Raw genomic sequence first — 57,671 nt, 5'->3', positions numbered from 1 at the left:
GGCTGGCGATAGGGGCCTTATGGTAGACTGCGCGATCTAGGTTCGCCGCGGCAGCGGGAGATGCCCGCGCTCGGGACAACGCCGCGGACGATATCGGTTTTTATTTCGCCTTGGTTATAACAGAGCAGGTTTCATGAGACTGGACAAATTTATTTCCCAGCAGCTGGGGATCAGCCGCTCACTGGTGATCCGCGAGCTGCGGGCTTCGCGCGTCACCGTCGATGGTGTCGTCTCCCGCAGCGGGTCGCTGCAGGTCACGCCGGATCAGGAGGTTGCCTATGAGGGCAACGTGCTGGCGTTTATCACCGGACCGCGCTATTTCATGCTGCATAAGCCCGAAGGCTACGTCTGCTCGACGGACGATCCGGATCATGCCACCATTCTCTACTTTATCGATGAACCGATGGCGGAAAAGCTGCACGCCGCCGGGCGTCTGGACCTGGACACCACCGGCCTGGTGCTGCTGACGGACGACGGGCAGTGGTCTCACCGCATCACCTCGCCGCGCCACCACTGTGAGAAGAGCTATCTGGTGACGCTGGAGCAGCCGCTGGCGCCGCAGACTGCGGCGCAGTTTGCCGAGGGAATTTTGTTGAACGGTGAAACGGATCTGACCAAGCCGGCGCAGCTGGAGGCTTTCGACGAGCATCATGTCCGTCTGACCATCAGCGAAGGGCGCTATCATCAGGTGAAGCGTATGTTCGCCGCCGTGGGCAACCGGGTGGTGGGGCTGCACCGCGAGCGTATCGGTGCCATTGCGCTGGATGCGGCGCTGGCGCCGGGCGAGTACCGCGCGCTGAGCGACGATGAGGTGGCCAGCGTAATGGCCGCGAAGGCATAAGGAGCCGGGCGTGCAAAACGGGTCTCACCTGAGGCTTATCCTGATCTTGGGTCTGCTGTCGATGCTGATGCCGCTGGCCATCGACATGTACCTGCCCAGTTTGCCGGTCATCGCCGCGCAGTTTGGCGTGTCCGGCGGCGATGTGCAGATGACCCTGAGCGCCTATACGCTGGGCTTTGCCTGCGGACAGCTGTTTTACGGCCCGCTGGCCGACAGCGTGGGGCGTAAGCCGGTGATCCTGTTCGGTACCCTCCTGTTTGCCCTGACCGGGGCCGCCTGTGCGTTGGCGCACAGCATCGATCAGCTGATTGCCCTGCGTCTGCTGCATGGGCTGGCGGCGGCAGCCGCCAGCGTGGTGATCAACGCCCTGATGCGCGATATGTTCAGTAAGGATGAGTTTTCGCGCATGATGTCGTTTGTGGTGCTGGTGATGACCATCGCCCCGCTGCTGGCGCCGCTGCTGGGCGGCGCGCTGATGCTGTGGTTTAGCTGGCACGCCATTTTCTGGGCGATGGCGGCGGCGGCGCTGCTGGCGACGCTGCTGGTGGCCCTATTTATCCGTGAGACGCTGCCGCGTGAGCGGCGTCAGCCGTTTCGGCTGTATGCCACCCTGACCAATTTTGCCGCGCTGTTCCGCCACCGTCGCGTGCTGTGCTATATGCTGGCCAGCGGGTTCTCCTTCTCCGGGATGTTTTCATTCTTCAGCGCCGGCCCCTTTGTCTATATCGACCTGCACGGCGTCTCCCCGCAGCATTTCGGCTACTATTTTGCCCTGAATATTCTGTTTCTGTTTCTGATGACCCTGATTAACAGCCGTAACGTGCGTCGCTACGGTGCGCAGGCGATGCTGCGCGTTGGGCTGCTGGTGCAGTTTGTGATGGGAGCCTGGCTGGTGGCCTGCGTGCTGCTGGCGCTGGGATTTTGGCCGCTGGTGCTCGGGGTGGCGGCCTATGTCGGCTGTATTTCCATGGTGACCTCCAATGCGATGGCGGTGATCCTGGATAACTTTCCCCACATGGCGGGGACGGCGGCCTCGCTGGCCGGCACCCTGCGTTTTGGCCTCAGCGCGCTGATCGGGGCGCTGCTGGCGCAGATGCCGATCGTCTCCGCCTGGCCGCTGGCCGGGTCGATGGCGCTGTGCAGCACCCTGGCAATGGCGCTCTTTCTGTATGCGGCGCGCGGCGTACGACCTCTGGCACGCTGACGACGCAAGGGCTCGCCCGCCGTCGGCGCGGCGAGAATATCGACAATGTTGGTGATATGTAATCAATTCTGACGAAATTAATCGCTGTCAATCGGTTATTTGCGCGAATTTACGCGATTCAGCATTTACGGTGTGAGTTTTTTGTGAAAAAATTGTGCCGTGTTTATCATCAGGGTATGAACGTGAACAATCTCCAGCTGTCGATAGTTCATCGGTTGCCGCAGCGCTACCGCTGGGCGTCTGGGCGCACCGGCGTCCAGGTCGAGCCGATTCCGGATCCGGAAGCGCAGGGCGCGGCCAACCGGCTGATCGGCCTGAAGCTGTTGAGTCAGCGCGGCGAGAGTGCCTGGCAGGTGATGCGCGATATGTACCTTTCCCTGCAGGAGATGCCCGTTGCCTGCACTATCGTTGCGCTTGACGGCGAGCCCTGTCTGTTTGTCGATCCAGAGGATGAGAGCACGGTGATGTGCCGTCTGAAGAATGACGGAGTGGCCATCGCAGAGCCTATCGCGGCGCACGCGTTTCTGTGACATCGTCGGCCCCTGCGCTCCCCTGCGGCGGCAGACGCGCCGCGCGATTGACGTCATACCACCAAGAATCCAATCCCAGACCGTAGCGCGGCCGCTGCGCCGGCATCGCAAATCGGTTCCAATAGGCGAGATGCCGGTGGTCGGAATACCACAGCGGCAGCATAAACGCATTCCACGTTAAGACCCTGTCCAGCGCCCGACCTAACGCCAGCAGCGCATCGGGTGAGCGCTGCTGCGCGGCGATGTGGGCCAGCAGCGCGTCGACCGCGCCATCGCGGACGTTGGCGATATTGCCGCGGCCATCGGCGTAGCGGGATCCCCAGCGCACCCGCAGCGCCGGGGAGGGAAAGGGGGTCGCCGGGTAGATCAGCGGGATCATGCCGAAGGCATGGCGGCGAGCCAGGCGGCTGAACTGGCCGCGCGGCGCCGCGCGGATCTGCATATCGATCCCCAGGCGGGCCAGGCTATCGCGCAGGGGGACGACATAGTGTAGCCGACTGCCGTACGGCAGCAGCAGGGTGAAGACAAAGCGCCGTCCGTCTACCTGATTGACCAGCCATGGGCCGTGACGACGCCAGCCGGCCCGGGTCAGCAGCGCCTGGGCTCGCCGCAGGTCGGCCAGGGTATGCTCGCCGCTCGGGCGGTAGCGATGCAGAAAGACGGCGGCCGGCACCTCGCCTTTGAGGGGGGCGAGCCAGAGCAGCTCCGCGGCGCTGGGATAGCCGTGCGCGGCGTAGGGGGTGTTCTGGAAATAGCTGTCGGCGCGTCGGTAGTCGCCGTGGTAAAGGCGGCGGTTGAGCGTCGGAAAGTCGAAGGCCAGCGAAATGGCTTCGCGTACCCGACGGTCGCGGAACAGGGGAAGCTGGTTATTGAACGCCAGCCAGCGGGTTGCCTGGGCGGCGTGGCTGCGAAGATCGGCCTTGACGATCTCGCCGCGGGCTACGCGGCGCTGGGGGTATTGGCTCGCCCAGCGAGCCGGGGAGGTCTCCAGCCACACATCGATCCGATCGTGCAGAAAGGCCGCTTGCGCCGCCCGTTGGCTGGGGTAGTAGGTATAGTGCAGGGTATCGAGGTTATAGCGTCCGCGGTTGATCGGCAGATTGGCCGCCCAATAGTCGGCCAGTCGCTGATAGGTGACGCTGTGGCCCAGGCGGTAGCGGACGATGCGATAGGGGCCGCTGCCGATGGGCGGCTGGCGGAGAGGATGACGCAGCGATCGTTGATGCCAGGCGTGCTGCGGCAGGATCGGCAGCTGGGTCAACAGCGCCAGAATGCGCGCCTTGTCGGAGAATGGCTGCTCAATGCGTATGGTCAACGGCGAGAGGGGGCGCAGGGTAATGCCATGAAAACGCTGACGAAAGGCCGCGGGGCCCTGGGTCATCAGCGCGTGAAAGCTGAACGCGACGTCCCGGGCGGCGATCGGCGTGCGGTCCTGAAAGCGGGCGTCGGGGTTGATGGCCACCTCAGCCCAGCGGAAGCGGCGATCGTAGCGGATCGAGGCACCGATCAGCGGATAGGCGCTATCGAGCTCATCGGCGGAGGGGCAGAACAGGGTATCGAACAGCCGTGCGCTGCGGATGGCCGGGGTGCCGTACGCGGCGTAGGGGTTAAAGTTGTCATAGCTGCCGATAGCGGCCAGGCGCAGGGTACCCCCCTTGGGCGCGGCGGGGTTGGCATAGTCAACGTGGCTAAAGCCCGCGGCGTATTTGGCCTCGCCCCGAAGGGCGATGGCGTAGCGTTCGTCGATGGTGTCCGGCTGCACCGCCGCACAGAGCAGGGGCAGCATAAGTCCCAGTATCGAACCGAGCAGGGCGGGTAAGCGCATGGGAAACGGGCTCCAAAACCGGTGACCGCAGGCGATCGCGGCGGTGCCGGGCGCACGGTTGCGAGATCGATGCGGTCACTCTCCGAGTGCGCAGTATACGCCACCCCGCGACGGGTTGCAGAGGGAAAGCGCAGGAGGGTAGGTGTCCGGCGCTGAAATGGGTATACTTGCCGCCCTGTTTGAGCGACTCCCCCGAAGTGAATCATGAACCATAAGCCAGTCACGCCGCCGGATCGGCGCCAGAAAGCGGGCCTGCACCCGCGTAACCGCCACCATGGCCGCTACGATATGGCGGCGCTGTGCCGGATCTCTCCCGCGCTGGGAGACTTTGTTCGAGCGACGCCGAACGGCGGCGAAAGCATCGACTTCGCCGATCCGCAGGCGGTTCGGGCGCTCAACCGGGCGCTGCTGGCGCAGGACTATGGCATCGCGCACTGGGATATTCCCGCGCAGTTTCTCTGTCCGCCGATCCCGGGTCGTGCCGACTACCTGCACTATCTGGCCGATTTGCTGGCCAGCACCCGCGCCGACGGCGCTATTCCGCGCGGCGCGCAGACCTGCGTGCTGGATATCGGCACCGGCGCCAACTGCATCTACCCGCTGCTGGGGCAGGCCGAATACGGCTGGCGCTTTACCGGCAGCGATATTTCGGCGCAGGCGCTGGCGGCCGCGGCGGCCATCATCCGGGCCAATCCGGCGCTGGGGACGCGGATTCGCCTGCGTCGTCAGCGTCAGCCGCAGGTGATTTTTCAGGGGATTATCAAGGCCGGGGAGTACTACGCCGCGACGATGTGCAATCCCCCCTTTCACCGCAGCGCGGCGGAGGCCGCCGCGGGCAGTCAGCGGAAGCTGACCAACCTGGGGCTGCGGCCGCCGCAGGCGGCGATGCTGAACTTTGGCGGCAAGGCGGATGAGCTGTGGTGCGACGGCGGTGAGCAGGCGTTCATTCTGCGGATGATCGCGGAGAGCCGCGCGTTTGCGACGCAGGTGGGGTGGTTTACCTCGCTGGTCTCTCGGCGAGAGACGCTGCCGGCGCTGCGCAGGGCGCTGCGCGCAATCCCGGTGAAGGAGATGCGTGAGGTGACGATGGCGCAGGGGCAGAAAGTGAGCCGCTTTATCGCCTGGCGATTCTGAGCGCGCGCCGGGGCCACCCGCGCGGGCGGTCCCGGCGGACGATCACGCGACGTGCTGCAGAAACTCGCGCAGACGCTCGTTGGGCGGCGTCTGGATCAGCTGCTGCGGGCTGCCGTCGGCGCTGATACGACCTTTATCGACGAAGATCAGCCGCGACGCCACCTTTTCGGCAAAGCCGATTTCATGCGTGACGATGACCATGGTCATGCCCTCCTCCGCCAAATCTTTCATCACCGTCAGCACCTCATGGCGCAGCTCGGGGTCCAGCGCGGATGTCGGCTCATCGAACAGCATCAGCTTGGGCTTGACCGCCAGCGCGCGGGCGATCGCCACCCGCTGCTGCTGTCCGCCGGAGAGCTCCGACGGATAGTGATGGGCGCGTTCGGACAGCCCCACTTTGGCCAGCAGAGTGCGCGCGCGCTGTTCGGCATCGGCCCGGCTCATGCCGCGAACCCGGATGGGGCCGAACATGACGTTTTCCAGCGCGGTCAGGTGGGGGAACAGATAAAACTGTTGGAAGACCATCCCGGCCTCCTGGCGGATCAGGCGCTCATCGACCTTGGGATCGTTGACGTCCATACCGTCCACCAGCAGCTGACCGCGGCTGATGACCTCCAGCTTGTTGATGCAGCGCAGCAGGGTCGACTTTCCCGAGCCGGAGGGGCCGATGATCACGACCACCTCACCCGGCTGAATACGCAGGTTGATATCGTGCAGGACGGCGGTCTGACCGAAGCTTTTATCGACGTTTTTAAATTCAATCATATGATTTTCAATCTTTTTTCAAGACGGCGTAGGACAAAGCTCAGGGCCAGCGTCATGATCAGGTAGATCACGGCGACGGCGCTCCAGATTTCCATGGCGCGGAAGTTTCCGGCGATGATTTCCTGTCCCTGACGGGTCAGCTCGGCCACGCCGATGACGATAAACAGCGAGGTATCCTTGATGCTGACGATCCACTGGTTTCCCAGCGGGGGCAGCATGCGGCGCAGCGCCAGCGGCATGATCACGTAGCGCAGGGTATCGCGGCGGGAGAGGCCCAGAGCCAGCCCCGCCTCGCGGAAGCCGCTGTGGATGGAGAGCACCGCGCCGCGGGTAATCTCGGCGATATAGGCGCCGGAGTTGATCATGATCGTGATGACGGCGGCGCTGAAAGGGTCGATACGCAGCGGCATCATCATCGGCAGGGCGAAGTAGATAAACATCACCTGAACCACGATGGGGGTGCCGCGGATAAGCTCGATAAACACCAGGGCGATGTGGTTGCTTAGCCAGCCGCCGAAGGCGCGCGCGAAGCCAGCGGCCAGGCCGATGATCAGGCCGCCGAGCAGCCCCAGCACCGAGATCCAAAGGGTGAGTTTGGCGCCTTCCAGCAGCAGCGGGATGGCATCCCAGATGGCGCTCCAGTCAAACTGCATGTTGATTCTCCTGGTAAAACCGTATGTGTTACCGTGCAACGCCCGCGAGGGCAAAGGGGCGCCCCGCGGGCGCCCAAAGCATTACTTCGGTTCGACGCCGAACCATTTTTTATAGATAGCTGCGTAGGTCCCATTCGCTTTCAGGGTTTTCAGCGCGCCGTTGACCTGCTCGCGCAGCGCATCGCTGCCCTTCGGGAAGGCGATGCCGTAGGCCTGGGCCTCCAGCGAGTCGCCGACGGCCTTAAACTGACCGTTGCCCGCGGTTTTAATAAAGTAAAGGATGTTGGGGGTATCGTGCAGGACGGCGTCGGCGCGGCCGGTTGCCAGCTCCAGATAGGCGTTATCAATATTAGGGAACTGACGCAGATCCTTGCTCTTTACGTGCGCCTTTGCATAGTCTACGCCGGCCGTGCCGCTCTTCACGGCCAGCACTTTGCCGTCCAGATCCTTCACTCCGTGGATCTGCGCGTTGTCGCTCTTCACCATGACCATCAGGCCGCTGTTGTAGTAGCCATCGGAGAAGTCGATGGCTTTCTTGCGCTCCTCGGTAATGCTGATGCCGGCCAGCGCCAGATCCACGTTACGGGTCTGCAGCGCGGGAATGATCCCGCTGAAGTCCATCGGTTTCAGCGTATAGCTTAGGTGCAGCTGCTTCGCGATGGCATCCCACAGGTCGATATCGAAACCGACATATTTATCGCCCTTTTTAAATTCGAATGGGACGAACGCCGTATCGGTGGCGACGATCAGCGGTTTTTCCGCAGCCTGAGCGCTGACGGCGAAGGCCAGCGCCAGGGCTGCCACGGAGGCTTTCAACATTGCTTTCATCGTAATGGTTCCTTGTCTTTGCGATAAGCCGCTTGTGTTTGCTCTGGATATAATGAAAGAAACGTGCCAACTATTTATTTATATTTATTATCAAGTGTTTATATTTATCACTGGCAGAAATGCGCAGCGATGGGGCAGGCGCGGGGCGGGGGTGTGCACCATTTGAGTGCGTTATGGTCGATATTGGTGCGATAGCGGTTTATGCGTTAACCGTTTTGGTGCAGTAGCCGTAGAGGATGGTGCGAGAGAAGATTATCTTACTCATATTGCTTTATTTTTGTTCAGCAGGGCGAGTGCACTGGAGCGGTGCGGTTTTGACCGCACCGCAGCGCCGCTACGCCGGCGTAGCGCAGTAGGGTTGCTGGGTGAGCCACAGCTGAACGCCCTGCTGACAGGCGTCAAAGCAAGGCTGCGGCAGCTGACGCGGATCGCACCATTGCCAGCATTCACATTTATCCGGTTCGCAGCGTTGGGGCGTGGCCGCCGCCGGCGCGCTGACCTGCATAATAATAGAGACGTTGTGCACCCCTTCGTCATGCCAGGTTTGCAGATTATTGGTCACGCCGACAAAGCGCGGCGTATCGATGTGCAGGCCACACTCCTCGGCCACTTCACGCATCGCCGTCTGCTCAAAGGTTTCTCCCTGCTCAACGTGGCCGCCGGGGATCGACCAGTAGGGTGCGTGGCTGCCGCAGCGTTTTCCGAGCAAAATCTGGCCAGCGGCGTTCACGATGATCACGCCGACCCCCACTTTTACCGTCATGCTTGTTTCTCCATCAGCAAATTTCAGCGCTTATTGTCGCACGTCAGCGGTGCTGACAACAAACTTCAGCAAAAATGTGCTGAAGGTCTAAAATATGTACAGATGCGGCGGGAAGTCCTTGCGTAACGGCGCGCGTCGGACCACACTCACAAAAACGATTCAGCGTCGTAAACCTCGGCGACCTCACGGTAACGCCGGTTTTTTTCTCTCGCAGCGCTGAAACGATTCAATGCGCCGGCGGCGCACGCGGCATGACGGACGAGGAGCATCTATGTTTCATCTGACCCTACAGGATATCCATCTGGCAGCGGAGGCTGACAGTAAAGAACAGGCCATCAGGCAGGTGGCGGCGGCGCTGGTCGCGGCGGGCTACGTCGGCGAGGGCTATGTACAGGGCATGCTGCAGCGCGAAAAGCAGACGCCGACCTACCTGGGGAATGGTATCGCGATTCCCCATGGCACGACGGATACCCGCGATCAGGTGCTGAACACCGGGGTTCAGGTGTTTCAGTTTCCGCAGGGGGTGGCGTGGGGCGAGGGACAGCGGGCCTATGTGGTGATCGGCATCGCCGCCAAGTCCGATGAGCACCTGACGCTGCTGCGTCAGCTGACCCATGTGCTGAGCGACGACGGCGTAAGCCGGGAGCTGGCGCAGACCACGTCGGCGGAGACGCTGCGCAGCCTGCTGTTGGGTGAGCGCAGCGTTGCCGAGTTTCGCTTTGATATCAGCATGGTGACGCTGGGGGTGGAGACCGACAGCCTGATGACGCTACAGGCGCTGAACGCCGGGCGCCTGCAGCAGGCGGGAGCGGTCGGCGGCGAGTTTGTCAGCGATGTCATCAGCCGCGCGCCGCTGTGTCTGGGGCAGGGCATTTGGCTCTGCGACAGCGCGCTGGGGGTTCAGGCGAGCGCGGCGGCGCTGGCGCGTCCGCGTCAGCCCTTTACGCTCGATGGGGAGTCGGTGGCGCTGCTGCTGACCGTTGCGATGGCCGATGCGCAGCCGGAGGGGATGCTGGACTACCTGAGCCGTCTGCTGCAGCGTCAGCAGGCTGAACGTTTGCTGACGGCTCAGACCCCGGCAGAGGTCGTTGCGCTGCTGACCAGCGAGCTGACGGAGAGCAATGAGTCTCTGAGCGCCGAGTTTACCGTTCGTAATGAGCATGGCCTGCACGCCCGACCGGGCGCGCAGTTGGTGAATACCATTAAGCAGTTTGCAAGCCAGATAACCGTTGCCAACCTTGATGGCAGCGGGGTTCCGGTCAATGGCCGCAGTCTGATGAAGGTTGTCGCACTGGGGGTTAAAAAAGGCCATCGTCTGCGTTTTACTGCCAGCGGCAGTGATGCGCAGCAGGCATTGGACGTTATTGGTCAGGCCATCGCGAATGGCCTTGGCGAGGAAATATCATGAGTAGACGAGTTGCAACCATCACCTTAAACCCAGCCTACGATCTGGTTGGCTACTGTGCGGAGATTGAGCGCGGTGAAGTTAACCGGGTACAAACCGCCGGGCTGCACGCCGCGGGTAAGGGGATTAACGTTGCCAAGGTGCTGAAGGATCTCGGCATCGATGTGACCGTGGGCGGATTCCTGGGCAAGGATAACCAGGATGGATTTCAGCAGCTGTTCAGCGAGCTGGGTATCGCCAACCGTTTTCAGGTGGTTCCGGGGCGCACCCGTATCAACGTAAAGCTGACCGAGAAGGATGGGGCGGTCACCGACTTTAACTTCTCCGGCTTTGACGTCAGCAAGAGCGACTGGGATCGCTTCGTTAATGACTCCCTGAGCTGGCTCGGGCAGTTTGACATGGTGTGCGTCAGCGGCAGCCTGCCGGCCGGCGTTGCGGCGGATGATTTTACCGACTGGATGCGCCGCCTGCGCAGTCAGTGCCCGTGCATTATTTTTGATAGCAGCCGCGAGGCGCTGGTCGCCGGGCTGAAGGCGGCCCCTTGGCTGGTGAAGCCCAACCGCCGCGAACTGGAAATCTGGGCCGGCCGTGCGCTGCCGACGCTGGAAGACGTCGTCGGTGCCGCCCACGCGCTGCGCGATCAGGGGATCGCCCACGTGGTGATTTCGCTGGGCGCGGAGGGGGCGCTGTGGGTTAACGCCTCCGGCGCCTGGCTGGCTAAGCCGCCTGAGGTGGACGTTATCAGCACCGTCGGCGCCGGTGACTCGATGGTGGGCGGGCTGATCTATGGCCTGATGATGCGAGAGTCCAGTGAACACACGCTACGGCTGGCTACGGCGGTTTCTGCCCTGGCGGTCAGCCAGAGCAACGTCGGCATCAGCGACCGCACGCAGCTGGCGGCGATGATGGCACGCGTGGAGCTCGATCCTTTTAACTGATTGGGGAAGGCCATATGAATACCCTACTGATTACGGAAGGTGCGCAGGGCGAGGCCCGTTGTTTCCTAGCCAGGCGTATGCTGGAGGCCGCCGCCGCCCAGCAGCAGATTACCTGGGTTACCCGCCCGCAGGATGCGGCGCTGGTGCTGTTTATCGGTGACGATACCCCGCAGGATGCCGCGCTGGAGGGCAAACCGCTGTACCGGGGCTCGGTGGGCGAGGCTATTCGCCAGCCAGCGGAGCTGCTGGCACGTGCGCAGCGCGATGCCTCACCCTATCACTACGCGGCGCCGCGACAGGAGCGATCGCACTGCCTGCGGCTGGTTGCGGTCACCGCCTGTCCGACGGGCGTTGCGCATACCTTCATGGCGGCGGAGGCGCTGGAGGCAGAGGCGCGCCGTCGCGGCTGGCAGGTAAAAGTGGAGACGCGGGGATCGGTAGGGGCGGGCAACGCCATTACGCCGCAGGAGGTCGAGGAGGCCGATCTGGTGGTGGTGGCGGCGGATATTGAGGTGGATCTGGCGAAGTTCGCCGGGAAACCGATGTACCGCACCAGCACGGGGCTGGCGCTGAAGAAGACGGCTCAGGAGCTGGATAAGGCGCTGCAGGAGGCGGAGATCTACCGCCCTCAGGCGTCTGCGCCGTCCGGGGCCGCGGCGTCGGGGAGCAAGAAAGAGGCGGGCGGCGCGTACCGTCACCTGCTGACCGGCGTCTCCTACATGCTGCCGATGGTGGTGGCCGGCGGTCTGTGTATCGCGCTTTCGTTCGTCTTTGGTATTCAGGCCTTCAAAGAGCCCGGCACGCTGGCGGCTGCGCTGATGCAGATCGGCGGCGGCACCGCCTTTGCGCTGATGGTGCCGGTGCTGGCGGGCTATATCGCCTTCTCCATCGCCGATCGTCCCGGCCTGACGCCGGGGCTGATCGGCGGGATGCTGGCGGTTAGCCTGGGGTCGGGATTTATCGGCGGGATCATCGCCGGCTTTCTCGCCGGCTACGTCGCTCGGGCCATCAGCAGCAGGCTTACCCTGCCGGCGAGCATGGAGGCGCTGAAGCCGATCCTGATCATTCCGCTGCTGTCGAGCCTGATCGTCGGCCTGGCGATGATTTACATCATCGGCACGCCGGTGGCGAAGATCCTGGCCTGGCTGACCCACTGGCTGCAGACCATGGGCACGGCCAATGCGGTGATCCTGGGCGCGGTGCTCGGCGCGATGATGTGTACCGACATGGGCGGACCGGTGAACAAGGCGGCCTATGCCTTCGGCGTCGGCCTGCTCAGTACCCAGACCTACGGGCCGATGGCGGCGATCATGGCCGCCGGGATGGTTCCGCCGCTGGCGATGGGGCTGGCGACGCTGGTTGCGCGCCGCAAGTTTGCCCAGAGCGAGCGCGAGGGCGGCAAGGCGGCCGTGGTGCTGGGGCTGTGCTTCATCACCGAAGGGGCGATCCCCTTTGCCGCGCGGGATCCGATGCGGGTGCTGCCGTGCTGCATTCTCGGCGGGGCGCTGACCGGGGCGCTGTCGATGCTGTTTGGCGCGAAGCTGATGGCGCCGCACGGCGGACTGTTTGTACTGCTGATCCCCGGCGCGATCACCCCGGTGCTGCCTTATCTGCTGGCGATCTTGGCCGGGACGCTGCTGAGCGGACTGCTGTATGCGCTGCTCAAGCGGCCGGACGGCGCGCCGCAGAGCCAGGCGAGCAAAACGGCGTAGTCGCGTAAGCGATACCGAGCGGGGGCGTCGAGAGATGCCCCCGTTTTTTTATCTGTTGACCCCCTGCTAGGCAGGGGGCTGTTTTAGGCGGCCTCGTCGCGGGAAAGCGCTGAGGGACGCTGGGTGAAGCGCCAGCCGATGGCCAGCGCGATAAACCACAGCGGCGTGACCATCAGCGCCTGGCGCGTATCGGTCTCCAGCGTGAGCAGGATCAGTACGCCAAACAGAAAGGCGAGGCAGATCCAGCACATAACGCTGCCCAGCGGCATCTTATAGCCCGAGGCAGCGTGTCGCTGCGGATAGCGGCGGCGATAGACCAGATAGCTACACAGAATGATCGACCAGACGAACATAAACAGCACGGCCGAGACGGTGGTGATCAGGGTAAAGACGGTGATCACGTTGGGGATCAGATAGAGCAGCACGACGCCTCCCAGCAGACACAGGCAGGAGAAGAACAGCCCGGCGGCGGGCACCGACTGACGAGAGAGGCGGGCGAAGCGGGCCGGGGCCAGACCGCTTTGCGCCAGTCCATAAAGCATGCGGCTGGTGGAAAAAATGCCGCTGTTGGCGGAGGAGGCCGCCGAGGTCAGCACCACAAAGTTGACGATCCCCGCCGCGGCCGGCAGCCCGGCCAGAATAAACAGCTCCACAAAGGGGCTCTTGTCGGGCACCACCTGCTGCCACGGGGTGACGATCATGATGGTGCACAGGGCCAGTACATAGAACATGATGATACGCAGCGGTATCGCGTTGATCGCTCTGGGGAGGACTCGCTGCGGATCGCGGGTTTCCGCCGCCGTGGTGCCCACCAGCTCAATGCCGACAAAGGCGAAGACCGCGATCTGAAATCCGGCGAAGAAGCCACCGATCCCGTGGGGAAAGAGGCCGCCGTGCCACAGGTTGCTGAAGGCCGCCTGCTCGCCGGAGGGGGCGCGAAAGCCGCCGATGGCCATACCCAGTCCAATCAGGATCAGGGCGATAATGGCGACGATTTTAATCATCGCAAACCAAAATTCAGTTTCGCCGAACATTTTGACCGTGACCAGATTGAGCGAAAGCAGCAGCACGACGCAGGAGAGCGAAATAATCCAGTCTGCCAGGTGGGGGAACCAGAAGTGGGCGTAGGCGGTAATGGCGACCACGTCGGCCATGCCGGTGACGACCCAGCAGAACCAGTAGGTCCATCCGGTAAAATAACCGGCGCGGGCGCCGAGCAGATCGGTCGCGAAATCGCTGAAGGATTTATACTCCAGGTTAGAGAGCAGCAGCTCACCCATTGCTCGCATTACAAAAAAAAGCATAAACCCGATAATCATATAAACAAAGATAATAGATGGTCCGGCCAGGCTGATGGTTTTCCCGGAGCCCATAAACAGGCCGGTGCCGATAGCGCCGCCGATGGCGATGAGCTGGATATGACGGTTATTAAGATTACGCTGCAGATGTCCGTCGGACGTCGCCTCGCGTTGCTCTGCTGCCGCTGTGAGTCGTTTCCCCATGTCTGCTCTCCCCGAATGGGCTGTTGTGTTCGAAATGCGCGCGTCCGACGGTTCGCCTCCTGCGACCGTCACTCCTGATGGCCGTCCTTCGCTAACGATAGTAGAAAAGAACGGCAGGTTTGAATATGGGGAGTTTAATGAAATGTTAAAAAATAGTGTTTATTAGCGGATTGTGGGGGGAGTGTGCCGTGCTATCGCCGTGGAGTAGCGCTTTATTTTGGTTTCTATATTTATAGCAATAAAAAACGCTGCCGTAGCAGCGTTTTTTAGGACAGGGGGAAACGTAGGGACGCCTTAGCTGTGGGTATTAGCCTGCGCCAGCTGAGTACCGGAGAGTACCCGGCGCGCTTCACGGTAGCGTTTATTCCAGTAGGTATCGTTCAGGTTGGAGATCGTAACGCCGCTGCTGGTGGACGCGTGAACAAACTGATCGTTGCCCAGATAGATGCCGACGTGACGGCCCGTGGACCCGGCGCGGAACAGTACCAGATCGCCGATGCGCAGCTTAGAGCGCTTGATGGCGTGGCCGGTGCCCTCCTGCTGTGAGGTTGAGCGCGGCAGCTCCAGACCAAACTGTTCGCGGAAAGTACGCTGAACAAACGCCGAGCAGTCGATGCCGCGCTTGCTGTCGCCGCCCAGGCGATAGCGTACGCCTTTCCAGCTGGCGTATTGATCCATAATCTTGGATTTAACATCCAGATTGCGCACCATCTCCTCAAATTCATCCTGAGACGCCTGTAGTAATAGATTGTCTTTGTTGTTGACTACATGCGTATCAGTTTGTGCGTAGCGATCGGAGGGTGTCGTAGTACATGCCGAAAGCAACACTGCGGCGGCGATGGCGGGCGCCAGACGCAGAATGTATCTCAGAACTGGTTGAGACTTGACCATTATAAACCGTTTCCCTTGTTGTCCTTAACGACCTGTTATGTCGCTATCTGAAAATTACCCTTCCAGAGACTAATTTCCACGTGGGGTACTGACAATCGCGCTGAGGCAGAATTGTGCAGCAGAACACACTTTTTGTCCTGATTTCCGCTATTCACAGCGAAGACGCGCTGCGAACGGGGGGACATGGCCGGATTAAACCGTGCGTTATCGCGTATCCTGCCCAGATATTCAGTAGAAGCCACTGTGCTAATCACATGTAAAACAAGTCAATTATATGACCTATTTTCTAGATTACGCGCCCCTCTATTATATTGAGGAAAAAGATAAACGGGGAGAGATATCTTATCCAAAGGTAAGCAATGGTTTAATTTGACACACTTAGTAATATATTCGGCGCGAATTTGCCCGCGTCGGCGCGCCGGAAAGGCGAGGGCGCACCGACAAGGCTATATTGTGGACGTCTCCTGTCGGCGGGTGCGCAGCGCCAGCAGGGCGCTCTGCAGCGCGTTCCAGTCCGCTTCGGCATCATGGATCACTTCGATACGACTGTCCGGCGGCGGCGTTTGGCGGGTCTCTATCTGTAAATCCGCCCCCTGGCGGTTAACACAGAGGGTACCCTCGGCCACCCGCACGGCGCCCTTAATGCGGAGCAGCGGGGTTAAGCGTACCCACTCCAAGAGGCCGATGGTGTCAAAGATGCTCTCTTCGCTGAAGACCCAGCCACAGCTAAAGTAGCCTTGGCCCTGGTTGAGCGCCCGTCGCCAGCCCTGCCCGGGCCGTAGCCGCAGCGCGGCGATGCCCGACGCCGGGGCGGACGGCGCGTGGTGATGGCGTGCCTCGGGCAGCGCTGCCGTGCGCGCGCGCGGGCGATCTAGCCAGGCGGGATCGATCTGTCCGCGCTGGGTTTCGAGCAGCGTTCGTTCATCGCCCTGGGCCTGTTGCCAGCGACGCAGCGCGTCGCGTGCGTCGTCGTCATAGGTATCTATTTTATTGGCGACGATAATATCCGCCGCCGCCAGCTGATCGCGAAAGTTCTCGTTATTCTGCAGTCGCGCATCGTTGAGCTGGCGGGCATCCAGCAGACACAGCGTCGCCTGCAGCGTCAGCCAGGCGCTGTAGACCTCGCTCTCCAGCAGGCGCAGGATCTGCGTGGGGTGACCCAGTCCCGTCGGCTCGATCAGCAGTCGGTCAGGCTGCGTTTTCAGCAGCATGTTCAGCCCTATTTGCATCGGCAGACCGTTGACGCAGCACATACAGCCGCCGGGGATCTCTTTCAGCTGAGCGCCGCTGTCGGCGAGCAGCGCGCCATCGATCCCTATCTCACCAAACTCATTGACCAATATCGCCCAGCGCTCCTGGGCGGGCTTATTTGCCAGCAGGTGGCGCAGGGTGGTGGTTTTTCCGCAGCCCAAAAAACCGGTGATCACATTTACGCGGGTCATGCGCAGTTCCCTTGTTATTAGAGGCCATGGAGAGCGCCGCTGGTTTTGTGAGATATCAGACATTCTTAGGAAAAATGCGCGCGGAAACAACCCTATTTTTTAAGCGTTTTCTCGGTACTGGCAATGCATTCGCGACGTTACCGGTAAAGATATGAGGTGAAATTGGTTTTTTATGCTGGTCACTTATTTTTTCTTAGCTTGTGATGCTGTTTTTGCCTTCTGAAAAGAAATAACTGAAGTTTTGATCTGCATTGCCGTTAGTAATCAACGAGTTCTGCTATTTTTTAGGAGAGGTGTTAACAAGGAATGTCACCGTTTTTTCATCCGCGATCGACGTTTGGCGAGATGAAAAGACGCAGTAACTTGACGACGGGAGTGATATATGAGGCGTGAATGCTTATCACTAGTGAAGATTGTCGTTATGGGGATGTTGCTGGGGGCCGGATTGGCCAATACCCCTGCCCAAGCCGCTGGCTCGGGCGTGGTACAGTTTGGTGGTATGATTGTGGAGGATGGTTGTCAGTTTAAAATAGTGAATAATCAGGTCTATTCCGAGTGTTATCGGGACGGTAAAGCCCAGACGGCGACACGCAGCGTTGCGCGGGCGCAGCAGGGGGCCATGGCCCTACCGGCCCAGGTTGGCGAGAGCCATCTGACCTGGCTGGACGAAGCGCATGCACAGGCGCTGATCACCGTCTCTTATCGTTAAGCGTGTTCTGCCTGGAACGTCCCCTGCCAGCGCAGGGGCGTTCTTCATCATCATAAGCATTATCTGCCCGCGCGCCCGCGCCGTCCTTTTTCTTAATGAATTCATGCTGTGATACAATCAAAGCCACTATAGCGGCACGTTAATATTGACAATTGGTCTGTCCAATTGGTGCATTTACTCCGCAGATGCGGCACAGCCAGAGGGGCACGTCATGAGATTGTATCAGGAAGTCGGCAATACGCTGCGCGCCGCCATTGCGCGCGGCGACTACCCCATCGGAGATCGTCTGCCGCCGGAGCGCGATATTGCCGAACATTTTGACGTGAGCCGCAGCGTCGTGCGCGAGGCGCTGATCATGCTGGAGCTGGAGCATCTGATCGATGTGCGTAAAGGCTCCGGGGTATACGTCGTCGCGTTACCGCAGAATGTGTCCTCTGCGCGGGTGCGGAATCTGGATGAGAACACCTTTGGCCCCTTTGAGCTGCTGCAGGCGCGCCAGCTGCTGGAGAGCGAGGTCGCGGCCTTTGCCGCGACGCAGGCGACCAAGTCCGATATTCTGAAGATGCGCCAGGCTATCGAGCAGGAGCGCCTGGCGCTAAACGCCGGGTGCGCCGATGAGAGCGTGGATGAGCAGTTTCACTGCCTTTTGGCGCAGTCGACTCAGAACAGCGTACTGGCCGGAATGGTGGAGGATGCCTGGCGCGCGCGCAAGCATAACCCGCTGTGGGCGGGACTGCATGGTCATACCCAGGATTTCAGCTACCGCTGGGACTGGCTGGAGGATCATCAACGGATCCTGCAGGCGGTGCTACGGCGCGACGCGCGTGACGCTAAACAGGCAATGTGGCAGCATTTAGAGAATGTTAAGGCTAAGCTATTAGAGATCTCCAATCCAGACGATCCGGGATTTGACGGCTATCTGTTTGATTCTACGCCGGGGGTACTGGGCGGCATGGCGCCATAGCACGCCACCGGTCCCGCCTGCGTCGGGCGCATACGCCGGCGGGGGCGCCGCAGAGTGGAGAGCGGGTTTTGCCCTTACGCAGCGTCTGCGTGCGGGACAGTCTAAGCGCGGCACACGCTGCCTACGCGCCGAGCAGGTGCGCTGAGCGGGAGGTAACAAACGCAAATGATTCATCTGGGCGGCGAACGATGGCGCAGCTATCTGCGTCCGCTGCTGTCTGCGGGCGCGGTGGTTATAGTGCTGCTACTGGCTACCGTCACCATCTCCTGGCAGGCCTCGCGGGGATTGGCTGAGTCGGCTAAACAGCGGCTGACGCTGGCTATCTGGCAGATCGATGAGGCGCTGGACAATGCCCAGACGGCGGCCGATGCGGTTCGGCGCTACGCCGGACAGCCCTGCGATACGGCGTTGCATAATATGCTGGCGCTTCAGGCGACGACGGTACCCGACGTGCGATCGGTCAGCCTGGCGCAGGCGAACGCTATCTACTGCTCCTCTCTCTACGGCGCCTTTCATGCCGAGGTCGGCTCTGACCACTACACCCAGAACCGCTTGACCCTGATGCCGGGTAACCGGATTACGCCGCACCGCTCGCTGGTGGTGTTTCGTGAGGCGGGGCCGGGGGATGCCAGCGTACTGGTGGGGATAGACGGCTACTACCTGCGGAATATTCTGCGATCGCTCAGCACCCCGACGCCGCTGTACCTGCATATCGGTGCGGGCTGGATGGATCCTCAGGGCAAGGTTGTCGATGCGCCGCCGCCGGTGGACGGGCGCCACTTTGTCCACAGTTCGTCGCGCTACCCGATCTCGGTCGCCACGGCCGTTCCGATCGGCAGCCACTGGGCGTATATTCTGGACTACTCTCGCGGTAGCCTGGTGCTGTTTTTGGTGCTGGCCATCGTGTTCGGGGTTGGCACCTACCGCTTGGTGGGGCAGGTAAATTCGCCGGTCTCCTATCTGCGCGAGGCGCTACGGCGTCATCAGTTTATCCCCTATATTCAGCCGGTGGTCAACGGCGCGGATGAGTCGCTGAGCGGCTGCGAGATCCTGATGCGCTGGCAGCATCCCCAGATGGGGCTGATCCCGCCGAATAACTTCATCCCTCTGGCGGAGGACAGCGGTCTCATCGTTCCGATGACGCGCGATATTATGCAGCAGGTCAGCGATTATTTTGCGCCGCGTTGCCATAGCCTGCCGGCGCATTTTCACTTTGGCTTTAACATCAGCGCCAGCCATTTTAACGATCTGAGCCTGGTTGAGGAGTGTCGACGCTTTATTGATGCCTTTGCCGCCAACCCGATTCGGCTGGTGCTGGAGCTGACCGAGCGTCAGCGAGTGCCGGACGGAGAGCTGACGGAGCAAATCTTTCACGAGCTGCGGGCGCTGGGGGTACTGCTGGCGCTGGACGATTTTGGCACCGGGCACTCCAGCCTGGCCTATCTACAGCGTTATCACTTCGACATCATCAAAATCGATCAAAGCTTCGTGCGGATGATCGGCAGCGACATGCTGTCGGGTCACATTGTGGATACGGTGATCGCGCTGGCCAAGCGGCTGGATATGGTCACCCTGGCGGAAGGGGTCGAGACCGAGGCGCAGCTGCAGCATCTGCGTGCTTATCGGCTGGATTACCTGCAGGGATATCTGTTTGGTCGTCCGCTGCCGCTGCCGGATTTTACCCGGGAGTGGTTGACGAGCGTTGTTCGGCAGGCGCGTCGGTAGCGCCGGGAGCATACTCCGGGTGAGGCTCGGGGTATGTCCTCGGTCGGATCGGTGTTATACGATATTTGTATAATTTATACGCGGTTATTCATATTTAAAAAAGTGATAAAGAAATGGGGTACCCAGCCGATAATCCTTAACTCATGAGTGCAAATGACAAGAGAATATCGGTAACATGTTTTCTAAAATTAAAATAGCCAGACTGCTTCCCATCATAATTGTTACAATTTTTTCAATTCAGGCAGTTTCATTTATATTCTTCTACGATGTTATTAATAGTGACGCCGAACATATTCAAGAAAACTACCAGTCACGGCGTAATGTCATGTTTTTTAGCGACGCATGGATCAACCTGGTTCAGGCGCGCTCCACGCTGAGAGAGGCACAGAATCAAGCTATTGCAGCGACGGTCGATCGGGAGCGGATGAAGGGGCTCTTCTCCCGCGCCGATCGGCGGATTGCCGAAGCACGCAGTAATTATGTGGCTTATAAAGATATTCCCGACGTTGACGGGCTGGATATGAATGTTGTCAATCGGGTAAATAATGACTTCACGAAATATCTTTCCACGGTGTCTAAAATAGCTGAACTGCTTAAGCAGAATGATATTCCACGCGCCGCGGAGCTGAATCAACAGCTTATTTCCCTGAATATTGAAACACAGCATGCGTATAATCTATGGCAGGAAGAGCATGATCGATTAATGGAGGTCGGGGTGCAGAACAGCCATCACGCCAGCCAGATCATGAAGTGGGTGCTGCTGCTGCTGGCGCTGCTGTCGCTGCTGTGCCTGTTGCTGTGCTGGGTGTCGGTCAAGCAGGCGATGCTGATACCGCTGCAGAGCATCATTCGCAGCGTACAGCGCATTGCGCAGGGCGATCTGACGCAGCGCTTTCAGCGCCATGGCAAGAGTGAGATGGGGATCCTGGCCGCGCATATCGACGATATGCAGCGGGCGCTGCGGGAGATCGTCGCGTCGGTGCGCCATAGCGCCAGCGCCATCTACTCCGGCGCCGGAGAGATTGCCTCTGGGGGCAGCAATCTGGCCTCACGCACCGAGGAGCAGGCCGCTGCGCTGGAGGAGACCGCTGCGAGCATGGAGCAAATGACCTCCATTGTCGATAAGAATACCGATAGCTCACGCTACGTGGCGCAGCTGGCCGGCGAAGCAACCCATACGGCGGAGTCCGGTGGACTGGCCATCGCGGAGGTGGTCAAGACCATGGAGGAGATCGCCGGCAACTCGAAACATATCGCCTCCATTACCAATGTTATCGATAGTATTGCTTTCCAGACCAATATACTGGCGCTTAACGCCGCGGTGGAGGCGGCGCGGGCCGGCGATCAGGGACGCGGCTTCGCCGTCGTGGCCAGTGAGGTGCGCAGTCTGGCGCAGCGTAGCGCCCAGGCGGCGAAGGAGATCAATACGCTGATCGCCTCGTCGGTGGAGCGGGTCAATCAGGGCAGCGTCAATGTGTCGGCGGCCGGCGCCACCATGGCGAATATCATTAGCGCCATTACGCACGTATCCGGTCTGATCGGGGAGATATCGTCGAGCGCAGAGGAGCAGAGCCGTGGGATTGCCCAGATCAACCAGGCTATCAACCAGATGGATACGGTGACACAGCATAACGCCACGCTGGTGGAGGAGTCCACGGCGGCCTCCCATGGGCTGGAGGGACAGGCCAAGGCGTTGACCGAGATCGTGGCGGCGTTCAACGTCAGCGATGCGGCGGCGCTAGCGCCCGCGGCGGCTTAGGTTTATCGATAGCAGGGCACGCCCGGTGCGTGCGCGCACAGTCTGCCGCCGTCGGGCGGCAGACTGCGTTGGGGCGGGATTATGCCTGGCTTGCCAGCGCAGCGCAGGTGCGGGCCGCACCCTGCTGCATCAGTGACAGGTAGGCGGCGGTTACCGCCTCGACAAAGCGGGGCTCCTGCGGCAGCGCGTCGCCGAAGACCGCGCTGACGCTCAGCAGCGCCTGGACACGCTCTGCGCCGTCGGCGCTGTTGGCTACGCACTGCTTCAGGGTTTCCGCCATCGGATCGCGGAGATCGATAGCCTGGCCTGCGTCATCGGTGCCGCTGACATAGCGCATCCAGCCCGCTACGCCCAGTGCCAGACAGGGGAAGGCGCTGTCGTGGGCCAGATGCCAGCGAATGGAGTCCAGCATACGCTGCGGCAGCTTCTGGGTACCGTCCATGGCGATTTGCCAGGTGCGGTGCTTCAGCGACGGGTTGCTGTAGCGTTCGATCAGCAGCGCGGCATAGCGCGCCAGATCGACGCCGCTGACGCTCAGGGTCGGCGCCTGCTCCTGCAGCATCAGGCGATGGGCATCCTGACGGTAGGCGGCGTCCTCCATGCAGTCGTTGATGTGCTCATAGCCCGCCAGATAGCCCAGGTAGGCCAGGAAAGAGTGGCTACCGTTGAGCATACGCAGCTTCATCTCCTCATAGGGCAGTACATCGCTGACCAGCTCGGCGCCGACGGCTTCCCACGCGGGACGTCCGGCGACGAAGTTATCCTCGACCACCCACTGAATAAAGGGTTCACAGGCGATGCCGCACGGATCGTCGACGCCGAGGGCGGCGCCGATCTGGGTCAGAGTCTCCTCGGTGACTGCCGGGACGATGCGATCGACCATGGTGCTGGGGAAGGTGACGTTGTCGGCGATCCACGCCGCCAGCTGCGGATCGCGCGCCTGCGCCAGATCCAGCACCGCATTTTTCACCACGTGGCCGTTTTCCGGGATGTTGTCGCAGGAGAGCACGGTGAAGGGAGACAGGCCGCGCTCGCGGCGCAGACGCAGGGCCTCCACGATTGCTCCGGGGGCGGACGCCGGCTGCTGCGGGTGCGCCAGGTCGGCCTTAATCAGCGGATTGTTGAGATCCAGACGACCGCTGCCCGGCTCGATGCAGTAGCCTTTTTCGGTGACCGTCAGGGAGACGATGGCCACCTGCGGCTCGGCCATCTTTTCGACCACGGCCTCGATACCGTCGAGGGTGGCGTGCAGCGATTCATGCACCGCGCCGATGACGATGGCCTGGTTATGGCTGGCGCCTTTCTCCAGCACGCTGTACAGATGATCCTGCTGGCGCAGCTGTTCGATCAGGGTTTCGCCGCCGATCAGGTTGACCTCACAGTAGCCCCAGTCGCCGCCCAGCGTGTTCAGGACGCGATCGGTAAGCAGCGCCTGATGCGCGCGGTGAAACGCGCCAAATCCCAGGTGTACGAGGCGGGATTTCAGGGCGCTGCGATCGTAGGAGGGGCGCTGTACGTCGGCCGGTAAGGTATAGTTGGCGAGGTTATTCATTCGTAACTCCATCTGATGGATGACGGAAGCAGCGCCGCCCTGGGCGGCCTGTTTCGTTGCTATAGCCATAAAAGGTGTTAGACCACTTGCTGATGGCGCTCAGCGGCATGGCGCCTGCTTTTCCCGGCGTCGTCGGTTTGGTCTGACAGCATCACACAGGCTTGCAGTCTAAATTGATATGATAGAAAATCAAATTGGTTAGTCCAAAATTCCCCGATAATCGTGAGGCGGATCAACCAATCACACTTTCGCTTTTGACAGCCGCATCCGGATGCGTCAGGGTAAAGCTGAGTGATATCTGTGTCGATTTGGTATGACAGATTATGCCGGCGGAGGCCGTAAAGCGTAAAATCTGTCTGACCCGTCACAGGAAGACCCGTTAACACACCGCAGAAGGTAACAGTAGATGGAACAAACTTGGCGTTGGTATGGCCCGAACGATCCGGTTTCCCTTGATGATGTCCGCCAGGCTGGGGCCACCGGCGTAGTGACGGCGTTGCACCATATTCCAAACGGCGAAGTCTGGAGCGTAGAAGAGATTGAAAAACGCAAAGCGCTGTTGGCCGAGAAGGGATTGACTTGGTCGGTGGTGGAGAGCGTTCCGGTTCATGAGGAGATTAAAACCCAAACCGGTAACTACCCGCGCCATATCGACAACTACAAGCAGAGCCTGCGCAATCTGGCAGCCTGCGGGATCGATACCGTCTGCTATAACTTCATGCCGGTGCTGGACTGGACCCGTACCGATCTGGAGTACGCGTTGCCGGACGGCTCCAAGGCGCTGCGCTTCGATCAGATCGCCTTTGCCGCCTTTGAGCTGCATATCCTGAAGCGCCCGGGCGCCGCAGAGGATTACAGCACGGAAGAGCAGGCGCAGGCCAAGGCCTACTTCGACGCGATGAGCGAGGCCGAGGTGGCTAAGCTGACCGCCAATATCATCGCCGGTCTGCCGGGGGCGGAGGAGGGCTACACCCTGGATCAGTTCCGCGCCCGCCTGGCGGAGTATGACGGTATTGATAAAGCGACGCTGCGTGAGCATATGGCTCACTTCCTGCGTGAAATCGTGCCGGTAGCGGAGGCCTGCGGCCTGCGTCTGGCGGTGCATCCGGACGATCCGCCGCGCCCGATTCTGGGGCTGCCGCGCATCGTCTCTACCGTAGAGGATATGCAGTGGCTGAAAGAGGCCGTCGATAGCGTCTACAACGGTTTTACCATGTGCACCGGGTCGTACGGTGTGCGTGCCGACAATGATCTGGTGGCGATGATCGAGCGCTTCGGCGATCGCATTCACTTTACCCACCTGCGCGCCACCTGCCGCGAAGCCAACCCGAAGAGCTTCCACGAAGGGGCTCACCTGCAGGGCGATGTCGATATGTTTGCGGTGGTCAAGGCTATCTTGACGGAGGAGTCTCGCCGTCAGCAGGCCGGGGACATGCGTCCGATTCCGATGCGTCCGGACCACGGCCATCAGATGCTGGACGATCTGAAGAAGAAAACCAACCCGGGCTACTCCGCCATTGGCCGTCTGAAAGGGCTGGCCGAGGTGCGCGGCGTCGAGCTGGCCATCAAGCGGGTCTATTTTCCGCAGATGAAGTAACGGCGCGGGCAACGGCCTAACAATATAAAGGGGGGACGCCGCGGCGTCCCCCCTTCCGTTTGCGCTAGGCGTCGGGTTTAGTCGGCGCGGCCCATAAAGCGACGCTCTTCAACGTGAATGCGAATTTTCTCGCCGTTGCTCAGGTATTCCGGCACCTGCACCACCAGGCCCGTTGACATGGCGGCCGGTTTGGTGCGCGCGCTGGCGGAGGCGCCCTTGATGCTCGGCGTCGTCTCGACGATCTCCATATCAACGGTCTGCGGCAGCTCCAGCGCCAGCACCTGGCCTTCCATCGTCAGCACCTGCATGCCCGGGATGCCGCCTTCCGGGATAAACAGCAGTTCGTCTTCGATCTGCTCTTTCTTGAAGGTGTACGGGGTGTAGTCCTCGTCATCCATAAACACATACTCGTCGCCGTCAATGTAGGAAAAGGTGACGGGGCGACGGCTTAACGTGATGGTTTCCAGCAGGTCGTCGCCCTTAAAACGCTCTTCGACCTTCAGCCCGGTACGCACGTCGGAAAAACGCATTTTGTACAGGGTTGCCGCGCCGCGCGCGCTGGGGGACTGGATATCAATATCGCGGACCAACAGCAGTTTACCGTTGTAGTTTACCGCCATACCGCGTTTGATCTCGTTAGCTCTGGCCATGATTGCAATACCTTAAAAAAACAGCGGGGTTATTCGGCCGCGCTCCCCCCGGCAGGAGTGCCTCTGGTGGGACGCGGTCAGGTGGCGACACACTACCCGCCCGCTGCCGTTCAGGCAAGGGGAGGCGGCGTAAAAAGTCGGATCGGCGGGAGAAAAGCGCCCCCCGCAGGAGAGGGCGCCTGGGCGTTAGCGGTAAATCGGTAACAGATTGAACAGAGAGAGAATATGGGCCACGGCGTTAAGCAGGCCAAAGGCGATAACCAGGATGATGACCGCCGCGCCGCCGGGGACGCGATAGCTCGCCTGTGAAAAGCGGCGACGGCTGGCGCGTGCCATCAGCGCCGGGACGATCACCGCCCAGATCGTTGCGGCCAGACCGGCAAAGCCGATGGCATACAGAAAGCCATTGGGGAACAGCAGGGCGCCGATCGTCGGCGGCACAAAGGTGATCAGTGCACTTTTGGCCCGTCCGCTCGGGGTGTCTGCAAAGCGCAGCATATCTGCGATGTAGTCGAACAGACCCAGCGAGACGCCGAGGAACGAGCTGGCCAGCGCCATATAGGAGAAGGCGTTCAGCAATTGTGTTACCAGCGGACCGCTGGCGACGCTGCCCATCTGCTTGAGCAGGCTGCCGATATTGCCACCTTCGGCGATGATCTGGCGGAAGGCGGCGCGGCTGATATTGCCCTGAATCACGTACTGCCAAAAGATGTAGATAACCAGGGCGATCAGGGTGCCGTACAGCAGGCTGCGTACCACGGCGCGGCTGTCTTTGTTGTAGTACTTGACCAGCCCCGGCACGTTGCCGTGGTAGCCGAACGACGTCAGCAGGTAGGGCAGCGCCGCCAGCGCGTAGGGCAGGTAGTTCGCCTGGGTGTCCGCGCTGTCGAACAGGATCGCGCGGTCGACGTGGGTAAACATGTCGCCGGTCGACAGCAGGAAGGTGATCACCATTCCACCGATCAGGATGGTGCTCAGGCGATCGACCGCGCGGGTTGACAGCCAGACGATAAAGCCAACCAGCAGGGCGAAGACCCCGCCGGCCAGCGGCTGTCCCACCTCGGCCAGCGGCGCCAGGGTATGGGTGATGATGGAGCCGCCGGCGGAGATGTAGGCGTAGGTCAAGATGTACAGCACGAAGGCGATCGACAGCCCGTTGATGCTGTTCCATCCCTTACCCAGCAGATCGCCGACCATGGTGTGAAAGCTGGCGCCCGCCGGATAGTGCAGGTTGCTTTCCAGGATCATCAGACCGGACAGATACATGCAGGCCCAGGTGACGATCAGCAGCACGACGGAGAGGCTAAACCAGACGCCGGCGGTGACGACGGGGATCGAAAACATACCGGCGCCGACGGCGGTGCCGGCGATGATCATCGCACCGCCCAGAACGGAGGGGCGCTGCAGCGAGTGAGTCAAGGTCTGCTCCATGGTCATGGGATGTTGCTCCTGGAAAGAATTCTTGTGTACTAGCGCAATGGTACGATGCCGCGCGCGGAAAGTAAACCGTTTACGCGGTGGCGGAATAAGAAAAAGGGCGATGACTCACCGCCGCCGCGGTGCCCACGACGCGCAGCATTTCACCGGTGGGGGTAGCGGCGGCGGTAGCGCTCTGGTAGGGTATGCGCCCGGCGTGCGGGGCGGCGTTTTTTTATCCACCCGCGCGCATCAGTGACCGCCCTCAGGCGGCAAGGAGAGAGTGATGGAGTGTCGTAGCGACTGCGGTGCCTGCTGTATTGCCCCGTCGATATCCAGCCCGATTCCGGGGCTGCCGCAGGGCAAACCGGCGGGGATCCCCTGTCCGCAGCTGGATGAAATGATGCGCTGCCGCCTGTTTCATAGCCCCGCGCGTCCGGCGGTGTGCGGACAGCTGAAGCCCTGCGTTGACATGTGCGGACAGAGCCGCGAGGCGGCCCTGAGCTATCTGCGGCACCTGGAGCAGGCGACGGCGCCGGACGCATAGCCCCCTACGGCGTCGCGACCGCGCGATCCGGCTTCATCTGCAGCAGACAGGCGAGGGCGATGAACAGCATCACCAGCGCCACCGGGAAGACGGATGCGTAGCTCCAGATCTCCGCCAGCGCGCCGGCTACGGAGCCGGCGATGATCCAGCCGATGCGTCCGCTGGTGGTGAACAGCGTCGTGGCCGATCCCGCTTGCCCCGGCATCAGATCCTGAAAGTAGAGCATGCCGATCCCGGCCAGAATACCGATAAATACCGCGTTGAGCAGCTGCAGGGCCAGCAGCGCCCACGGGTGGGTGATCCACAGCAGCCCGCCGTAAAACAGCAGACCGGCCACCAGCGCCAGGAGCATCAGCCGCCGTTTTCCCAGCCGCGCGGCATAGACGCCGGCGATCAGCATCGTCGGGATCTCCAGCCCGGCCGCGGTTCCCATCATCAGTCCCGCCAGGCGCTCCGGCAGCTGCAGCTGGTGGCTGATATACAGCGGCATGTTGATCAGGTACATGCTGTTACAGGTCCACATCAGGGTGGCGCAGGCCAGCAGCAGCAGGGTCTGGCGCCGATTACGCCGCGGCGCCTGTGCGCCACCGCGCGGCGTCTCTGCCGTCCGCGGCATGGATGGCAGCCAGCGCCAGACAATGGCGGCGCACAGCAGAAAGGTGAGGGTGGCGGCCAGATACATAAAGGTGAAGCCCCAGCCCAGCGCCATGGCGAAGGCCAGCGGTGGGCCGATCACCCAGGCCAGGGAGATTTGCGCACGCAGTACGGAGCTGAACATCACCGCCTCTTTGCCACAGCGATCGGCGTACTCGCGCGCTAGGGCAAACATCTGCGGGTTGGCGGTGGAGCCAAAGCTGGTCAGGCAGACGCCGACGATCAGCAGAAGATAGTAGTTACGGTTGTAGGCGAACAGCAGGCAGCCCACCGCTCCCAGCAGGCAGCATAGCAGGATCAGCTGTTTACGATCGCCGCGCCGATCGGAGAGGCTGGCGAGCCACTGGCTGACGATGATGCCGATGACCGCGCTGCCGGTATAAAACAGGCCGACCATCAGCGGGCTGCCGGTGACCTGGCTGGAGAGAAACAGGCTCAGCGTCGGGGTCTGCAGCGCCCCGGCGATCCCGGTAAGAAACGCGACGATCAGGAAGGCGCTGCCGGTACGATCGGGTAAACGACGGGCGAGAGTGCGGGCAAAAGTCAGCATGAGAAAACCGGTATCGGGTCAGGGATCAGGGGATATGCGCTGCGCATGTTACCGGTCATTGGCGAAAATGAAAAGGGATTTCAATATTCTACTGCACAGGGAGAGGCGGCCAGGTTTCCCCGGCCGCATAAGGGGTTAGGCGCCGCGCGGTACGTCGTGCGCGGTGTTGGTCGGCGGCGTGCCGCGGAACGTCTCGATCTCCAGCTGCGCCATATGGCCGCAGTTGCCCTGGGCCAGATTCGAGGAGCCGATGTCGAAGGTCAGGCAGTTCACGTTGCCGTTCTTGCACAGCGAGCCGGGCTGCGCCGGATCGGCCGGATCGAACCAGGCGCCTTCGCTGATCCGCACGACGCCGGCGCGAATGTCCTCGGTGACGATGGCGCCGACCAGGATCTGGCCGCGATCGTTCCAAGCGCGCACCACATCCCCGTTAGCAATCCCGCGTGCTTTGGCGTCCTGCGGGTGGATCAGGATCGCCTCGCGATCGGCGACCGCATACTTTTCACGCAGCGGGGTGTTGTCCAGCTGTGAGTGCAGGCGGTTGACGGCGTGGGCGGTGCTCAGGGAGAGCGGGAAGCGCTGGGCGACCTCGCTCTGATACCACTCATAGGGGGGCAGCCAGCTGGGCAGGCCCCGACAGTCGCTGTAGTGCATGGCGGCGATGGTATCGGAGTAGATTTCGATCTTGCCGGAGGGGGTCCCGAGCGGATTCAGCAGCGGGTTATCGCGGAAGTCGGCGTAGCGCACCCAGTTCTTATTGGCGGCGGGGATCGGGAAGCGAATGTAGTTATTGGCCTCCCAGAACATCTCGAACGGCGGCAGCGCGACGCGCGCGTTGCGCGCCTGGGCCGCCATGCCATCGTACATCCCCTTCAGCCACTGGGCCTCATCCTTACCTTCGGTGAAGGCGTCCAGCACCCCCAGCTTTTCGGCCAGGCCGGCGAAGATGGCGAAGTCGTTGCGCGCCTCATGCTGCGGGGGAACGCACTGGTGCATCGGGAAGACATACAGCTGCGAATAGTCTCCGCCCATCTCCAGATCGTTACGCTCATAGCTGGTGGTGGCCGGCAGGACGATATCGGCATACTTGGCGGTGGCGGTCCAGTAGGGTTCGTTGACCACGATGGTCTCCGGACGGCGCCAGGCGTCGATCAGATTATTGGTGTTCTGATGGTGCCCAAAGGGGTTGCCGCCGGCGACGTAGACCATCTTCACATCGGGGTAGGTCACCTTACCGCCGTTGAAGTCGATGGTTTTCCCCGGGTTGGCCAGGCAGTCGGCGATGCGCGCCACCGGGATCGGCGTGGGGCTGTTTTGCGGGGCGTTGCCGGCCGAGATACCGGAGATAATGCCGCCGCGCGCGGTCGGACTGCCGCCGGAGGAGTAGTGGTAGCTAAAGCCAAAGCCGCCGCCGGGCAGGCCGATTTGCCCCAGCATGGCCGCCACGGTGACCAGCAGCCAGTGGGGCTGTTCGCCGTGATGCTGGCGCTGAATGCCCCAGCCGGCCATGATCATGGTGCGGTGGTGCGCCATATCCCGCGCCAGGCTGCGCAGGGTTTCGGCGTCGATGCCGCTGATGGCGGCCGCCCAGGCGGCATCCTTGACCACGCCGTCATCCTTGCCGTTGAGGTAGTCGGCAAAGCGATCGAAGCCTACGGTATAGGTGGTGAGGAAGTCGCTGTCGTGCAGTTTTTCGCTCAGCAGGGTATGGGCGATACCGAGCAGCATGGCCGAATCGGTATAGGGGTGCGGGGCGATCCACTCGGCGTTGAGCTGGGTGGTGCTGGCGCTGCGCACCGGATCGATGCTGACGATGCGGGTGCCTTTTTTCTTCAGCGCCTCGAAGCCCGTCTGGCCGACGTGGTCCGGCATATTCCAGCTGTTTTCAAGCGTGATCATGGGGTTACAGCCCCACAGGACGATCAGCTCACTGTGCTCGATGACGTTGGGCCAGGCGGTCTGCTGTTCATAGACCTCCATGGAGCCGACCACGTGGGTCATGATCACCTGGGCCGCACCGGTGGAGTAGTCGCCGGCGTAGCCGAGGAAGCCCCCGCTCAGGTTCATCAGCCGCTGCAGCAGGGTGCGGCTGTTGTGCAGCATGCCGACGCTTTTCCAGCCGTAGGAGCCAGCGTGGATGGACTGCGGCCCGTACTGTTTCTGCAGGCGGGCAATCTGCCCGCTGACCAGGGTCAGGGCCTGATCCCAGCTTACGCGCACCCACTCATCGCACCCGCGCAGCTCGGGGCGGCCTTGCTCTGCGCCGCCCTCTAGCCAGCTCTTGCGCACCATGGGATATTTGATCCGGTTGGCGGCGTGCACCTGGTAAGGCGCCATGGTGATCAGATCGTTGGGATAGGGATCGTCGCTGACCGGCTGCACGCCGACCATGCGTCCCGATTCGACGATGGCCTCAAAGGCGCCCCAGTGGGCGCCGGTCAGGATCCCCTTCTGCGCCGGCTGTAGGGCGGTAAACTGGGGCAGCGCCTGGCTAATCGCCTGCGCCAGCGCCGATTTCGGCCACAGTCCGGCCAGCAGAGGGGCGCCGAGCAGAGCCGCACCACCGGCGATAAAGCGGCGGCGGGATACGCACAGCGGCGCATCAGGCAGGGATGTTGTCTTGCTCATCACTTAGGCTCCTTGGGTTGATCTGCACCGTTAGCGGACATATCGCTGGCGTGTTTTTGGACATATTGGGTCAGCAGGCGCAGCTGCTCTTCATTCAGCGAGGTGCGCGATGCCATGCCTTTCACGACCCCGATCCATTGGTTGGCGTTGAAGCGATCCAACGCGGTCAGGCCGTGGCAGCCGGTGCAGTTGGCCGACATCATATCGGCGGCATAGCGCCAGATGGGCTGTTCACTGCCGATGAGATTGGCCTTGGGCAGCCAGATGGACAGCGTTACCCGGTGCCATACCAGTCCGGTCGCGGCGTCGGTGTCGCTGGACAGCACTTTCACCTGTTTGCGTGCCGCCTCTCCCAGCAGCGCGGAGAGGATACGCTTGCCCTGCGCTGCATAGATCACCTGGTTAACGCCATTCTGCTGCCAACCGCTCAGCTCACCCTCAACCATGTCCCCGCGGCGCTGCAGCACCCGGATCTCCGTCGATGGCATCAGACTGCCATCGCTGTGGGCCCCGGCCTGCGGCGCCAGGAAGAAGGGCTGGGTTGATATGGCGTAGAGCGTGCGGGCGCCGTCAGGGGTTTTCGCGGCGGCGGCGGCCAGTTCGCTAGCGCCGGCGGCGCTCAGGGCGCTCATATCCGGCAGAATATGGGCGACCCCCTTATGACAGTCGATACAGGTTTCCCCGTCCTTGATGGCGACGGGGTGCTGTTTGCGGGCCTCCGCACTCTGATCGATGATGTCCATGGCCTGGTAGCTATGGCAGGAGCGACAGGTGGCGGAGTCGTTGGCTTTCATGGTGTTCCAGACGCTCTGCGCCATGGCCAGCTTGTGGGCCTGGTATTTCTCTGGTGTATCTATTTTACCGGTCAGCTCGCCGTAGACATCCTTCAGCGCCAGTACCTTGGTCTTCAGGAAGTCGAGGGGCTGCTGCGGGATATGGCAGTCGGCGCACTCGGCCCGGATCCCCGGCTTATTCTGGAAGTGGACGCTGCCCTGATATTCGGCCAGAGGCTGTTGCATGGTATGGCAGGAGACACAAAACTCGGTGCTGCTGGTTTTGTGCAGGACGGTGAAGGTCGCAGCCAGTAGGGCGATACCGAGGATGATCCCCAGCAGCACCAGCCACGGCCAACGCCGGCGTCGCCCGGGGGCGGCGTAACGATTGCTCATAATGATGACCTTATTATTATTGGAGAGAGTTTTTACTTGCCATTGTTGTTGGGAGCATCACCGCGCGCCGGGCCGGGCCGCTCGGTGCATTACTCCTTGGTAAATCATATTACTATTTCCGCTAGCTAACCCATTTTGCGTAGGAGGCAAAGGCATTTTCGTGAGCGGGTAGACGCTTTTGCGCGCCGGGATTAACCCGACGCTACAGGCTGGTCACACTTTGGCTACCCCGGCAGGGCGGGGAAGGGGGAAGGCGCCGCCGCGTTGGCAGGCGGCGGCGGCCGGGTCAAGCCTGGCGGTGGCGGGTTTGTAGACAGTCGATGACATCGCCCAGCGACAGCTGCTGATCCTGTAACAGCACGAGCAGATGGTAGAGCAGATCGGCAGACTCGTTGATCAGCTCATCGCGGTCATGCACGGCGGCCGCCAGCGCCGTTTCTACGCCCTCTTCGCCGACCTTCTGGGCGATACGCTTGGTCCCGCTGGCGTACAGCCGAGCGGTATACGAGCTTTGTGGATCGGCCGTTTTGCGGGCGGCCAGCAGTTGCTCCAGGTGATACAGAAACGGCCACTGCGCGCGGGCCGGGGCAAAGCAGCTGTCGCTGCCGAGATGGCAGGTCGGCCCCTGGGGATCGGCCAGAATCAGCAGCGTATCGCGGTCGCAGTCCGGGGTCATGCTGACCACGTTCAGGGTGTGACCGGAGGTTTCGCCCTTGGTCCACAGCCGCTGCTTGGTACGGGAATAGAAGGTGACCTTACCGCAGCGCTCGGTATGATCCAGCGCCTCTGGCGTCATATAGCCCAGCATCAGGACATCGCCGGAGCCGGCGTGCTGCACGATCGCCGGCATCATGCCGTCCACTTTGTTCCAGTCCAGACGCTCTTTTTGCTGTTGCGAAAGAAAACCTTGAGTTAGCACAGTCGAATCTCCACACCGTTGAGCGCCAGATAGCGCTTGAGTTCACCGATTTGAATAATCTGTTTATGAAATACCGAGGCCGCCAGCGCGCCGTCCACGTCGGCCTGGCTGAAGGCCGCCAGAAAGTGTTCGGGGGCACCGGCGCCGCCGGAGGCGATCAGCGGGACGTGGCAGACGGCGCGGATCTGCTCTAGCTGGCGCAGATCGTAGCCGCTGCGCACGCCGTCCTGGTTCATCATGTTCAGCACGATCTCCCCGGCGCCGCGCCGCTGCACCTCCTGCACCCAGTCCGCCGTCTGCCAGGCGGTGGCGCGGGTGCGCGCCTCATCGCCGGTGAATTGGTAGACGCGGTCGCTGTCGCTGGCGGCGTCGTGCCAGGTATCGATACCGACCACCACGCACTGCACGCCGAAGCGATCCGCCAGACGGGTGATCAGCGCCGGATCGGCCAGCGCCGGCGAGTTAATGGAGATCTTGTCCGCGCCGTAGCTCAGAAGCAGCCCAGCCTCCTCGACGCTGCGGATCCCGCCGGCGACGCAGAAGGGAATATCGATCGCCGCGGCGACCCGAGCCACCCAGCTTTTGTCGACCACGCGACCGTCGGCGGAGGCGGTAATGTCATAGAACACCAGTTCATCGGCGCCCTCATCGGCGTAGCGCTGGGCCAGCGGAACGATGTCGCCGATGATCTCGTGATTGCGAAACTGAACGCCTTTGACGACCTGGCCGTCGCGAACGTCCAGACAGGGAATTATGCGTTTTGCCAGCATGCGATGGCCTCCTTCACGCTGAATTTACCTTCCAGCAGGGCGCGTCCGACGATGACGCCCTGCACGCCGCTGCCGCGCAGGGCGGCGATGTCCTGCAGCGCGCCGATGCCGCCGGAGGATTGAAATGCGATCTGTGGATAGCGCGGGCAGATCTGGCGGTACAGCGCCACGTTGGCGCCGCCCAGGGTGCCGTCGCAGGCGATATCGGTACACAGTACGTGCCGCAGTCCCAGCGGCAGAAAATGCGCTACCGTCTGCTCCAGGGTCACGCCGGAGTCCTCTTGCCAGCCGCTGACGGCCACGCGCTTATCGCCGTTGGCGGCGATGCGCACGTCCAGCGCCAGTACCAGGCGATCGGCGCCGAAGCGCGTAAACCAGCGGGCGACCTCCTGCGGCTGGCGGATCGCCGTTGAGCCGACCACCACCCGCGTCGCACCGGCGTCGAGCAGCGTGGCCACGTCCTCTGTGCTGCGCACGCCGCCGCCGACCTGTACCGGAACGCTCAGCGCGCGTAGCAGGCGGGTCAGCATGGGGAGCTGACGACGGGCGGGATCGCGCGCGCCGCTCAGGTCGACCAGGTGCAGCTGCTCTGCGCCCTGACGCTGATACTCCAGCAGCCGCGTCAGCGCATCGCCGTCATAGTCGCGCTGGCGGCCATAGTCCCCCTGATGCAGGCGAACGACGCTGCCGTCGATAAAGTCCAGTGCCGGAATGATCATGACGGCATCTCCAGAAAGTTCTTCAGCAGGCGGGCGCCGGCCTTGCCGGAGCGTTCGGGGTGAAACTGCACGCCGTAGAAGTTATCGCGGCGCACCGCGGCGCTAAAGGTATAGCCGTAGTCGCACTGTGCCAGGGTGTCGGCGCACAGGGGATAGGCGTAGCTGTGTACAAAATAGAAGTAGCTGCCGTCGGGAATACCGCGAAACAGGGGATTCCCGGCCAGAGAGGTAACCTGATTCCAGCCGGTGTGCGGCAGCGGCAGGCCGGTATCGGTCATCCGTTCGACCGGGGTGTCGACCAGACGGAGGCAGGGGACATCCCCTTCGGCGCTGCGGCTGGCCAGCAGCTGCATTCCCAGACAGATGCCGAGCACCGGCTGGGTACAGGCCCTGATCAGATCGATAAGATCGCGCTGGCGCAGCTGCTCCATGGCCGCGGCGGCGTTGCCGACGCCGGGCAGCAGCAGCTTGTCAGCCGCCAGCACCGCCCGCGCATCGCGGCTGACGGTCGGACGGCAGCCCAGGCGCTCCAGGGCATAGCGCACCGAGGACAGGTTGGCGCAGCCGGTATCCAGAATCACCACGTTGCACGCTGTGGCCATCACAACACTCCTTTTGAGCTGGGTAAGCGGTCGTCTTCGATGCGGATCGCCTGACGCAGGGTGCGGCCAAAGGCCTTAAACAGGCTCTCTACGCGGTGGTGGTCGTTCTTGCCTTTGGTTTTCAGGTGCAGGGTCACCCCCATCGCGTAGGCGAGGGAGTGGAAGAAGTGTTCGACCATTTCGGTGCTGAGATCTCCGACGCGCTGGTGGCTGAATTCGGCCTTGAAGGAGAGGTAGGGGCGGCCCGAGATATCCAGGGCACAGCGGGCCAGGCACTCGTCCATCGGCAGGACAAAGCCAAAGCGGGCGATGCCGCGCTTGTCTCCCAGCGCGATGCGCAGGGCTTCGCCGAGCGCCAGCGCGGTGTCTTCGACGGTGTGATGGTCATCGATATGCAGATCGCCCTTCGCCTCTATATGCAGGCGCAGGCCGGCGTGGGTGGCTATCTGATCCAGCATATGGTCAAAGAAGCCGATACCGGTACGGATGTGGCTCTCGCCCTGGCGATCCAGCCACACCTCCGCCAGAAGCGCGGTCTCACGGGTGACGCGCTCCACCTGGGCATGACGATCGCGGCGGGTCAGGCGTTCGGCGATCTGCGGCCAGTCTAGGCTGCTACCATCGCACGGCTCGGCGGCGTAGCGCAGCCCGTGGATACCCATGTTGTGCGCCAGCTGCAGATCGCTGTCGCGGTCGCCTATCACCCACGCGTTGGCCGTATCCAGCACGCCGGGCTGCAGATAGTCGTCGACCAGTCCGGTGGCGGGTTTGCGGCAGCGGCAGCCCTCCTGCGGTAGGTGTGGGCAGATCAGCACCCGCTCAAAGAGGATGCCCTGCGAGGTCAGTATCTGCATCAGTAGATTGTGCGGCGCATCGAAGTCGGCCTGCGGAAAGCGTTCGCTGCCCAGTCCGTCCTGATTACTGACCATCACCAGATGATAGCCGGCCTGCTGTAGCCGCAGCAGCGCCGGAATGACCCCGGGCATCAGCGCCAGCTTGTCCAGACGGTCTACCTGAAAGTCCTGCGGCGGCTCGGCGATCAGGGTGCCGTCGCGGTCGATAAACAGATATTTCTTCATTTACGCCTCTCCTTCCTGGCTAAAACGGCGCAGTACCGCGAGAACCCGCTCATGCTCCGCGGCGCTGCCGATGGTGATGCGCAGGCAGTCGCTCAGCGAGGGCTGGCGACGCTGATCGCGCAGGATGATGCCCTGCTGCCACAGGGCCTGAAAGATCGGCCCGGCGCGGTCGCTGCGAAAGATTAGATAGTTCCCCTGTGAAGGATAGACCTCTTGAATGCAGTCGCAGCGCAATAACTGTGCGATCAGCGCCTGGCGCTGTTCAATGACGTAGGCAACCCGCGTCCGCATAGCGGCGATCCCGGCGGGCGAGGTCGCCTGGGCGGCGATGTCGGCGACCGGTGATGCCAAAGGATAAGGGGCGATGGTTTTCTGCAGCAGAGCGATCACCTCGGCGCTGGCCAGCGTGAAGCCGCAGCGCAGCCCGGCCAGGGCAAAGGCCTTCGAGAGGGTGCGCAGCACGACCAGATGGGGGTAGTCGGCGAGCCAGGAGACCACGCTGGCGTCGGGGGCAAACTCAATGTAGGCCTCATCGACGATGACCAGCGCCCGTCCGGCGGTCAGCGTAAGCAGCGTGCGCAGATCGTCGGGATTGAGCAGGTTGCCGGTCGGGTTGTTGGGGCTGCAGACAAACACCAGCTTGACGCCGTCGAGGGCGGCGGCGATGGCCGGCACGTCCAGCTGCCAGTCGGCGCGCAGCGCGACGCAGCGCCGTTCGACGTCGCTGGTCTCCGCGCTGACGGCGTACATGCCGTAGGTGGGGGGACAGTAGAGCATGGCGTCGCGCCCCGGTTCGCAAAAGGTGCGGATCAGCAGCTCGATGCCCTCATCGGCGCCGCGGCTGACCAGCACCTGCTGCGCCGTGACGCCGGCATAGGCGGCGTAGTTGGCGATAAGCTCGGCGGGCTGGCACTCCGGGTAGCGGTTAAAGGCCTCGCTGCGCAGCGGGTAGCTGACCGGCTGCGGGTACTCGTTGGCATTGAGCCAGACGTCGCCGCTGCCGCCGAGGCGGCGGGCGGACTGGTAGGGGGTTAGGCGCTGGATGTTTTCCCGCGCCAGTGTGGTGATCGGCTTCATGATTGGCTCTCCCGGATGGCGGCGACCCGCAGACGGACGGCGTTGGCGTGGGCGTCAAGGCACTCGGCCTGTGCCATGGCCTCAACCGTCGGGGCCAGCGTCAGCAGACCGGCGGGGCTGAGGCGTTGGACGGTCATGCGTTTCTGGAAATCCGCCAGGCCCAGGCTGGAGTGGGTGGCGGTGTAGCCGTAGGTCGGCAGCACGTGATTGGTGCCAGAGGCATAGTCCCCGGCGGACTCGGGCGACCAGTCGCCCAGAAACACGGAGCCGGCGCTGGTGATAGCATCGAGCCACGTCTCGGCGTCGCGGGTTTGGATGATGAGGTGCTCCGGCCCATAGCGGTTGCTGATCTCGATGCACTGCGCCAGCGAACGGGTGACGATCAGGCGGCTCTGCGCCAGCGCCTGGCGGGCGATGTCGGCGCGCGGCAGGGCGGCAAGCTGCGCCTCGACCCGCTTGGCGACCCGGCGAGCCAGCGGGGCATCGGGCGTCAGCAGGATCACCTGTGAGTCGGGGCCATGCTCCGCCTGGGAGAGCAGATCGGCGGCGATAAAGTCCGGGTTGGCCTTGGCATCGGCGATCACCAGCACCTCGGAGGGGCCGGCGGGCATATCGATAGCGGCGCCCTGAGGGCTTTGGCTAACCTGTCTTTTGGCCTCGGTGACATAGGCGTTTCCTGGGCCAAAGATTTTGTCGACGCGGGGAACGGATTCGGTCCCGAAGGCCATGGCGGCGATCGCCTGCGCGCCGCCGACCTGAAAGATTTCGTCGATGCCGCACAGGCGTGCGGCGTAGAGGATCGCCGGGTCGATCGGCGGCGGCGAGCAGAGGATCACCCTGCGGCACTGCGCCACGCGGGCCGGGATCCCCAGCATCAGCACCGTGGAGAGCAGCGGTGCGCTGCCGCCGGGAATATACAGCCCGACGGAGTCCAGCGCGCGGGTGACCTGGCGGCAGCTGACGCCAGGCTGGGTTTCGACGTCGACCGGGGCTGGGCGCTGAGCGTAATGAAAGGCCTCAATATTCTCGGCCGCCTGGCGCATGGCGCGGGTCAGCGCGTCGGGCAGGCTGTCGCCGGCGGCGTCGCGGGTCTGGCGTGATACGCGCAGGATGGCGGGGGCCTCCCGGTCAAAGCGTTGGCTGAGGCGATGCAGCGCCGCATCGCCGTCGCGGCGAACCTGGGCGATGATCGTCTCAACGCTTGCGCTGATTTGCGCGGCGCTGGCGATCGCCGGGCGCTGTAGCAGGCGCTGCTGCTGTTCGGGGCTACAGTCGTCCCATTGGATAAGCGTATCAAAGCGGGTCATGGCGTTACTCCATCATCTTTTCAATCGGCAGCACCAGAATCGAGCTGGCCCCCAGGGCCTTGAGCTGCTCCATGGTTTCCCAGAACAGGGTCTCGCTGCTGACCATGTGCATGGCGACACGGCGCTTGTCGCCGGCCAGCGGCAGCAGGGTCGGGCGCTCGGCCCCCGGCAGCAGCGCCATTATCTCCTCCAGACGATCGCTCGGCGCGTGCAGCATGATGTATTTGGACTCCCGCGCTTGGATGACCCCTTGAATCCGGGTCATCAGGCGTTCGATCAGCGCCTGCTTGGCGGGGGGCATCTCGCCGTCGCGTTGAATCAGGCAGGCCTTGGAGCGGTAGATAACCTCGACCTCGCGCAGCCCGTTAGCCTCAAGGGTGGCACCGGTAGAGACCAGATCGCAGATGGCATCGGCCAGTCCGGCGCGCGGGGCAACCTCGACCGAGCCGTTGAGCAGACAGGATTTGAAGCGGACGCCCTGCCCATCCAGATAGCGTTTGAGCAGGTGAGGATAAGAGGTGGCGATGCGGCAGTCCTGCAGGCCGCGGGCGCCGTCATAGGGGGCATCGATGGGCATGGCCAGGGAGAGGCGGCAGGCGCCGAAGTCGAGGCGTCGTAGCAGGGTATAGCGCGGATCTTCGCCTTGGGCGCGCCGGGCGAGCAACTCCTCTTCCAGCACGTTCTCACCGATGATGCCCAGGTCAACCACGCCGTCCATCACGAGGCCGGGAATATCGTCATCGCGCACCCGCAGGATGTCGATAGGCATATTTTCGGCAAAGGCGATCAGCCGCTGCTGATGCAGATTAATTTTGATCCCGCAGCGAGCCAGCAGCGCCTGCGAGTCTTCGCTCAGGCGACCCGATTTTTGCATGGCAATGCGTAAACGTGTTTTGTCCAACATGGTGGTTACCCCTGTATTCCCCAGCCGGCGCCGCGGCGCCCGTGAATGATGAACAACAAAAAAGCCCTCGGAAGAAGATCTTCCGAGGGCTTTTTCACATCTTGCGTCTGCCGCCACTGGAAGATCCGTTGACCGTCTTCCAGCACACATCCGCCTGAAAGCGCTAGTCAGGATGATGGTGATGATGGTGGTTAAACAGTACGCGAGTGAGCATGATTGTTGTCCGTGGTTCGGTATCGCTTGTATACGCTGCGCAATATGCGCTCAGTGATTTTTAACCTAAACCAAGAGTACGGCGTATGGCAAGCGCTTTTTTTGTCCGATTGACGATGGGCGTGGTTTGCCCATCGTCGCGGGGGGATCAGGCGCCGGCAAACTTATACTTGGTGTTGACGTCCTGGGTCAGCTGGGTAAAGATTTGATTGGTCAGGGTTTGAGTGGTGCTGAGCGCATCGCTAAAAACGCGATCCTCGAACTGTTGCACCAGCTGCTGAGCCTTGGCCGGATCTTTCTGGTAGGTGGCCAGATAGGCTTTTTCCATGTCACGTTGCATGACGCTGAAGGTGGCCTCCTGCTGCTTATAGGCCTTCTGTACCACCGGCGCATATTTGTAATAGTCCATCATCACCAGCGTTTGCAGTTTCCGGAACTGCCACTGGGCAGAGACCGAATCCGCTTTTCCACTGGTTACCGTACGGTAGGCCTGCGGGAATTGGTGGATACTATTGGCATAAACCGGAATAAAAATAGAAATACTGGGCATGCCGTAGGCTAAATATTCCACATCGGCAATACCCTGCGGTAAACCATCGCGCGCTTGTAAAATATGTGCCTGCTGGGTACGAAATAATGACACCGGGCGTAGGCGGTAATCGGGGGTTTGTGTATAGGGCTTGCGCTCGATGTTCTCATAGGTATTTCGCAGCCCCTGTTTTACCGCATCGATATCAAGTTTAGCCTCCGGTTTAGCAAAAACGGGGAAATGTTGTGGTGCCGCTAGCGAGGTCTTGATATCTGGCGTATAGAGATGCTGCAACGCATATACCCGCGGATAGTTGTAGTAGGGGTCATTCTTCTCATTATGCAGCGTATAGGCTTTTTCAAAATTAAAGTCGCCGTCGCGCTTAGGATCGTAAAGGCCATATTTTTCGGCGGCGCTGATCAGCGTGGGCGATGCCATATAGTTGGCGCTGTCGTCCGGCTTATAGGTCTGCAGGCGCCCTTGGTTACCGGTGACATAATAGTCATCCTTCGGCAGGCGGGTGGCCAACCACTGATGGCCGCTGCCGGTTTCCAGATACCAGATGTCGTGCTGGTCGACGAAGGCGACGCCAAAGCCTTCGCCGGCGCCTTTCTCTTCAATAATTTTACCCAGGCGAGCGGCGCCTTCGCGTGCGGAGGAGACGTAGGGCAAGATTACGTCGGTAATGCTGTCTTCGGTAATGCCCGTCTCGGGCAGATAGGGGTCATGTTTGAGAGCCTCGGCGCTGGCGAAGATCGTCTCTGTCGCCGTCATTCCCACGCCTTTTTGGTTAAATCCAGCGGCCCCCCAGGTCATCTGGTCGGGCTGTTTTCCCTCTTTGCCATTGGAGAATGAAGTATAGGAAAAAGCTTTTTTTGGAACAGAATAGGTGAATTTATTTTCATTGGCATGGAAGGTATCGCTGCTATTTTCTTTAGCCTGATGCTTTAGCATCACTTTCGATAGCGTGGGGTCATGATCCTCGGTACGGGCAATAATCCTAGAGCCATCGCTGGTGGCACCCGCGCCGACTAAAATTGTAGTGCAAGCATCACTGTTGATGGTAAATGCCGCGGCAATCAGGCCGGAAATCAAAACTGAAACTGACTTTAGTTTCATGGGGAACTCCTATTGATTGAATTGAGTTGATTCTTGCACTCTCTTTACATTATTTATTTTAACTACATCATGTTTTTCTTTTTTAATTCAATTTTTATCTCCGTGGAATATTTTTATTGAGAAAATTCTTATGGTATGAAAATTGCCTAAGATAGACGTTCGTCATGCCGTATAACGACGATGCGTACCCTCTGTGATGTGTCATTTCATCTCAGTAGCATGATCTGTGCGCTCTTTTTTTATGCGGTCGGTATATGAGGTGTTGTCCTTTTGTTATCCCATGGTCACTCTTTTGATATCGCCGTATTTCTCCCGCTATGGGAATAAGCCTATTTTTATCGATGAGTGTATTGCGAGTAAAAATGAATCTGCGTGATTTATTCTCGTATAATGGAATGGTGAGAACGGATAATAAAAAGAGAATGACGTACGCCACGGCGCCCCGTTAGGCGTGAAATCCCGGTGATCCTGCGCTAGCGCTCATCAGAGGCGTGCCACTGAGAACCCGCGGGTTTCTCTGAGTGAGAGAGCGCGGCGGCCGGGTCGCTGACGCGGCGATATCGCTATTTTATCTCCCGCGGTTAAGGGGGTTGGCGCCGCGCGGGTGTCCGTGATGACGCTGATCTCGGCGTCGGCGTCGGCGTCGGCGTCGGCTGCAGCCTGGCCTTATGGAATCGCGTCTGGCGGTGCCTGCTATCGGCGCGGCGTACCGCTGGCAGCCATGTTGGCCCTCGTGTACCCTGATGGGGTACGACTGCGGTAAGATATCGCCCGGCGGCCTGGCGCGCCTGGGAATAAGATGAGGATAGGGTATGAAAAGTGTAGCCATTGTAGGATTGGGCTGGCTGGGGATGCCGCTGGCGCTGTCGCTGATGGCGCGTGGCTATCGGGTGGTCGGCAGTAAAACGACGCCGGACGGTGTAGAGGCGGCGCAGATGAGCGGGGTGGCGTGCTATCCACTGCGGTTGGCGCCGCAGCTGGAGTGCGATGACGAGGATCTGGCGCAGCTGCTGAGCGTGGATGCCCTGGTGATCACCCTGCCGGCCAGCTGTGGGAACGATGAGGGGATAGGCTACCGTCAGTCGGTGCGCCAGCTGGTCGACAGCGCGCTGGCGTACGGCGTAGCGCGGATTATCTTTTTGAGTTCGACGTCGGTTTACGGCGACGCGCGCGGCGAGGTCAACGAGGACTCCCCGCTGCAGCCCAACACCTTGGCCGGCCAGGCGTTGGCCGATCTGGAGCGCTGGCTGCACGATCTGCCCAATACTTCGGTCGATGTGCTGCGGCTGGCCGGACTGGTAGGGGAAGGGCGCCATCCGGGGCGCTTTCTGGCCGGTAAAACCGATCTGCCGGGCGGTAATCTGGGGGTCAATCTGCTGCACCGCGAGGATGCCATCGCCGCGATCATGCTGCTGCTGGCGCAGCCTCAGGGCGGCCACGTTTATAATCTGTGTGCGCCGCAGCATCCGGCTCGCCGGCTCTTTTACCCGCCGCTGGCGCGTGCGCTCGGCCTGACGCCGCCGGCGTTTCGCTCCGATGACGATGCGACGCAGGGCAAAGCGGTAGACGGATCCCGCATCAGCCATGAGCTGGGCTTTGTTTACCGCTATTCTGATCCTACGATCATGCCCTGCGATTAGCCGGAGAGGCGTCGCGATGATCACATTTTACCGCTGGTGTTTTTTTGTATCGGCAGGTAAAAAAGAGGGCATTAAGCGGCGAGGATGACGGGGGATAATCGGTATAAATCGGGTATTGGATCGGAGGGGATAATAAACCGATTGTTTTTATTAAATATCGATTATTTTCTTTATTATTCAGTCCACTGAGTAGCGTTACGATACGCTATCCGTAGGAAAGCGCGCCGCGCAGAGCGACGCGCTGATGCCTCATCAGGCCAGAGTGCCCCACATATCGTATTCGTCGGCGTTTTCAATGGTAACGCTGACGATATCGCCCGGTTTGACCCCACGCTCACCGTTTAGGTACACCACGCCGTCGATCTCCGGCGCATCGGCCATGCTACGGCCAATGGCGCCTTCCTCGTCAACCTCATCGATGATCACCGGCAGCGTCAGCCCCACTTTTTCCTGCAGGCGCTCTGCGGAGATCTGCTGCTGCAGCTGCATAAAGCGATCGAAGCGCGCCTGCTTGATCTCGTCTGGCACCTGGTCGGGCAGTTCGTTGGCGGCGGCGCCTTCAACCGGGCTGTACTGGAAGCAGCCGACGCGATCCAGGCGTGCCTCGCGCAGGAAGTCCAGCAGCATCTGAAAGTCCTCTTCCGTCTCGCCGGGGAAGCCGACGATAAAGGTCGAACGCAGGGTCAGCTGCGGACAGATCTCGCGCCAGCGTTTGATCCGCTCCAGGGTACGCTCAACGGCGCCGGGGCGCTTCATCAGCTTCAGAATGCGCGGGCTGGCGTGCTGCAGCGGAATATCCAGATAGGGCAGCAGTTTGCCCTGCGCCATCAGCGGGATAACGTCATCCACGTGCGGATAGGGGTAAACATAGTGCAGACGGATCCAGATCCCCAGCGTCGCCAGCTGTTCGCACAGGCTGAGCATGCTGGTTTTGACCGGCTGACCGTTCCAAAAGCCGGTGCGATGCTGGATATCTGCGCCGTAGGCAGAGGTATCCTGCGAGATGACCAGCAGCTCCCGGACGCCGGAGTCGGCCAGGCGCTTGGCTTCGTCTAGCACAGCGCCGATTGGCCGGCTTTCCAGATCGCCGCGCAGAGAGGGGATAATGCAGAATGCGCAGCGATGATTACAGCCTTCGGAGATTTTCAGATAGGCGAAATGCTTGGGCGTTAGCTTGACGCCCTGCTCCGGCACTAGGCTGGTGAAAGGGTTGTGCTGCGGCTTGGCCACGTATTTGTGTACGTGGTGCAGCACCTGCTCATAGCTGTGCGGCCCAGAGATCTCCAGCACCTTGGGGTGGACTTCCCGGATCTGGTTCTCTTTGGCACCCAGGCAGCCAGTCACGATGACCTTTCCATTCTCATGCAGCGCCTCGCCGATGGCCTCCAGAGACTCCTGTACCGCGCTGTCGATAAAGCCGCAGGTGTTAACGATCACCAGATCGGCGTCTTCATAGGTCGGTACCACCAGGTAGCCTTCGGTGCGCAGCTCGGTCAGGATGCGTTCGGAGTCGACCAGGTTTTTTGGGCAGCCGAGGGAGACAAAACCGATTGTCGGTTGGCGGGATTGATTGCTCATAGCGTAAAAATTCATCGTGTCTGGTTATGATAGGGCAGGGATTTTACAGCGCTCTGGGCTGAAATTGTACCGCTATTTATCCTGGTGGCGCGGCGTGCGCCTTTCTGGCTTCACCGCGCGTTTCACGCCGCATGTGGAGAGCGAGAAGTAGCGCCTCTCGGCGGCGGGCTAGGCCGGCCCGCGTCACCCACCGCGCGGTATCGAGATGGCTCTCGCGTGATATTGGGGACGATAACGCCGGATAGCCAGACGTAGCGCGCGGTAGCCTGTGATATTCGGGTGGCCAGTCACCGCATCGGCGACGTCAATTCTAGGGGGCGATAGCCGACTGACGCCGGATAGTCGCGAGCCCCGCCGATGCGTTTATCGGGACGCTCGCTGACGACTGAAAAAGAGAGGAGCCTAATCGGACGGCCGATCTCAGCGACGCTGCTTATATAATATTATTATTCTGCCTCATTTTTTTTAGAAATGGCCGCCGGCAGATCTTGTGATAAAATTTTACCAACGAATTTTTTCGATCAAGACTTTCTCTTAATGTGATCTGTATTGGCGTGCGAGACAGTCGCTCCTCTTCTATTGTCGAGTTCTCTTTGGACTGATCTCGTGAGTCAATTAAATTAATATTCAGTGAATAGGGGCGAATGTTTTTTTCAAAATAAAAGTTACGCCAGGCATCTGCCTCGAAGCGTACTGGGGTATTTATCGCTGTAAGGAGACGTGCGGTTTTGTTGGTAACCACATAGCCATGTGTACATGTTGGGACATTTGATTCATAAAGGCTATATTTTTCAGATAGTTTTATTCTTTGGTTTCCGTACACGCAGCCCGTCTTATACAGCAGGTATGCATGGCTGCTTTCTTTATCTATAACGTTTTCGATGGCCTGAATGACCTCATTGAGGTCGTCATGTAAGATGGCATCATCTTCGAGGATTAAGGCGTATGGAAGCGCTTCTGATATGATTTTTTGATATATGCGCAGGTGGCTAAGGGAACAACCTATCTCACCTTTTGTTAAATATATTTGCGCATCTTTATCAATTAAACGGTCTACCTCAGCAGCGCTGAGATCGATACCTGAGACAGCCTCGACAATCTCATGATTAATATTTAATCTGCTGCACTCACTTATTATTTCGTGCTTTTTCTGAAGATCTCTTTTTAAATTTATAATAAATACTTTCATCTGGTGTTGTGTCGTTCAAATTTAATTCTATATGATACATTTTGTATCATATAGAATCCACGATTTTATCATACGATTATTTTTTGCGCACCCAGAGAAGTGATTTTGTTCAATAGCGATCTCGCCCCTGGGTATCTGTGTTTGGCGATACCGTCTTTTCAGCGGTTATTCTATTTGATAACACGAAGTTAATCGTAACCTCACTGGCGCATGGCTTGGCGCAGGGCGCTGGGGGTGAGGCCATAGCGGCGCACAAAGCGGGCGGTAAAGCGCGATGGGCTGGCATAGCCGCTCTGGCTGGCGATATCGCCGATGGGGGCGTTCCCCGACTGCAGCGCCAGCAGCGCCTGGCCAAGGCGCACATCGTCCAGAATATCGCGAAAGCTTTTGCCTTCGGCGCTCAGGCGGCGGCGCAGGGTGGACTCGGCCATATGCAGGCGCTGGGCGACGTCGGTCGCCTGCCAGGCATAGGCGGGATCTAACAGCAGCAGCTGCTGGATCTGCTCCGTGAGACGATCGTGGCGTTCGTTCAGCAGCAGTGCGGTATGGCCGCTGGGCTGCAGCGCCAGCAGCAGGCTTTCGGCCAGATGGTTAAGCAGCGGCGGCGCCAGCGGCGCCCGCAGCGCATTCATCACGGCGTCCCACAGCAGCGTCAGCGTCGGCGTCATGGGCAACGCCAGCGAGGCGGCCGCCTCGTCGGAGGGCGCCGCCTGTGGATAGTGTTTTCGAAACTGACGCAGCAGCGCCGCGGGCAGATAGAGCATTTCGGCACGATAGTAGCCCGCGCCGGTCTGGTTGGCCATGCTCACTTCGCTACCGCCGGGGAACAGCACCAGCGAATCGCCCCCCGCCACTTCGCAGCGCTCACCCCATTGGATGGTCTTGCTGCCCTGCCGCACTCGGCATAGCGCCGGGCTGAACAGGGTGACCCGCCGCAGCTGGTGGCTCTGGCGGGCGCTGATCTGCTGTACCGTCGGCGTGGGCGTGACGGGATCGTGCATCTGCTGCTGTCTCCAAAACTCAGTGACCGTATACCGGCACCAGCTGAGCGGTGGCCAGTTTGTTGGCGTTCAGCATAAAGCCAACCAGGGCACCGCTGGAAGCATTATCGATCGGTAGCTTGTCGGTTTTCAGCGCCCAGACGGTAAATTGGTAGCGGTGCGGTTTGTCCCCCGGAGGCGGACAGGCGCCGCCGAAGCCGGCATAGCCAAAGTCATTACGTCCCTGAACCGCCCCGGTGGGCAGGGTGGTGCTGTCTTGTGCTCCCGCGCCGGCCTCCAGCTGGTGGACGTTGGCGGGGATGTTAACGATCGTCCAGTGCCACCAGCCGCTGCCGGTCGGTGCATCGGGATCATAGGCAGTGATAGCGAAGCTCTTGGTGCCCGCCGGGGCGCCGGACCAGCTCAGGGCCGGCGAGCGGTTGCCGCCTTCGCAGCCAAAGCCGGCGAAGAGCTGATGGTGGCTCAGCTGTTTACCGTTCTGGATCTCCGGGCTGCTCAGGGTGAAGCTCTGGGCGTGCACCGGTAAAGAGAGCAGCGCGAGGGCCGCCAGAGAAAAGGTGGTTTTACTCATGATATTTCTCCTGTGTGATGATGGATACAGGCTACTGGAGTTGGTGCGGGGATGCTGTGCCGAAACGCTCTATAATTATGCAGAATCGCTCAGTTAACCGCTTTTATGGGGCTGATAATGGACGTTATGGCACAGCGTCGCGGAGTGGATGCGGGGGAGCGGGCGCGGCGGCGGCGGAAAAGTGTGCCCCCGGCCACAATCATGCGTCAAGAAGTGTCGTGATGCTGAAAAAATACCTGGGATTACGCTAATAATCCCAAGGAATGTCATAAAATTAATACATTACTTCTCGGTCTGCTTAGCCGCCGCGGTGACGGTGACGCCCGCGGCCCTGCCGATGGTCAGCAGCTGCAGGCCGGGTCGCGTCAGGTGCGTTGCCCGGGGCAATGGCATATTGTTTGATCATATGAATGGATACTCTGGTCTTATCATGAAGAATCGTGCGCTTACCGTTTTTATCCGCAGGCTAACGCTGGGTGCGAGCCTGTCTTTGGTTGCCTTACCGCTGCTAGCCGCCGATCCGGCGCCGCCGCAGATCAATGCCAAGGCCTATATCCTGCTGGACTATGATAGCGGCCGGGTGCTGACGGAGGGGAACGCCGACGAGCGTCTGGATCCCGCCAGCCTGACCAAAATCATGGCGAGCTATGTTATCGGCCAGGCGCTGAAGAGCGGCAAGATTGCGCCTGGCGATATGGTGGTGGTCGGTAAGGATGCCTGGGCGACCGGGAACCCGCTGCTGCGCGGCTCCTCGCTGATGTTTCTCAAGCCCGGCGATCGGGTTCCGGTTGCGGAGCTGAACCGCGGGGTGGTTATTCAGTCCGGCAATGACGCCAGCATCGCGCTGGCAGATCACGTGGCCGGCAGCCAGGACGCGTTTGTTAATCTGATGAACCAGTACGTTGGCGCCTGGGGGCTGAAGAATACCCACTTCCGCACCGTACATGGCCTGGATTCCGAGGGCCAGTACAGCTCGGCGCGGGATATGGCGCTGATCAGCCAGCGCCTGATCGCCGATGTGCCGGATGAGTATCAGCTGAATAAAGAAAAGGAGTTTACCTTTAATAAGATCCGTCAGATCAACCGCAACCGTCTGCTGTGGGACAGCAGCCTGAACGTGGACGGGGTGAAGACGGGGTTTACCAGCGGCGCCGGGCATAACCTGGTTGCATCGGCGACGGATGGTCCGATGCGGCTGATTTCGGTGGTGTTAGGTGCGCCAACCGATCGGATACGCTTCGACGAAAGCAAAAAGCTGCTGACCTGGGGATTTCGTTTCTATGAAACCGTTACTCCGATCAAGGTAGGTCAGCCCTTTACCACCCAGAAAGTGTGGTACGGCGAGCGCAGCGAGGTGCCGCTGGGCGTGGACAAGAGCGCCGCGGTCACCATTCCCCGTGGGCAGATGAAGGATCTGAAGGCCAGCTATACGCTGACGCAGTCGCAGCTGGAGGCGCCGCTGAAGAAGGGGCAGGCGGTGGGCACCATCGATTTTCAGCTTAACGGCAAAACCATTGAGCAGCGTCCGCTGGTGGTGCTAGAGGATGTGCCGGAGGCTGGCTTTTTCGGCCGCATCATCGACTTTATTATGCTGAAGCTGCACAGCCTGTTCGGCGGCTGGTTCGGCTAAACCCGCCGATCGTCGCGTAAAAAAATGCCCGGCAACGCCGGGCATTTTATGATCAATCGTAACCCGCCGTCGACGGCGAGACGCGATCGCTGTCGTGGTCGACTTAACCGCAGGAGAGCACTTTCAGCGCCAGACCGCCGCGAGAGGTTTCACGGTACTTGGCGTTCATGTCCTTGCCGGTTTCGTACATGGTTTCGATAACCTTATCCAGGCAGACGCGCGGATCGCTGGTGCGGCGCAGCGCCATACGCGCCGCGTTCACCGCTTTGACGGCGGCGATGGCGTTACGCTCGATGCACGGCACCTGAACCTGACCGGCGACCGGATCGCAGGTGAGCCCCAGGTTGTGCTCCATGGCGATTTCGGCTGCCATGCAGACCTGAGCCGGACTGCCGCCCAGCAGTTCAGCCAGACCGGCCGCGGCCATAGAACAGGCGACGCCGACCTCACCCTGACAGCCCACTTCGGCGCCGGAGATGGAGGCGTTCATCTTATACAGCGTGCCGATGACGCCGGAGGCCAGGAAATAGCGGGTATACGAGTTGGCGTTCACCTCACGAATAAACTTATCGTAGTAGGCCAGAACGGCGGGGATGATCCCGCAGGCGCCGTTGGTCGGCGCGGTAACGACGCGGCCGCCGGCGGCGTTCTCTTCGTTCACCGCGAAGGCGAACATGTTGATCCAGTCGACAACGGCCATCGGATCGACGCTGGTCTTGTCATTGGTGACCAGCATACGGCGCAGGGCAGAGGCGCGACGCGGTACGCGCAGCGGCCCAGGCAGAACGCCCTCGGTGTTGATGCCGCGCTCGATGCCGGTGCGCATCACGTCCCAAACCCGAGAGAAGTGGGCCGCGATCTCGTCCTTGCTGTGCAGGGCCAGTTCATTTTGCATCACCAGGCCGGACAGGGAGAGCCCGGACTCTTTACAGTGACGCTGCAGATCGGCGGCGCTGTTATAGGGGTACGGGACGGCAGCCTGCTGACTGCTCTGCTGACCAAAGTGCTCTTCGTCAACGATAAAGCCGCCGCCGATAGAGTAGTAGGTCTTGCTGTAGAGCACCTTATCTCCGGCCAGCGCGGTGATGCGCATACCGTTTTCATGCAGAGACAGGTTGTCTTCGTGGAAGTTCATGCTGGTTTCCAGCGGGAACGCCACCTCATGCTGTCCGTTGGCCATCAGCAGACGACCGCGGGTCTCAACGTCTTTGATGAAGCCGGGGATGCTGTCGATATCGACGCTGTCCGGCAGGTTACCGGCCAGTCCCATGATGATGGCCAGATCGGTGTGGTGGCCCTTGCCGGTGAGGGATAGGGAGCCATAAACGTCAACAACGACGCGGGTGACGTCGTTTAGCAGACCTTTTTCGATAAGGTCATCGCAAAATTGTTTACCGGCCTTCATCGGCCCTACGGTATGGGAGCTGGATGGGCCAATGCCGATCTTGTAAATGTCAAAAACGCTAATCATATCGCCTCCAATGATTTATCAAGGCTGGAAATTCAATCTGTTGCCAGGATAAAAAAAACGACCGATGCGGAAACCGCACCGGCCGGGCTGTTACTTTTATTAACCGAACAGGGTGTACAGGATTGCAGAGATGGCAATCAGGCCCATGATAACAACGAAAACGTTGCTGATATGGCCGCTGTACTTACGCATGGCCGGTACCTTGTTGATGGCATACATCGGCATCAGGAACAGGATCATGGCGATAACCGGGCCACCCAGGGTTTCGATCATACCCAGGATTGACGGGTTCAGGGTGGCGACGATCCAGGTGGTGATCAGCATGAACAGCGCGGTGATTTTGTTCAGCTTGCCAATTTCGATGCTCTTACCGCGACCACGCAGTGACTTGATCACCAGACCGTTGAAGCCTTCACGGGCGCCCAGGTAGTGGCCCAGGAAGGATTTGGTGATGGCAACGAACGCAATGATCGGCGCAGCGAAGGCGATAACCGGCGTATTAAAGTGGTTGGCCAGGTAAGACAGAATAGAGATGTTCTGCGCTTTGGCTTCCGCCAGGTCGGCCGGAGACAGGCTCAGCACGCAGCTGAACACGAAGAACATTACGGTCAGCACCATCATGATGTGAGCGTAGCTCAGGATTTGGGAGCACTTCTTCTCAGCCAGCTCATCACCGTACTCTTCACGCTTGGCCACGGCAAAGGCAGAGATGATCGGTGAGTGGTTGAAAGAGAAAACCATTACCGGGATGGCCAGCCACAGGGTCATCCACAGGCCGCTGCCGGAGGCAGAGCTGGCGATGGCTGCACTGTCAAAGATAGTGGCGTTCCAGTTCGGGATCAGGTACAGAGCCAGCATCATCAGAACCGCAACGAACGGGTATACCAGGATGCTCATCACCTTCACGATCAGGTGCTCACCGAAGCGAACGATGGTCATCAGGCCCAGGATCAGCACCAGAGACAGGATGATACGCGGCGGTGCAGTCATCCCCAGCTGGTGAGTGATGAAGCTTTCCACGGTATTGGTGATCGCTACGCTGTATACCAGGCAGATCGGGTAGATAGCGAAGAAGTACAGCAGCGTGATCAGCTTACCTGCGCCAATGCCGAAGTGCTCTTCAACAACTTCAGTGATGTCTTCGCCCGGGTTTTTGCCGGACAGCACGAAACGGGTCAGACCGCGGTGTGCAAAGAATGTCATGGGGAACGCCAGGATCGCCATGATGATCAGCGGAATCAGGCCGCCGACGCCGGCGTTGATCGGCAGGAACAGAACGCCCGCGCCGATAGCCGTACCGTACAGGCCCAACATCCACATAGTATCTGACTTACGCCAGGCACTCTTGGAACCGGAGGTAGAAGCAATAGTACCAGTCTGAGTGGTGTCCATAGGGTCTCCAAATTGAACACATTTGTTCTGATCGGTCTGCCCGCCCACGGGCCGACAGACACTCAATCAGGGAACTGAGTGAGTTAATAATTCCTAATGAAAAAACGAAAAAAGTTTAATCCGTTAAATAAAGTTGCTGCGCGAAAAAGAGTACAAACAGTAACCGGTCGCTGTTTGATTTAAACAGCGAACCGATTGAATCCGTTCACAAAACAACTTTTCTTGTTGGTGTGCTACAGCATTTTTCGGGCGCAAAGATATATTTTTACAGTTTAAACGTCCGTGATCAGGCTCTCAAATGCAATATTCATTTATTTTTTACCGTCATTTGCCGAATTTTTGGTCAAAAGGAAAACATAAACTTAACAAACGAAACTGTGCTTTTTAACACCTAGGGTTAAATAAGTAAATATTTATATATATTATGTCATAACTGGTTTTATGACGCCGTCCTCGACTCAATTGCGTTCAGGTGAAATAACTCTTATAGGGTACGCTCTATTTATGTTTTTAATTCTTTGTTTTTAAAAGATTTGTTCTTTCATGGTCAATTTGTTTAAATTCCGATGAATTATTAACCTGGGTGACTGAAAATAGAGCAACCGTTATCGTTCATCCAAATAAAGGAATAATAGGAAAAACCGAGGATGGATTATTTAATATTATGTATGATGATTTAAATTGCTGTCTGGAAAGCAGTTCACATTTTTAAAATAGAAATGTGAAGGCGATATTTCACACAGCGGCGGTGATTATTTAACCACGGCACCCCTTGTGGGGGACGGCGGCACTGAGCGACGGTGGAAGGGCGAGGGGTAAGGCGGAAGGGCGATTAACCCTGAGGGGCGGCGCCGACGGACGGGAAAGACCCGCTGCACTGACGCCTTGCCGACGAGAGAGACAGCGCCGCGCACGGCGGCGAAATAGGCTCAGTACAGTAACTGAACCTTATGGGCGTTAAGGTACGTCTTCAGCTCGCCGCGCGGCGCCTGATCGGCGATCAGTGCACTGAAGTTCTCCAGCGGCGCGATCCAGGCGCTGCGGACTTCGCCAAACTTGCTGGCGTCGGCGATCAGCAGCGTGCGGTTTGCGCGCATCATCGCTTTACGCTTCATCGCGATTTCGTCCAGGTTGTAACAGGTGGCTCCCTGCTGTACGGAGATGCCTGCCGCAGAGATAAAGGCCAGCGTTGGACACAGGTTGTCCAGCTCGCTGATGCCATCGCTGGTGGCAAAGATAGCGCTGTCAGGGTTAAAGATACCGCCGCACAGGATCACTCGACAGTGGGGCTTGCTCTGAAGGGCCATGAAGGTATTGAGTGAATAGCAGACGCCGGTAAAGTGCCGCTGGTCATCAATCGCATCAATAATAAAGGGGACCGTGGTGCCGCAGTCAAAAAATACCACGTCATCTTCCTGCACCTGCTGGGCGGCCAGGGCGCCGATATGGCGCTTCTCTTTGACCCGTCGCTCCTGCTGATCGCTGACAAAATAGCGCACGCTCTGATGGATCTTGGGATCGAGCACGACGTAGCCCCCCAGCAACACTACGTCGCTGTTTTGGGCAGCCAGATCGCGGCGTACCGTCATTTCAGAGACATTAAGTAATTCGGCCGCATCTTTCAGGTGCAGCTTATCGGTGCGTTTCAGTGCCTGGGACAGGCGGTTGATACGATCGTAACGCCGGGCTTCCATAGTCTCTCTCGTTGAATGATTCCGTGAATGGCGTGCGGCGGGTCATCGTGCGGGCCGCAAAATATGCAGCTCAAGGCATACCGGCCACCTTGGCGATGCCTGATATCGATAGATGCATTGATGGATGGATCAGGCATTCTGCTACGTCCGTACAGTACGGCGGCGACAGACGCAGACAGTGTTAATTCCCCTACATGATACGCCGAATTTTGATGATTACGTGACATTTTTATCCGTCACGGGCTGACGGCGTAGACGGTGTAGGAACGCGGGCGGCGCCAGCGCCCGCCCTCGGGTCAGCGTGCGCAGGAGACGCCGCGGCGTTATTCAGGCTTGAACCCAGCCGCGCCGGATGGCGTAGCCGAAGATCTGTCGGTACAGGCGCAGCAGTGCGCTGTACAGCGTATCGCCGTAGCGTGGCCACAGCATTTGAACCAGCCCACAGCTGGCCAGCGCGACCAAAAAGGCCCCGATCATATCCAGCGGCCAGTGTATGCCGAGGTAGATACGAGACCAGGCGATAGCGATACCGCAGAGCATCAGCACGCCGCCGAACGCCCTGCACGGTGACCAGAAAAGAAACGCCAGCGCAAAGCTGAAGATGGCGCAGCCGTGATCGCTGGGATAGGAGTTATTTGGCGCGTGGGGTAAGAACTGGTGACCCAGCCCAATGCTGAATGGGCGGGGATGGGGCAGGAGTCCGCCGATGATTTGGGCCAGCAGCAGCGTTACGATCAGCGCCAGCGTCGCCTGACTGATCAGGCGGCGTCGTGCGGCGATCTGCCCGGCGGGCCCCCAGAGCCAGCCGCCGATGATCGTCAGCGGGATCAGCAGGATCAGATCCCGCGCGATAAAACGGGCCAGCGCAATCAGCGCGCCGGAGGAGTGCGGTGTGGCGTTGATCCACAGAAACAGGGTGTGGTTAAACTCTTCCATTAACACAGGCTCAATTAACAACAGAATAGAAGGGCGCGACGCCCGCTCTCGCCAGCGACAGGCGAACGCTAGACTATAGAAGGAAGCGTTCGTCTGCGCTAATGCGAATGTGCTGCGGTTGTCGCTGGGTTTAACTGCACAGCCTAGTCCGCAAGGCTTAAGGGAACCTTATGTTCCCTGTCGGGCAGATCGGTCTTTCCGTACCGTGTCGAGAGTTAAAACAATTGCGGTGGGAGAAATTGGCTGAAAAGGCGCCGCTCCGGTTATTTATTGCATAGGATGTCAGTGTACCGTGCTGTTTTATTTACCACAGAGACGATAGCGTGAGTCGTCGATTCATGTCAGTGGGATGGTGAAAAAAAGAGGCGTCGTGATCACGATAAGTGATATCGAAGTAGAGGACGTCGAGAGCAACCGCCTGTATCACCGGCGCGCGTCGCGAGCCGGAGCGAAAATAATCGGTATTTGAACTCTGGCTACCCGGAGCACAGCGAATCGTCTCACCGGCGCTGACCGGTATAAGGTCGGGGATGTGATTAACGCGTTCGGCGAGGTGATTGGCTCATCGGGTCAATCGATCGCACGATAAGCCAGAATATCGTCATAGCACCACGGATTAAGAGCACAGCCGTGGTGGTTATCTTGGTGTTATTGAGAAGGCTAGACAGTGCTTTTACGGTGTTCGAGTCCGTTCCCGATAGGTCTCGCATGGAGTCGCGCATCGGCGATGGCAACGGTGTCTGCTGCTCTGGGTATCACTATGCTGTATTGAAAGGTAGCACATCGCATGACGGCCTTCTGAGAGACCTTGTCGATCCCGGCGCAGATGGGCCGATAAAAGGCGCTGATGCGTTTATCGTTACATACTCTCCAGCGCCAGGCGCAGTAGGATGCTGAGCCCTATAGCGCGTCGGGAGATATACTGTAAATAGACAGGTGAGCCATGGATACCCGCGCTGGGATATCCAAACCGGATACGCGCTGCGGGTAAGATCTGTAGGGCAATGGCGGGTTCACCGCAGATAAACTCAGCAGAGCGATTCGGGTCATATCCCTCCTGCGCCTCATCGGTAGCCGCGTGGCGGTATGGGCGGAGGTATCTGATTTAGGTAAACATCAAAAATAATATTCCAGGTATTTAATCTTTTTACTCTTTTTATAAAACGTGCCTACGCCTTGATCCTTTTTTGCCCGATTCTTGATTATAAGACAAGCATCGCACGTTGAAATTTTAGTTATATCGGCAAGCTCAACAGTATTGCGAATGAGTTGTATTTATTATCTGACGCTTTGTCTAAGGGGGTTTGCTTTTACTGATGTAAAGAGGGCTGAGGATTAATCACATTAGATGTATTTTAAAAGCCATATTTTCTTTCTGTCAGAGATATTTCTGCCGTAATTAGAGAGATTGGAACTCAGAGGACAGAGGTCATACATCATATTTATACAATCAATTTATATATATTTATTGAAATTGGTTTCTTTAGTTACGATGTCGCTGTTTATATATTTTATGACAGTATTATGTAATTTATCTAAAATTAAATAATTTTTTTATTTTTAATTTTATAAAAAATGATTTGTTTTATGTTGCACTTTGCTTTCTTAATGATTGCTTTGTCTGTTTCTTTTGGTTACTCCAGAATTTTATGCTGGTGTGTTGTTCATTTTTAGTTAAAAAGATCTAGAGAAAAGCTTTTACCAAAACAAAAATATGTTTATGCTGAGTTCAGCCGAAGATATGTAACAAGAAATCTTTATGATTATTTGATCGTTATTCAAACAATGATCCGTATGTATAGGCACATCGCTATGTGGTAACGAGTAACTGTTAGTTTTATAAAAAATGCTCAGAACTCATTCGTCCGTATCGATGAGCAACTGAGAGTGTGCTATGCAATAACCTAATGCAATAACATGTTATCTATTGATATATAAGGAATGAGTATAATGAAGACGTTGTTTTTTAAAGCAGCTGGAGCCATGACCATCGCATTGGTAACGTTTGGTACCCAAGCAGCGAGTGGGCAAGGTGTTGTAAATTTTAGTGGTACTGTCATTACCGCACCGTGTGGTATTTCTCCTGAATCTGCCGATCAATCGATTGATTTTGGCCAGATCTCGAAAAGTCACCTCGAGGCTGGTGGTATTTCTGTGAAGAAAAATCTCGATATTAAATTGGTTGGTTGCGATGCGACCGCATTGGCTCAGACCGGCAGTGCCAATGTAACATTCACCGGCGTTACAATTACCGGTGCTCCTACCGAACTGGGAACGACGGGCTCAACGGGAACTGCCATTGTTATCTCTAGCGAAGATGGCAGTTTAGTTTCATTTGGTAATGCAGGGTCTGCGCAAAAACTGAAGGTTGGCGATAATCTGCTGCGTTATTCTGCATGGGTCAAAACGGCTACTGGTGGTACGTTGGCTGAGGGTGACTTTGCATCTGTAGCTAACTTTAATATTACCTATCAATAATAGCTCTTTTAGCTATCAGGTGGCAATATAGCCACCTGATAGCCACCTCAATAGATATGACATTATTTATTATGAAAAAAGTGATTGTATTCTTAGGTTTTATACTGAGCAGTATTAATGCTCAAGCCGGTACATCCACTGTTTTTCCGGCACCAGGAATGTCATTGCCCGAGTATTGGGGAGAACGCGATGTATGGTGGCATGGACGAGCTCACTTTTCCGGTCAAGTAATTGCACCAGCCTGCAGCCTGGCGATGGAGGATACTTATCAGGCTATCTCTATGGGCGATACACCAGTCCGAGAACTGCAGGATACATTTATCGGGCCAGAGAAAAAATTTCGTTTACGCTTGCGTAACTGTGAGCTAGCAGGCAGCGGTAATAACATATTTATTGGTAGCAGAATTAGAGTAACGTTTAGCGGACGTGAGGGGGAGAGTCGCGATAAGTTTTCTGTAATTGGTCAGGCGCAGGGGATTAATTTACAGATAGCTGATAGT

Annotated in this window: 49 protein-coding genes and 1 other annotated feature (1 of these 50 running past the window's edge); of the genes, 17 read left to right on the top strand and 32 right to left on the bottom strand. The window is 59.6% G+C overall.

Annotation, left to right across the window (positions count from 1 at the left end; all coding sequences use genetic code 11):
• Positions 1-133: 133 nt before the first annotated feature.
• The 3 genes from rsuA to BRD58_RS11960 all read left to right on the top strand — a co-directional run bounded on the left by rsuA (position 134) and on the right by BRD58_RS11960 (position 2,575).
• Positions 134-841 carry a 16S rRNA pseudouridine(516) synthase RsuA gene (rsuA, locus tag BRD58_RS11970; RefSeq protein ID WP_012849143.1) on the top strand — a complete coding sequence of 236 codons (708 nt, stop codon included), beginning with the start codon at positions 134-136 and terminating at the stop codon, positions 839-841.
• A gap of 10 nt (positions 842-851) precedes the next feature.
• On the top strand, positions 852-2,045 hold the full coding sequence (locus tag BRD58_RS11965; protein WP_012849142.1) for a Bcr/CflA family multidrug efflux MFS transporter: 1,194 nt from the start codon (positions 852-854) through the stop codon (positions 2,043-2,045).
• A gap of 182 nt (positions 2,046-2,227) precedes the next feature.
• A complete protein-coding gene (locus BRD58_RS11960) occupies positions 2,228-2,575 on the top strand; it encodes a YejG family protein (protein WP_034167927.1) in 348 nt (115 codons plus the stop codon).
• Here BRD58_RS11960 and BRD58_RS11955 read toward each other — a convergent pair.
• Positions 2,550-4,400 (bottom strand): extracellular solute-binding protein, encoded by a 1,851-nt coding sequence (locus tag BRD58_RS11955; RefSeq protein WP_078057744.1) that lies wholly within the window; start codon positions 4,398-4,400, stop codon positions 2,550-2,552. The two genes, BRD58_RS11960 and BRD58_RS11955, sit on opposite strands and share 26 nt — an antisense overlap.
• Positions 4,401-4,604: 204 nt before the next feature.
• Between BRD58_RS11955 and rlmF the strand changes: the two genes are divergently transcribed.
• Positions 4,605-5,534, top strand: coding sequence for a 23S rRNA (adenine(1618)-N(6))-methyltransferase RlmF (gene rlmF / locus BRD58_RS11950; RefSeq protein ID WP_073383118.1), 930 nt, complete (start codon positions 4,605-4,607; stop codon positions 5,532-5,534).
• A 42-nt stretch (positions 5,535-5,576) separates the two neighbouring features.
• Here rlmF and glnQ read toward each other — a convergent pair whose 3' ends face one another.
• From glnQ to BRD58_RS11930, 4 genes are all read right to left on the bottom strand, one after another.
• Positions 5,577-6,299 (bottom strand): glutamine ABC transporter ATP-binding protein GlnQ, encoded by a 723-nt coding sequence (gene glnQ / locus BRD58_RS11945; protein WP_012849139.1) that lies wholly within the window; start codon positions 6,297-6,299, stop codon positions 5,577-5,579.
• Entirely contained in the window at positions 6,296-6,952 is a 657-nt protein-coding gene (gene glnP, locus BRD58_RS11940; protein WP_012849138.1) for a glutamine ABC transporter permease GlnP, read from the bottom strand. Before glnP ends, glnQ begins: the two co-directional genes overlap by 4 nt.
• A gap of 81 nt (positions 6,953-7,033) precedes the next feature.
• Positions 7,034-7,780 carry a glutamine ABC transporter substrate-binding protein GlnH gene (gene glnH / locus BRD58_RS11935; RefSeq protein ID WP_012849137.1) on the bottom strand — a complete coding sequence of 249 codons (747 nt, stop codon included), beginning with the start codon at positions 7,778-7,780 and terminating at the stop codon, positions 7,034-7,036.
• A 334-nt stretch (positions 7,781-8,114) separates the two neighbouring features.
• Positions 8,115-8,543, bottom strand: a complete 429-nt coding sequence (locus BRD58_RS11930; protein ID WP_012849134.1) for a nucleotide triphosphate diphosphatase NUDT15 — start codon at positions 8,541-8,543, stop codon at positions 8,115-8,117.
• 271 nt (positions 8,544-8,814) lie between these two features.
• On the opposite strand from BRD58_RS11930, the gene fruB reads away from it, so the two are divergent.
• Genes fruB through fruA form a run of 3 tightly spaced genes read left to right on the top strand, consistent with a single transcriptional unit; the run spans position 8,815 to position 12,598 of the window.
• Entirely contained in the window at positions 8,815-9,951 is a 1,137-nt protein-coding gene (gene fruB / locus BRD58_RS11925; RefSeq protein ID WP_012849133.1) for a fused PTS fructose transporter subunit IIA/HPr protein, read from the top strand.
• Positions 9,948-10,886: a 1-phosphofructokinase gene (fruK, locus tag BRD58_RS11920; RefSeq protein WP_012849132.1), complete on the top strand. Its 939-nt coding sequence runs from the start codon at positions 9,948-9,950 to the stop codon at positions 10,884-10,886. The genes fruB and fruK overlap by 4 nt, the downstream gene beginning before the upstream one ends.
• 14 nt (positions 10,887-10,900) lie before the next feature.
• Positions 10,901-12,598 (top strand): PTS fructose transporter subunit IIBC, encoded by a 1,698-nt coding sequence (fruA, locus tag BRD58_RS11915; RefSeq protein WP_012849131.1) that lies wholly within the window; start codon positions 10,901-10,903, stop codon positions 12,596-12,598.
• Positions 12,599-12,681: 83 nt separating this feature from the next.
• Here fruA and cycA read toward each other — a convergent pair whose 3' ends face one another.
• The 3 genes from cycA to BRD58_RS11900 all read right to left on the bottom strand — a co-directional run bounded on the left by cycA (position 12,682) and on the right by BRD58_RS11900 (position 16,433).
• Entirely contained in the window at positions 12,682-14,100 is a 1,419-nt protein-coding gene (gene cycA, locus BRD58_RS11910; RefSeq protein WP_034167915.1) for a D-serine/D-alanine/glycine transporter, read from the bottom strand.
• A 294-nt stretch (positions 14,101-14,394) separates the two neighbouring features.
• Positions 14,395-14,991 carry a bifunctional murein DD-endopeptidase/murein LD-carboxypeptidase gene (gene mepS / locus BRD58_RS11905; protein WP_012849128.1) on the bottom strand — a complete coding sequence of 199 codons (597 nt, stop codon included), beginning with the start codon at positions 14,989-14,991 and terminating at the stop codon, positions 14,395-14,397.
• A 446-nt stretch (positions 14,992-15,437) separates the two neighbouring features.
• A complete protein-coding gene (locus BRD58_RS11900; RefSeq protein WP_012849127.1) occupies positions 15,438-16,433 on the bottom strand; it encodes a CobW family GTP-binding protein in 996 nt (331 codons plus the stop codon).
• A 382-nt stretch (positions 16,434-16,815) separates the two neighbouring features.
• Between BRD58_RS11900 and BRD58_RS11895 the strand changes: the two genes are divergently transcribed.
• The 4 genes from BRD58_RS11895 (at position 16,816) to BRD58_RS11880 (ending at position 21,590) form a co-directional block, all read left to right on the top strand.
• On the top strand, positions 16,816-17,142 hold the full coding sequence (locus BRD58_RS11895) for a hypothetical protein (protein ID WP_225857207.1): 327 nt from the start codon (positions 16,816-16,818) through the stop codon (positions 17,140-17,142).
• A gap of 211 nt (positions 17,143-17,353) precedes the next feature.
• Positions 17,354-18,106, top strand: a complete 753-nt coding sequence (locus tag BRD58_RS11890) for an FCD domain-containing protein (RefSeq protein WP_073383114.1) — start codon at positions 17,354-17,356, stop codon at positions 18,104-18,106.
• Positions 18,107-18,271: 165 nt separating this feature from the next.
• A complete protein-coding gene (locus BRD58_RS11885; RefSeq protein ID WP_015461875.1) occupies positions 18,272-19,831 on the top strand; it encodes an EAL domain-containing protein in 1,560 nt (519 codons plus the stop codon).
• A 175-nt stretch (positions 19,832-20,006) separates the two neighbouring features.
• Complete coding sequence (locus tag BRD58_RS11880) at positions 20,007-21,590, top strand: methyl-accepting chemotaxis protein (RefSeq protein WP_041692775.1); 1,584 nt, start codon at positions 20,007-20,009, stop codon at positions 21,588-21,590.
• Between the two features lie 79 nt (positions 21,591-21,669).
• Here the strand turns inward: BRD58_RS11880 and BRD58_RS11875 are convergent, their stop codons facing one another.
• The gene (locus BRD58_RS11875; RefSeq protein ID WP_073383111.1) at positions 21,670-23,142 is read right to left on the bottom strand and encodes a mannitol dehydrogenase family protein; all 1,473 of its coding nucleotides are present in this window, start codon (positions 23,140-23,142) and stop codon (positions 21,670-21,672) included.
• 406 nt (positions 23,143-23,548) lie between these two features.
• Between BRD58_RS11875 and uxuA the strand changes: the two genes are divergently transcribed.
• Positions 23,549-24,739 carry a mannonate dehydratase gene (gene uxuA, locus BRD58_RS11870; RefSeq protein ID WP_012849119.1) on the top strand — a complete coding sequence of 397 codons (1,191 nt, stop codon included), beginning with the start codon at positions 23,549-23,551 and terminating at the stop codon, positions 24,737-24,739.
• Between the two features lie 77 nt (positions 24,740-24,816).
• On the opposite strand, the gene yeiP is transcribed toward uxuA, so the two are convergent.
• Both yeiP and mtr read right to left on the bottom strand, forming a co-directional pair.
• Positions 24,817-25,389 carry an elongation factor P-like protein YeiP gene (yeiP, locus tag BRD58_RS11865; RefSeq protein WP_012849118.1) on the bottom strand — a complete coding sequence of 191 codons (573 nt, stop codon included), beginning with the start codon at positions 25,387-25,389 and terminating at the stop codon, positions 24,817-24,819.
• Between the two features lie 186 nt (positions 25,390-25,575).
• Complete coding sequence (gene mtr, locus BRD58_RS11860; RefSeq protein WP_041692774.1) at positions 25,576-26,826, bottom strand: tryptophan permease; 1,251 nt, start codon at positions 26,824-26,826, stop codon at positions 25,576-25,578.
• A 265-nt stretch (positions 26,827-27,091) separates the two neighbouring features.
• Here mtr and BRD58_RS11855 point away from each other — a divergent pair, with 265 nt between their 5' ends.
• Complete coding sequence (locus BRD58_RS11855) at positions 27,092-27,352, top strand: YkgJ family cysteine cluster protein (RefSeq protein WP_012849116.1); 261 nt, start codon at positions 27,092-27,094, stop codon at positions 27,350-27,352.
• 4 nt (positions 27,353-27,356) lie between these two features.
• On the opposite strand, the gene BRD58_RS11850 is transcribed toward BRD58_RS11855, so the two are convergent.
• The 13 genes from BRD58_RS11850 to BRD58_RS11795 all read right to left on the bottom strand — a co-directional run bounded on the left by BRD58_RS11850 (position 27,357) and on the right by BRD58_RS11795 (position 41,591).
• Positions 27,357-28,556, bottom strand: coding sequence for a sugar efflux transporter (locus tag BRD58_RS11850; RefSeq protein ID WP_015461871.1), 1,200 nt, complete (start codon positions 28,554-28,556; stop codon positions 27,357-27,359).
• Positions 28,557-28,691: 135 nt separating this feature from the next.
• Entirely contained in the window at positions 28,692-31,184 is a 2,493-nt protein-coding gene (gene torA, locus BRD58_RS11845; protein ID WP_073383107.1) for a trimethylamine-N-oxide reductase TorA, read from the bottom strand.
• Positions 31,184-32,353, bottom strand: a complete 1,170-nt coding sequence (locus BRD58_RS11840; protein ID WP_015683409.1) for a NapC/NirT family cytochrome c — start codon at positions 32,351-32,353, stop codon at positions 31,184-31,186. Before BRD58_RS11840 ends, torA begins: the two co-directional genes overlap by 1 nt.
• 286 nt (positions 32,354-32,639) lie before the next feature.
• Positions 32,640-33,272, bottom strand: a complete 633-nt coding sequence (gene hisIE, locus BRD58_RS11835; RefSeq protein WP_015461868.1) for a bifunctional phosphoribosyl-AMP cyclohydrolase/phosphoribosyl-ATP diphosphatase HisIE — start codon at positions 33,270-33,272, stop codon at positions 32,640-32,642.
• On the bottom strand, positions 33,266-34,042 hold the full coding sequence (gene hisF / locus BRD58_RS11830; RefSeq protein ID WP_012849111.1) for an imidazole glycerol phosphate synthase subunit HisF: 777 nt from the start codon (positions 34,040-34,042) through the stop codon (positions 33,266-33,268). Before hisF ends, hisIE begins: the two co-directional genes overlap by 7 nt.
• A complete protein-coding gene (gene hisA, locus BRD58_RS11825) occupies positions 34,024-34,761 on the bottom strand; it encodes a 1-(5-phosphoribosyl)-5-[(5-phosphoribosylamino)methylideneamino]imidazole-4-carboxamide isomerase (RefSeq protein ID WP_073383104.1) in 738 nt (245 codons plus the stop codon). Before hisA ends, hisF begins: the two co-directional genes overlap by 19 nt.
• Complete coding sequence (gene hisH / locus BRD58_RS11820) at positions 34,758-35,363, bottom strand: imidazole glycerol phosphate synthase subunit HisH (RefSeq protein ID WP_073383099.1); 606 nt, start codon at positions 35,361-35,363, stop codon at positions 34,758-34,760. The genes hisA and hisH overlap by 4 nt, the downstream gene beginning before the upstream one ends.
• Positions 35,363-36,442: a bifunctional histidinol-phosphatase/imidazoleglycerol-phosphate dehydratase HisB gene (gene hisB, locus BRD58_RS11815; RefSeq protein WP_012849108.1), complete on the bottom strand. Its 1,080-nt coding sequence runs from the start codon at positions 36,440-36,442 to the stop codon at positions 35,363-35,365. Before hisB ends, hisH begins: the two co-directional genes overlap by 1 nt.
• A complete protein-coding gene (gene hisC, locus BRD58_RS11810; protein WP_073383094.1) occupies positions 36,443-37,519 on the bottom strand; it encodes a histidinol-phosphate transaminase in 1,077 nt (358 codons plus the stop codon).
• Positions 37,516-38,826 (bottom strand): histidinol dehydrogenase, encoded by a 1,311-nt coding sequence (hisD, locus tag BRD58_RS11805; protein WP_073383089.1) that lies wholly within the window; start codon positions 38,824-38,826, stop codon positions 37,516-37,518. Before hisD ends, hisC begins: the two co-directional genes overlap by 4 nt.
• A 4-nt stretch (positions 38,827-38,830) precedes the next feature.
• A complete protein-coding gene (hisG, locus tag BRD58_RS11800) occupies positions 38,831-39,730 on the bottom strand; it encodes an ATP phosphoribosyltransferase (RefSeq protein WP_012849105.1) in 900 nt (299 codons plus the stop codon).
• Positions 39,731-39,785: 55 nt separating this feature from the next.
• Positions 39,786-39,918 (bottom strand) — a sequence feature (His leader region).
• Entirely contained in the window at positions 39,894-39,944 is a 51-nt protein-coding gene (hisL, locus tag BRD58_RS17950) for a his operon leader peptide (protein ID WP_109579738.1), read from the bottom strand. Its footprint overlaps the feature before it by 25 nt.
• Positions 39,945-40,091: 147 nt before the next feature.
• Positions 40,092-41,591, bottom strand: a complete 1,500-nt coding sequence (locus tag BRD58_RS11795) for a C69 family dipeptidase (RefSeq protein ID WP_073383085.1) — start codon at positions 41,589-41,591, stop codon at positions 40,092-40,094.
• A gap of 812 nt (positions 41,592-42,403) precedes the next feature.
• Between BRD58_RS11795 and BRD58_RS11790 the strand changes: the two genes are divergently transcribed.
• Complete coding sequence (locus BRD58_RS11790; protein ID WP_012849101.1) at positions 42,404-43,231, top strand: SDR family oxidoreductase; 828 nt, start codon at positions 42,404-42,406, stop codon at positions 43,229-43,231.
• 252 nt (positions 43,232-43,483) lie between these two features.
• On the opposite strand, the gene rimO is transcribed toward BRD58_RS11790, so the two are convergent.
• The 4 genes from rimO to BRD58_RS11770 form a co-directional block, all read right to left on the bottom strand.
• Positions 43,484-44,809 (bottom strand): 30S ribosomal protein S12 methylthiotransferase RimO, encoded by a 1,326-nt coding sequence (rimO, locus tag BRD58_RS11785; RefSeq protein ID WP_015461864.1) that lies wholly within the window; start codon positions 44,807-44,809, stop codon positions 43,484-43,486.
• A gap of 433 nt (positions 44,810-45,242) precedes the next feature.
• The gene (locus BRD58_RS11780) at positions 45,243-45,998 is read right to left on the bottom strand and encodes a glycosyltransferase family 25 protein (RefSeq protein WP_012849099.1); all 756 of its coding nucleotides are present in this window, start codon (positions 45,996-45,998) and stop codon (positions 45,243-45,245) included.
• Between the two features lie 200 nt (positions 45,999-46,198).
• A complete protein-coding gene (locus BRD58_RS11775; RefSeq protein ID WP_073383080.1) occupies positions 46,199-46,999 on the bottom strand; it encodes a helix-turn-helix transcriptional regulator in 801 nt (266 codons plus the stop codon).
• A 19-nt stretch (positions 47,000-47,018) separates the two neighbouring features.
• On the bottom strand, positions 47,019-47,570 hold the full coding sequence (locus tag BRD58_RS11770) for a kinase inhibitor (protein ID WP_012849097.1): 552 nt from the start codon (positions 47,568-47,570) through the stop codon (positions 47,019-47,021).
• 430 nt (positions 47,571-48,000) lie between these two features.
• Between BRD58_RS11770 and BRD58_RS11765 the strand changes: the two genes are divergently transcribed.
• Positions 48,001-49,200: a serine hydrolase gene (locus BRD58_RS11765; RefSeq protein WP_015461860.1), complete on the top strand. Its 1,200-nt coding sequence runs from the start codon at positions 48,001-48,003 to the stop codon at positions 49,198-49,200.
• 103 nt (positions 49,201-49,303) lie between these two features.
• On the opposite strand, the gene BRD58_RS11760 is transcribed toward BRD58_RS11765, so the two are convergent.
• The 4 genes from BRD58_RS11760 to ybjG form a co-directional block, all read right to left on the bottom strand.
• Positions 49,304-50,671, bottom strand: a complete 1,368-nt coding sequence (locus BRD58_RS11760; protein WP_012849094.1) for an L-serine ammonia-lyase — start codon at positions 50,669-50,671, stop codon at positions 49,304-49,306.
• Between the two features lie 99 nt (positions 50,672-50,770).
• The gene (locus BRD58_RS11755) at positions 50,771-52,063 is read right to left on the bottom strand and encodes an HAAAP family serine/threonine permease (RefSeq protein ID WP_041692772.1); all 1,293 of its coding nucleotides are present in this window, start codon (positions 52,061-52,063) and stop codon (positions 50,771-50,773) included.
• A 929-nt stretch (positions 52,064-52,992) separates the two neighbouring features.
• Positions 52,993-53,757 carry a DNA-binding transcriptional repressor DeoR gene (deoR, locus tag BRD58_RS11750; RefSeq protein WP_015461857.1) on the bottom strand — a complete coding sequence of 255 codons (765 nt, stop codon included), beginning with the start codon at positions 53,755-53,757 and terminating at the stop codon, positions 52,993-52,995.
• A gap of 327 nt (positions 53,758-54,084) precedes the next feature.
• Entirely contained in the window at positions 54,085-54,693 is a 609-nt protein-coding gene (gene ybjG, locus BRD58_RS11745) for an undecaprenyl-diphosphate phosphatase (protein WP_073383070.1), read from the bottom strand.
• Positions 54,694-56,643: 1,950 nt separating this feature from the next.
• Between ybjG and BRD58_RS11740 the strand changes: the two genes are divergently transcribed.
• On the top strand, positions 56,644-57,171 hold the full coding sequence (locus BRD58_RS11740; protein ID WP_015461855.1) for a fimbrial protein: 528 nt from the start codon (positions 56,644-56,646) through the stop codon (positions 57,169-57,171).
• A 71-nt stretch (positions 57,172-57,242) separates the two neighbouring features.
• On the top strand, positions 57,243-57,671 hold the 5' portion of the coding sequence (locus BRD58_RS11735) for a fimbrial protein (RefSeq protein WP_015461854.1). The gene runs 159 nt beyond the window's last position; 429 of the gene's 588 nt are visible here — the first part of the coding sequence; the start codon lies at positions 57,243-57,245; the stop codon falls past the right edge of the window.

Origin of the sequence: Edwardsiella piscicida, assembly GCF_001896205.1 — a bacterium.
GTDB lineage: Bacteria > Pseudomonadota > Gammaproteobacteria > Enterobacterales > Enterobacteriaceae > Edwardsiella > Edwardsiella piscicida.
The sequence above is the reverse complement of the archived record's forward strand: the minus strand, read 5'-3'. Positions and strand labels throughout refer to the sequence as shown.

Bases quoted from the DNA above. Each gene is read 5' to 3' on its own strand.
- BRD58_RS11930 (WP_012849134.1), bottom strand. From the start codon at position 8,543: ATGACGGTAAAAGTGGGGGTCGGCGTGATCATCGTGAACGCCGCTGGC.
- mtr (WP_041692774.1), bottom strand. From the start codon at position 26,826: ATGACCATGGAGCAGACCTTGACTCACTCGCTGCAGCGCCCCTCCGTT.
- hisB (WP_012849108.1), bottom strand. From the start codon at position 36,442: ATGAAGAAATATCTGTTTATCGACCGCGACGGCACCCTGATCGCCGAG.
- BRD58_RS11885 (WP_015461875.1), top strand. From the start codon at position 18,272: ATGATTCATCTGGGCGGCGAACGATGGCGCAGCTATCTGCGTCCGCTG.
- fruB (WP_012849133.1), top strand. From the start codon at position 8,815: ATGTTTCATCTGACCCTACAGGATATCCATCTGGCAGCGGAGGCTGAC.
- BRD58_RS11740 (WP_015461855.1), top strand. From the start codon at position 56,644: ATGAAGACGTTGTTTTTTAAAGCAGCTGGAGCCATGACCATCGCATTG.
- BRD58_RS11840 (WP_015683409.1), bottom strand. From the start codon at position 32,353: ATGAGCAATCGTTACGCCGCCCCCGGGCGACGCCGGCGTTGGCCGTGG.
- rlmF (WP_073383118.1), top strand. From the start codon at position 4,605: ATGAACCATAAGCCAGTCACGCCGCCGGATCGGCGCCAGAAAGCGGGC.
- BRD58_RS11875 (WP_073383111.1), bottom strand. From the start codon at position 23,142: ATGAATAACCTCGCCAACTATACCTTACCGGCCGACGTACAGCGCCCC.
- fruK (WP_012849132.1), top strand. From the start codon at position 9,948: ATGAGTAGACGAGTTGCAACCATCACCTTAAACCCAGCCTACGATCTG.
- uxuA (WP_012849119.1), top strand. From the start codon at position 23,549: ATGGAACAAACTTGGCGTTGGTATGGCCCGAACGATCCGGTTTCCCTT.
- ybjG (WP_073383070.1), bottom strand. From the start codon at position 54,693: ATGGAAGAGTTTAACCACACCCTGTTTCTGTGGATCAACGCCACACCG.
- fruA (WP_012849131.1), top strand. From the start codon at position 10,901: ATGAATACCCTACTGATTACGGAAGGTGCGCAGGGCGAGGCCCGTTGT.
- BRD58_RS11955 (WP_078057744.1), bottom strand. From the start codon at position 4,400: ATGCGCTTACCCGCCCTGCTCGGTTCGATACTGGGACTTATGCTGCCC.
- BRD58_RS11880 (WP_041692775.1), top strand. From the start codon at position 20,007: ATGTTTTCTAAAATTAAAATAGCCAGACTGCTTCCCATCATAATTGTT.
- hisA (WP_073383104.1), bottom strand. From the start codon at position 34,761: ATGATCATTCCGGCACTGGACTTTATCGACGGCAGCGTCGTTCGCCTG.
- BRD58_RS11795 (WP_073383085.1), bottom strand. From the start codon at position 41,591: ATGAAACTAAAGTCAGTTTCAGTTTTGATTTCCGGCCTGATTGCCGCG.
- hisC (WP_073383094.1), bottom strand. From the start codon at position 37,519: ATGAAGCCGATCACCACACTGGCGCGGGAAAACATCCAGCGCCTAACC.
- rimO (WP_015461864.1), bottom strand. From the start codon at position 44,809: ATGAGCAATCAATCCCGCCAACCGACAATCGGTTTTGTCTCCCTCGGC.
- BRD58_RS11850 (WP_015461871.1), bottom strand. From the start codon at position 28,556: ATGCTGACTTTTGCCCGCACTCTCGCCCGTCGTTTACCCGATCGTACC.
- BRD58_RS11760 (WP_012849094.1), bottom strand. From the start codon at position 50,671: ATGATTAGCGTTTTTGACATTTACAAGATCGGCATTGGCCCATCCAGC.
- glnH (WP_012849137.1), bottom strand. From the start codon at position 7,780: ATGAAAGCAATGTTGAAAGCCTCCGTGGCAGCCCTGGCGCTGGCCTTC.
- cycA (WP_034167915.1), bottom strand. From the start codon at position 14,100: ATGGGGAAACGACTCACAGCGGCAGCAGAGCAACGCGAGGCGACGTCC.
- hisH (WP_073383099.1), bottom strand. From the start codon at position 35,363: ATGGCCACAGCGTGCAACGTGGTGATTCTGGATACCGGCTGCGCCAAC.
- yeiP (WP_012849118.1), bottom strand. From the start codon at position 25,389: ATGGCCAGAGCTAACGAGATCAAACGCGGTATGGCGGTAAACTACAAC.
- BRD58_RS11775 (WP_073383080.1), bottom strand. From the start codon at position 46,999: ATGCACGATCCCGTCACGCCCACGCCGACGGTACAGCAGATCAGCGCC.
- BRD58_RS11770 (WP_012849097.1), bottom strand. From the start codon at position 47,570: ATGAGTAAAACCACCTTTTCTCTGGCGGCCCTCGCGCTGCTCTCTTTA.
- BRD58_RS11755 (WP_041692772.1), bottom strand. From the start codon at position 52,063: ATGGACACCACTCAGACTGGTACTATTGCTTCTACCTCCGGTTCCAAG.
- BRD58_RS11765 (WP_015461860.1), top strand. From the start codon at position 48,001: ATGAAGAATCGTGCGCTTACCGTTTTTATCCGCAGGCTAACGCTGGGT.
- torA (WP_073383107.1), bottom strand. From the start codon at position 31,184: ATGAGCAAGACAACATCCCTGCCTGATGCGCCGCTGTGCGTATCCCGC.
- glnQ (WP_012849139.1), bottom strand. From the start codon at position 6,299: ATGATTGAATTTAAAAACGTCGATAAAAGCTTCGGTCAGACCGCCGTC.
- BRD58_RS11855 (WP_012849116.1), top strand. From the start codon at position 27,092: ATGGAGTGTCGTAGCGACTGCGGTGCCTGCTGTATTGCCCCGTCGATA.
- rsuA (WP_012849143.1), top strand. From the start codon at position 134: ATGAGACTGGACAAATTTATTTCCCAGCAGCTGGGGATCAGCCGCTCA.
- BRD58_RS11780 (WP_012849099.1), bottom strand. From the start codon at position 45,998: ATGAAAGTATTTATTATAAATTTAAAAAGAGATCTTCAGAAAAAGCAC.
- BRD58_RS11895 (WP_225857207.1), top strand. From the start codon at position 16,816: ATGAGGCGTGAATGCTTATCACTAGTGAAGATTGTCGTTATGGGGATG.
- BRD58_RS11790 (WP_012849101.1), top strand. From the start codon at position 42,404: ATGAAAAGTGTAGCCATTGTAGGATTGGGCTGGCTGGGGATGCCGCTG.
- mepS (WP_012849128.1), bottom strand. From the start codon at position 14,991: ATGGTCAAGTCTCAACCAGTTCTGAGATACATTCTGCGTCTGGCGCCC.
- deoR (WP_015461857.1), bottom strand. From the start codon at position 53,757: ATGGAAGCCCGGCGTTACGATCGTATCAACCGCCTGTCCCAGGCACTG.
- hisF (WP_012849111.1), bottom strand. From the start codon at position 34,042: ATGCTGGCAAAACGCATAATTCCCTGTCTGGACGTTCGCGACGGCCAG.
- hisG (WP_012849105.1), bottom strand. From the start codon at position 39,730: ATGTTGGACAAAACACGTTTACGCATTGCCATGCAAAAATCGGGTCGC.
- BRD58_RS11900 (WP_012849127.1), bottom strand. From the start codon at position 16,433: ATGACCCGCGTAAATGTGATCACCGGTTTTTTGGGCTGCGGAAAAACC.
- BRD58_RS11890 (WP_073383114.1), top strand. From the start codon at position 17,354: ATGAGATTGTATCAGGAAGTCGGCAATACGCTGCGCGCCGCCATTGCG.
- hisD (WP_073383089.1), bottom strand. From the start codon at position 38,826: ATGACCCGCTTTGATACGCTTATCCAATGGGACGACTGTAGCCCCGAA.
- glnP (WP_012849138.1), bottom strand. From the start codon at position 6,952: ATGCAGTTTGACTGGAGCGCCATCTGGGATGCCATCCCGCTGCTGCTG.